Annotated in this window: 57 protein-coding genes and 2 pseudogenes (2 of these 59 only partly in view); 25 read left to right on the top strand and 34 right to left on the bottom strand. The window is 64.9% G+C overall.

From position 1 onward, the window contains the following. From rlmN to argG, 4 genes are all read left to right on the top strand, one after another. A protein-coding gene (gene rlmN / locus ACVWZ4_RS12425; protein ID WP_456740402.1) for a 23S rRNA (adenine(2503)-C(2))-methyltransferase RlmN crosses the window boundary here: on the top strand, positions 1-674 show its 3' portion. 529 nt of this gene lie to the left of the window's left edge; the window shows 674 of its 1203 coding nt (coding positions 530-1203); the start codon falls outside the window, past its left edge; its stop codon occupies positions 672-674. 133 nt (positions 675-807) lie between these two features. After that, positions 808-1302: a hypothetical protein gene (locus tag ACVWZ4_RS12430; protein WP_456705116.1), complete on the top strand. Its 495-nt coding sequence runs from the start codon at positions 808-810 to the stop codon at positions 1300-1302. A gap of 78 nt (positions 1303-1380) precedes the next feature. Continuing rightward, positions 1381-2157 carry a phosphatase PAP2 family protein gene (locus ACVWZ4_RS12435; protein ID WP_456740403.1) on the top strand — a complete coding sequence of 259 codons (777 nt, stop codon included), beginning with the start codon at positions 1381-1383 and terminating at the stop codon, positions 2155-2157. 92 nt (positions 2158-2249) lie between these two features. Beyond that, positions 2250-3587 (top strand): argininosuccinate synthase, encoded by a 1338-nt coding sequence (gene argG / locus ACVWZ4_RS12440; protein ID WP_456700350.1) that lies wholly within the window; start codon positions 2250-2252, stop codon positions 3585-3587. A 72-nt stretch (positions 3588-3659) separates the two neighbouring features. Here the strand turns inward: argG and ACVWZ4_RS12445 are convergent, their stop codons facing one another. The 10 genes from ACVWZ4_RS12445 to sdhC all read right to left on the bottom strand — a co-directional run bounded on the left by ACVWZ4_RS12445 (position 3660) and on the right by sdhC (position 15417). Continuing rightward, positions 3660-5756: an OmpA family protein gene (locus tag ACVWZ4_RS12445; protein ID WP_456740404.1), complete on the bottom strand. Its 2097-nt coding sequence runs from the start codon at positions 5754-5756 to the stop codon at positions 3660-3662. A gap of 171 nt (positions 5757-5927) precedes the next feature. Next, positions 5928-6170, bottom strand: coding sequence for a hypothetical protein (locus tag ACVWZ4_RS12450; protein ID WP_456790134.1), 243 nt, complete (start codon positions 6168-6170; stop codon positions 5928-5930). 74 nt (positions 6171-6244) lie between these two features. Further along, entirely contained in the window at positions 6245-6631 is a 387-nt protein-coding gene (locus ACVWZ4_RS12455; RefSeq protein ID WP_456700347.1) for a VOC family protein, read from the bottom strand. 16 nt (positions 6632-6647) lie between these two features. After that, positions 6648-7505 (bottom strand): FkbM family methyltransferase, encoded by an 858-nt coding sequence (locus ACVWZ4_RS12460; RefSeq protein WP_456700346.1) that lies wholly within the window; start codon positions 7503-7505, stop codon positions 6648-6650. A gap of 30 nt (positions 7506-7535) precedes the next feature. After that, complete coding sequence (locus tag ACVWZ4_RS12465) at positions 7536-9494, bottom strand: ABC transporter ATP-binding protein/permease (protein ID WP_456700345.1); 1959 nt, start codon at positions 9492-9494, stop codon at positions 7536-7538. Positions 9495-9534: 40 nt separating this feature from the next. Beyond that, a complete protein-coding gene (locus tag ACVWZ4_RS12470; protein WP_456740405.1) occupies positions 9535-11688 on the bottom strand; it encodes an ATP-binding protein in 2154 nt (717 codons plus the stop codon). Positions 11689-11876: 188 nt separating this feature from the next. Beyond that, positions 11877-12659 carry a succinate dehydrogenase iron-sulfur subunit gene (locus tag ACVWZ4_RS12475; protein ID WP_027533258.1) on the bottom strand — a complete coding sequence of 261 codons (783 nt, stop codon included), beginning with the start codon at positions 12657-12659 and terminating at the stop codon, positions 11877-11879. Positions 12660-12778: 119 nt separating this feature from the next. Then, positions 12779-14614: a succinate dehydrogenase flavoprotein subunit gene (sdhA, locus tag ACVWZ4_RS12480; RefSeq protein WP_456700343.1), complete on the bottom strand. Its 1836-nt coding sequence runs from the start codon at positions 14612-14614 to the stop codon at positions 12779-12781. A gap of 3 nt (positions 14615-14617) precedes the next feature. Then, complete coding sequence (sdhD, locus tag ACVWZ4_RS12485) at positions 14618-15022, bottom strand: succinate dehydrogenase, hydrophobic membrane anchor protein (protein WP_092233842.1); 405 nt, start codon at positions 15020-15022, stop codon at positions 14618-14620. After that, positions 15019-15417, bottom strand: coding sequence for a succinate dehydrogenase, cytochrome b556 subunit (sdhC, locus tag ACVWZ4_RS12490; RefSeq protein WP_456700341.1), 399 nt, complete (start codon positions 15415-15417; stop codon positions 15019-15021). The genes sdhD and sdhC overlap by 4 nt, the downstream gene beginning before the upstream one ends. Before the next feature lie 469 nt (positions 15418-15886). Between sdhC and ACVWZ4_RS12495 the strand changes: the two genes are divergently transcribed. Next, entirely contained in the window at positions 15887-16747 is an 861-nt protein-coding gene (locus tag ACVWZ4_RS12495; protein WP_456740406.1) for a sulfite exporter TauE/SafE family protein, read from the top strand. A gap of 117 nt (positions 16748-16864) precedes the next feature. On the opposite strand, the gene ACVWZ4_RS12500 is transcribed toward ACVWZ4_RS12495, so the two are convergent. Further along, positions 16865-18394, bottom strand: coding sequence for a malonate--CoA ligase (locus ACVWZ4_RS12500; RefSeq protein ID WP_456740407.1), 1530 nt, complete (start codon positions 18392-18394; stop codon positions 16865-16867). 94 nt (positions 18395-18488) lie between these two features. Between ACVWZ4_RS12500 and ACVWZ4_RS12505 the strand changes: the two genes are divergently transcribed. From ACVWZ4_RS12505 to ACVWZ4_RS12520, 4 genes are all read left to right on the top strand, one after another. Further along, positions 18489-19250, top strand: coding sequence for an SDR family oxidoreductase (locus ACVWZ4_RS12505; protein WP_456740408.1), 762 nt, complete (start codon positions 18489-18491; stop codon positions 19248-19250). 333 nt (positions 19251-19583) lie between these two features. After that, positions 19584-20138: a fasciclin domain-containing protein gene (locus tag ACVWZ4_RS12510; protein ID WP_456736870.1), complete on the top strand. Its 555-nt coding sequence runs from the start codon at positions 19584-19586 to the stop codon at positions 20136-20138. A gap of 174 nt (positions 20139-20312) precedes the next feature. Beyond that, positions 20313-20942, top strand: coding sequence for a cytochrome b/b6 domain-containing protein (locus ACVWZ4_RS12515; protein ID WP_456736871.1), 630 nt, complete (start codon positions 20313-20315; stop codon positions 20940-20942). Between the two features lie 10 nt (positions 20943-20952). Continuing rightward, a complete protein-coding gene (locus ACVWZ4_RS12520; protein WP_456740409.1) occupies positions 20953-21735 on the top strand; it encodes a molybdopterin-binding protein in 783 nt (260 codons plus the stop codon). A gap of 19 nt (positions 21736-21754) precedes the next feature. Here ACVWZ4_RS12520 and ACVWZ4_RS12525 read toward each other — a convergent pair whose 3' ends face one another. Continuing rightward, positions 21755-22957 (bottom strand): YbfB/YjiJ family MFS transporter, encoded by a 1203-nt coding sequence (locus tag ACVWZ4_RS12525; RefSeq protein WP_456740410.1) that lies wholly within the window; start codon positions 22955-22957, stop codon positions 21755-21757. Positions 22958-23089: 132 nt separating this feature from the next. On the opposite strand from ACVWZ4_RS12525, the gene leuB reads away from it, so the two are divergent. Both leuB and ACVWZ4_RS12535 read left to right on the top strand, forming a co-directional pair. Next, positions 23090-24202 carry a 3-isopropylmalate dehydrogenase gene (leuB, locus tag ACVWZ4_RS12530; protein WP_456700333.1) on the top strand — a complete coding sequence of 371 codons (1113 nt, stop codon included), beginning with the start codon at positions 23090-23092 and terminating at the stop codon, positions 24200-24202. 27 nt (positions 24203-24229) lie between these two features. Further along, positions 24230-24864 (top strand): annotated as a pseudogene (locus ACVWZ4_RS12535) (DapH/DapD/GlmU-related protein). A gap of 71 nt (positions 24865-24935) precedes the next feature. On the opposite strand, the gene ACVWZ4_RS12540 reads toward ACVWZ4_RS12535, so the two are convergent. Both ACVWZ4_RS12540 and ACVWZ4_RS12545 read right to left on the bottom strand, forming a co-directional pair. Continuing rightward, positions 24936-25322: a hypothetical protein gene (locus ACVWZ4_RS12540; protein ID WP_456700331.1), complete on the bottom strand. Its 387-nt coding sequence runs from the start codon at positions 25320-25322 to the stop codon at positions 24936-24938. Between the two features lie 147 nt (positions 25323-25469). Further along, entirely contained in the window at positions 25470-26258 is a 789-nt protein-coding gene (locus ACVWZ4_RS12545) for a hypothetical protein (RefSeq protein WP_456740411.1), read from the bottom strand. Positions 26259-26374: 116 nt separating this feature from the next. Here ACVWZ4_RS12545 and ACVWZ4_RS12550 point away from each other — a divergent pair, with 116 nt between their 5' ends. Next, positions 26375-27409, top strand: a complete 1035-nt coding sequence (locus tag ACVWZ4_RS12550) for an aspartate-semialdehyde dehydrogenase (RefSeq protein WP_092233880.1) — start codon at positions 26375-26377, stop codon at positions 27407-27409. 106 nt (positions 27410-27515) lie between these two features. Here the strand turns inward: ACVWZ4_RS12550 and ACVWZ4_RS12555 are convergent, their stop codons facing one another. Next, on the bottom strand, positions 27516-28160 hold the full coding sequence (locus ACVWZ4_RS12555) for a carbonic anhydrase (protein WP_456700329.1): 645 nt from the start codon (positions 28158-28160) through the stop codon (positions 27516-27518). Positions 28161-28271: 111 nt separating this feature from the next. Between ACVWZ4_RS12555 and ACVWZ4_RS12560 the strand changes: the two genes are divergently transcribed. Next, positions 28272-29153, top strand: a complete 882-nt coding sequence (locus ACVWZ4_RS12560) for an HpcH/HpaI aldolase/citrate lyase family protein (RefSeq protein WP_456740412.1) — start codon at positions 28272-28274, stop codon at positions 29151-29153. Positions 29154-29157: 4 nt separating this feature from the next. Here ACVWZ4_RS12560 and ACVWZ4_RS12565 read toward each other — a convergent pair whose 3' ends face one another. Next, positions 29158-30006: a Crp/Fnr family transcriptional regulator gene (locus tag ACVWZ4_RS12565; protein ID WP_456700327.1), complete on the bottom strand. Its 849-nt coding sequence runs from the start codon at positions 30004-30006 to the stop codon at positions 29158-29160. Between the two features lie 194 nt (positions 30007-30200). Between ACVWZ4_RS12565 and ACVWZ4_RS12570 the strand changes: the two are divergent. The 3 genes and pseudogenes from ACVWZ4_RS12570 to ACVWZ4_RS12580 all read left to right on the top strand — a co-directional run. After that, positions 30201-30377: pseudogene (locus ACVWZ4_RS12570) on the top strand (CoA ester lyase); the annotation flags it as partial. A 251-nt stretch (positions 30378-30628) separates the two neighbouring features. Continuing rightward, on the top strand, positions 30629-31381 hold the full coding sequence (locus ACVWZ4_RS12575) for a hypothetical protein (protein WP_092233896.1): 753 nt from the start codon (positions 30629-30631) through the stop codon (positions 31379-31381). Positions 31382-31442: 61 nt separating this feature from the next. Beyond that, positions 31443-33197: a caspase family protein gene (locus ACVWZ4_RS12580; RefSeq protein ID WP_456740413.1), complete on the top strand. Its 1755-nt coding sequence runs from the start codon at positions 31443-31445 to the stop codon at positions 33195-33197. A gap of 30 nt (positions 33198-33227) precedes the next feature. On the opposite strand, the gene ACVWZ4_RS12585 is transcribed toward ACVWZ4_RS12580, so the two are convergent. The 3 genes from ACVWZ4_RS12585 to ACVWZ4_RS12595 form a co-directional block, all read right to left on the bottom strand. Further along, a complete protein-coding gene (locus ACVWZ4_RS12585) occupies positions 33228-34013 on the bottom strand; it encodes a hypothetical protein (RefSeq protein WP_456740414.1) in 786 nt (261 codons plus the stop codon). A gap of 80 nt (positions 34014-34093) precedes the next feature. After that, the gene (gene leuD, locus ACVWZ4_RS12590; RefSeq protein WP_456700324.1) at positions 34094-34699 is read right to left on the bottom strand and encodes a 3-isopropylmalate dehydratase small subunit; all 606 of its coding nucleotides are present in this window, start codon (positions 34697-34699) and stop codon (positions 34094-34096) included. A gap of 171 nt (positions 34700-34870) precedes the next feature. Next, a complete protein-coding gene (locus ACVWZ4_RS12595; protein ID WP_456740415.1) occupies positions 34871-35269 on the bottom strand; it encodes a metallopeptidase family protein in 399 nt (132 codons plus the stop codon). A gap of 155 nt (positions 35270-35424) precedes the next feature. Between ACVWZ4_RS12595 and ACVWZ4_RS12600 the strand changes: the two genes are divergently transcribed. From ACVWZ4_RS12600 to ACVWZ4_RS12610, 3 genes are all read left to right on the top strand, one after another. Next, a complete protein-coding gene (locus ACVWZ4_RS12600; RefSeq protein WP_456705115.1) occupies positions 35425-35706 on the top strand; it encodes a hypothetical protein in 282 nt (93 codons plus the stop codon). A gap of 26 nt (positions 35707-35732) precedes the next feature. Further along, positions 35733-35996 (top strand): hypothetical protein, encoded by a 264-nt coding sequence (locus ACVWZ4_RS12605; RefSeq protein WP_456705114.1) that lies wholly within the window; start codon positions 35733-35735, stop codon positions 35994-35996. Between the two features lie 133 nt (positions 35997-36129). Then, positions 36130-36654 carry a hypothetical protein gene (locus tag ACVWZ4_RS12610; protein WP_456740416.1) on the top strand — a complete coding sequence of 175 codons (525 nt, stop codon included), beginning with the start codon at positions 36130-36132 and terminating at the stop codon, positions 36652-36654. Between the two features lie 85 nt (positions 36655-36739). Here ACVWZ4_RS12610 and leuC read toward each other — a convergent pair whose 3' ends face one another. The 6 genes from leuC to ffh all read right to left on the bottom strand — a co-directional run bounded on the left by leuC (position 36740) and on the right by ffh (position 42356). Continuing rightward, a complete protein-coding gene (gene leuC, locus ACVWZ4_RS12615; protein ID WP_456700321.1) occupies positions 36740-38146 on the bottom strand; it encodes a 3-isopropylmalate dehydratase large subunit in 1407 nt (468 codons plus the stop codon). A gap of 419 nt (positions 38147-38565) precedes the next feature. After that, the gene (gene rplS / locus ACVWZ4_RS12620) at positions 38566-38946 is read right to left on the bottom strand and encodes a 50S ribosomal protein L19 (protein WP_092233923.1); all 381 of its coding nucleotides are present in this window, start codon (positions 38944-38946) and stop codon (positions 38566-38568) included. A gap of 111 nt (positions 38947-39057) precedes the next feature. Continuing rightward, a complete protein-coding gene (gene trmD, locus ACVWZ4_RS12625) occupies positions 39058-39813 on the bottom strand; it encodes a tRNA (guanosine(37)-N1)-methyltransferase TrmD (protein ID WP_456740417.1) in 756 nt (251 codons plus the stop codon). Positions 39814-39846: 33 nt separating this feature from the next. Beyond that, on the bottom strand, positions 39847-40380 hold the full coding sequence (rimM, locus tag ACVWZ4_RS12630; RefSeq protein WP_456700320.1) for a ribosome maturation factor RimM: 534 nt from the start codon (positions 40378-40380) through the stop codon (positions 39847-39849). 9 nt (positions 40381-40389) lie between these two features. Then, complete coding sequence (gene rpsP / locus ACVWZ4_RS12635) at positions 40390-40722, bottom strand: 30S ribosomal protein S16 (protein ID WP_014438992.1); 333 nt, start codon at positions 40720-40722, stop codon at positions 40390-40392. 86 nt (positions 40723-40808) lie between these two features. Continuing rightward, positions 40809-42356: a signal recognition particle protein gene (gene ffh, locus ACVWZ4_RS12640; protein ID WP_456700319.1), complete on the bottom strand. Its 1548-nt coding sequence runs from the start codon at positions 42354-42356 to the stop codon at positions 40809-40811. A gap of 398 nt (positions 42357-42754) precedes the next feature. On the opposite strand from ffh, the gene ACVWZ4_RS12645 reads away from it, so the two are divergent. Then, positions 42755-43732 carry an MBL fold metallo-hydrolase gene (locus ACVWZ4_RS12645; RefSeq protein ID WP_456740418.1) on the top strand — a complete coding sequence of 326 codons (978 nt, stop codon included), beginning with the start codon at positions 42755-42757 and terminating at the stop codon, positions 43730-43732. A gap of 15 nt (positions 43733-43747) precedes the next feature. On the opposite strand, the gene ACVWZ4_RS12650 is transcribed toward ACVWZ4_RS12645, so the two are convergent. Both ACVWZ4_RS12650 and ACVWZ4_RS12655 read right to left on the bottom strand, forming a co-directional pair. After that, positions 43748-44452: an SIMPL domain-containing protein gene (locus ACVWZ4_RS12650; RefSeq protein ID WP_456740419.1), complete on the bottom strand. Its 705-nt coding sequence runs from the start codon at positions 44450-44452 to the stop codon at positions 43748-43750. A 5-nt stretch (positions 44453-44457) separates the two neighbouring features. Next, positions 44458-45195 carry a GyrI-like domain-containing protein gene (locus tag ACVWZ4_RS12655; protein ID WP_456740420.1) on the bottom strand — a complete coding sequence of 246 codons (738 nt, stop codon included), beginning with the start codon at positions 45193-45195 and terminating at the stop codon, positions 44458-44460. Positions 45196-45415: 220 nt separating this feature from the next. Between ACVWZ4_RS12655 and dapF the strand changes: the two genes are divergently transcribed. Together dapF and mtaB are read left to right on the top strand one after the other, a co-directional pair. Beyond that, positions 45416-46291: a diaminopimelate epimerase gene (gene dapF, locus ACVWZ4_RS12660; RefSeq protein WP_456700316.1), complete on the top strand. Its 876-nt coding sequence runs from the start codon at positions 45416-45418 to the stop codon at positions 46289-46291. After that, the gene (gene mtaB, locus ACVWZ4_RS12665) at positions 46291-47544 is read left to right on the top strand and encodes a tRNA (N(6)-L-threonylcarbamoyladenosine(37)-C(2))-methylthiotransferase MtaB (RefSeq protein WP_456740421.1); all 1254 of its coding nucleotides are present in this window, start codon (positions 46291-46293) and stop codon (positions 47542-47544) included. Before dapF ends, mtaB begins: the two co-directional genes overlap by 1 nt. Positions 47545-47547: 3 nt before the next feature. Here the strand turns inward: mtaB and ACVWZ4_RS12670 are convergent, their stop codons facing one another. Both ACVWZ4_RS12670 and ACVWZ4_RS12675 read right to left on the bottom strand, forming a co-directional pair. After that, a complete protein-coding gene (locus tag ACVWZ4_RS12670; protein ID WP_456736888.1) occupies positions 47548-48657 on the bottom strand; it encodes a DUF2336 domain-containing protein in 1110 nt (369 codons plus the stop codon). 100 nt (positions 48658-48757) lie between these two features. Then, positions 48758-49459 carry an RluA family pseudouridine synthase gene (locus ACVWZ4_RS12675; RefSeq protein WP_456736889.1) on the bottom strand — a complete coding sequence of 234 codons (702 nt, stop codon included), beginning with the start codon at positions 49457-49459 and terminating at the stop codon, positions 48758-48760. A gap of 61 nt (positions 49460-49520) precedes the next feature. Here ACVWZ4_RS12675 and ftsY point away from each other — a divergent pair, with 61 nt between their 5' ends. Both ftsY and ACVWZ4_RS12685 read left to right on the top strand, forming a co-directional pair. Next, a complete protein-coding gene (gene ftsY, locus ACVWZ4_RS12680; RefSeq protein ID WP_456700312.1) occupies positions 49521-50468 on the top strand; it encodes a signal recognition particle-docking protein FtsY in 948 nt (315 codons plus the stop codon). A 3-nt stretch (positions 50469-50471) separates the two neighbouring features. Beyond that, entirely contained in the window at positions 50472-51074 is a 603-nt protein-coding gene (locus tag ACVWZ4_RS12685; RefSeq protein WP_092233955.1) for a septation protein A, read from the top strand. A 135-nt stretch (positions 51075-51209) separates the two neighbouring features. Here ACVWZ4_RS12685 and ACVWZ4_RS12690 read toward each other — a convergent pair whose 3' ends face one another. From ACVWZ4_RS12690 to ccmA, 5 genes are all read right to left on the bottom strand, one after another. After that, entirely contained in the window at positions 51210-51803 is a 594-nt protein-coding gene (locus ACVWZ4_RS12690; RefSeq protein ID WP_456700311.1) for a DsbE family thiol:disulfide interchange protein, read from the bottom strand. Then, a complete protein-coding gene (gene ccmD, locus ACVWZ4_RS12695; protein WP_456740422.1) occupies positions 51800-51997 on the bottom strand; it encodes a heme exporter protein CcmD in 198 nt (65 codons plus the stop codon). Before ccmD ends, ACVWZ4_RS12690 begins: the two co-directional genes overlap by 4 nt. Beyond that, the gene (locus ACVWZ4_RS12700; RefSeq protein WP_456700309.1) at positions 51994-52725 is read right to left on the bottom strand and encodes a heme ABC transporter permease; all 732 of its coding nucleotides are present in this window, start codon (positions 52723-52725) and stop codon (positions 51994-51996) included. Before ACVWZ4_RS12700 ends, ccmD begins: the two co-directional genes overlap by 4 nt. A gap of 90 nt (positions 52726-52815) precedes the next feature. Then, positions 52816-53484 carry a heme exporter protein CcmB gene (gene ccmB, locus ACVWZ4_RS12705; RefSeq protein WP_456736891.1) on the bottom strand — a complete coding sequence of 223 codons (669 nt, stop codon included), beginning with the start codon at positions 53482-53484 and terminating at the stop codon, positions 52816-52818. A gap of 253 nt (positions 53485-53737) precedes the next feature. Next, the gene (gene ccmA, locus ACVWZ4_RS12710) at positions 53738-54340 is read right to left on the bottom strand and encodes a heme ABC exporter ATP-binding protein CcmA (RefSeq protein ID WP_456738267.1); all 603 of its coding nucleotides are present in this window, start codon (positions 54338-54340) and stop codon (positions 53738-53740) included. A gap of 238 nt (positions 54341-54578) precedes the next feature. Between ccmA and acnA the strand changes: the two genes are divergently transcribed. Then, positions 54579-54658 carry the 5' portion of an aconitate hydratase AcnA gene (acnA, locus tag ACVWZ4_RS12715; protein ID WP_456700308.1) on the top strand. 2641 nt of this gene lie beyond the right edge of the window, so 80 of the gene's 2721 nt are visible here — the first part of the coding sequence; it begins with the start codon at positions 54579-54581; its stop codon lies beyond the right edge, outside the window.

Genomic DNA, 54658 nt, shown 5'->3' on the forward strand with positions numbered 1-54658 from the left:
ATCGCCTGAACGATTGGGCCGATCGCGAGGACGGCACGCGCCGCGTCACCAACATCGTGATGATGGGGATGGGCGAGCCGCTCTACAATTTCGATGCGGTGCGCGATGCGCTGCTCATCGTCGGCGACAATGAAGGCATCGGCATCTCCCGCCGCCGCATCACACTGTCGACCTCGGGCGTGGTACCGAACATCGTGCGCGCCGGCGAGGAGATCGGCGTCATGCTCGCGATCTCGCTGCATGCGGTGCGCGACGAGCTGCGCAACGAGCTGGTGCCGCTCAACCGCAAATATCCGATCAAGGAGCTGCTGCAGGCCTGCCGCGACTATCCCGGCGCTTCGAATGCGCGCCGCATCACCTTCGAATATGTGATGCTCAAGGACGTCAACGATTCGCTCGACGATGCCAAGCTGCTGGTGAAGCTGCTCAAGGGCATTCACGCCAAGATCAATCTGATCCCGTTCAACCCCTGGCCCGGCACGGCCTATGAATGCTCGGACTGGGACCAGATCGAAAAATTCTCCGAATACATCTTCAACGCCGGCTATTCCTCGCCGGTGCGCACCCCGCGTGGCCGCGACATCCTCGCCGCCTGCGGTCAGCTCAAGTCGGAGACGGAAAAGCTCAGCGCGCGCGAGCGCCAGGCGCTCCGCGCCATGGCGATGACGGATTGACGATGCGCGCCCGCGCTCTCGCATCCTCGTCATTTCCAGCGAAGCGAAGCAATCCAGTCTGTCACTGCGGAAACGGTCTGGATTGCTTCGTCGCCGCGCGCCTCGCAATGCCGCCTGGGTCGGCTTTCGCACCATGTCCCTGATCGGCCGCCTCGTCGTCATCTTCATCGGCTTCCTCGCCGCCTGTTTCGTCGGCGGCACGATCGTCGTCGGCGCGCTGCTGTTTCCGGAATTCTCCGATCTCGGCGCCGGTCCCGTCGACCAGGGCGCGATCGACATCCTGCTCGGCTTCGGCTTCATCTTCGTGTCGGGCTTCGCACTGGTGCCGGCGGCGGTGATCGTCGCGATCACCGAGGCGCTCTACATCCGCAGCGCGCTGGCCTATGCGGTCGGCGGCGGCCTGGTCGGACTCGCTTGCTATCTCGGCCTCATCCCGTTTGACCCGGACACCTTGCAGTTCGAGGGCATCGTGCGTCGGCATCTGGAAATCATGACCGGCGCGGGCATCGTCGCCGGCGTCGTCTACTGGCTGATCGCCGGCCGCAACGCCGGCGCCTGGCGCATCCCGCGGCCCCCGCGCAACCCGCCTCCGCCGCTGCCGTCGAATTCGCGGCCGGAGGCGCGGTGACTTTCTTACCCTCCCGGGGGGAGTATGGCAGCTTCGTTGGGGTTTTCATCGCGGTCCCACTCCGCTAAACCGCGCGCCATGAACCGGACTGGACTCTTTATCGCTCTCGCTTTGTGGCTGGTGATCGGCGTCGTTTTTGGGCTCTATCCCGAGCTCGATCTCAAGCTCGCGGCGCTGTTCTTCGATCCCCAGACAAAGACCTTTCCGCTCAAGCTGAACGACTGGGCCGGCGTCGCGCGTTACGCTGCGACGTGGGCGTCCTGGGCGTGTGTGCTGCCGTCGCTGGTCGCGCTCGTGGTCAAGATGATCTGGCCCGATCGTCCTCTGATGGTGTCAGGACGCGCGATCGTATTCCTGCTGGCCACGATCATCCTGTCGGCCGTTATCCTCGCCAATCTCACCTTCAAGACCTATTGGGGCCGGCCGCGGCCGGTGGTGGTGACCGAATTTGCCGGCGAACAGCAGTTCGTGGCGTGGTGGGATCCGCGCGGCGATTGCGCGCGCAATTGCTCGTTCTTCTCCGGCGAAGGCGCGACCGCGTTCTGGACGCTGGCGCCCGCCGCGCTGGCGCCGCCGGCATGGCGGCCGCTGGCCTACGCCGGCGCGCTGGTGTTCGGCGCCGTGACCAGCGGCCTCCGCATGGCCTTCGGCGGCCACTTCTTCACCGACGTCGCAACCGCCGGGCTCGTCACCTTCGTCGTGATCTGGTTCGGCTACGCCCTGATCTACCGCTGGCCCCGGACCCGGTTTTCCGACGCGGCGGTCGATGCGGCGCTGACCCGGCTGAACATGCCCGCCTACCGGCTCCGCAAGCGCCTGTTCGGCCGTAAGACCGGCCCGGCGGCGTCGGTTTGAGCCATTAAAAGCGTGCCGATCCGGGCGAAATTTGATATTCGCGCGGTCAAACCAAGCCCCTCATCAGCCCCTAGGACCCGATTGGAAGCCCCATGACCACGATCCTGAAAAGCCTGCCCAAGGGTGAGAAAGTCGGCATCGCGTTTTCTGGCGGCCTCGACACCTCTGCGGCGCTGCTCTGGATGAAGCAGAAGGGCGCACGCTGCTACGCCTATACCGCCAATCTCGGCCAGCCCGACGAGGCCGACTACAACGAGATCCCGCGCAAGGCGGAAGCCTTCGGCGCGGAGAAGGCCGTGCTGGTCGATTGCCGCACGCAGCTCGTGCACGAGGGCATCGCCGCGATCCAGTCGGGCGCCTTCCACATCTCGACCGGCGGCATCACCTATTTCAACACCACCCCGCTCGGCCGCGCGGTCACCGGGACGATGCTGGTCGCGGCGATGAAGCAAGACGGCGTCAACATCTGGGGCGACGGCTCGACCTTCAAGGGCAACGACATCGAGCGCTTCTATCGCTACGGCCTGCTGACCAATCCATCCCTGCGCATCTACAAGCCCTGGCTCGACCAGCAGTTCATCGACGAGCTCGGCGGTCGCGCTGAAATGTCGGCGTTCATGACCGCGCAGGGTTTTGCCTACAAGATGAGCGCCGAGAAGGCGTATTCGACCGACAGCAATCTGCTCGGCGCCACGCATGAAGCGAAGGATCTCGAAAGCCTCGACAGCGGCATCAAGATCGTCAACCCGATCATGGGCGTGCCGTTCTGGCGCGAGGATTGCGTCGTGAAGGCCGAGACGGTCGTCGTGCGTTTCGAGGAAGGCCAGCCCACCGCGCTGAACGGCAAGACCTTCTCTGATCCGGTCGCGCTGTTCCTCGAAGCCAATGCCATCGGCGGCCGCCACGGCCTCGGCATGAGCGACCAGATCGAGAACCGCATCATCGAGGCCAAGAGTCGCGGCATCTACGAAGCGCCGGGCATGGCGCTGCTGCACATCGCCTATGAGCGGCTCGTCACCGGCATTCACAACGAGGACACCATCGAGCAGTACCGCATCAGCGGCATGCGACTCGGACGTCTGCTCTATCAGGGCCGCTGGTTCGACTCGCAGGCCTTGATGCTGCGCGAGACGGCGCAGCGCTGGGTTGCGCGGGCCGTCACCGGCGAGGTCACGCTGGAGTTGCGCCGCGGCAACGATTATTCGATCATGAACACCGAGAGCCCGAACCTGACCTACGCACCTGAAAGGCTCAGCATGGAGAAGGTGGAGGACGCGCCGTTCACGCCGGAGCATCGCATCGGCCAGCTCACCATGCGCAATCTCGACATCGCCGACACGCGCACCAAGCTCGGTCTCTATTCCAAGGCCGGCCTGCTGTCGGGGAGCGAGGGCTCGCAGATTTTCCGGCTCGAGAGCGACAAGGGTTAGTGCCCTCGCTGTCGAGGCAAAACACAAAAACGGCCGGGATCGCTCCCGGCCATTTTCTTTTCTGCGATGGTCTTATTGCCGCGGCGGAGGCGGTGCCGCGTTGGCTTGGCCGCCATTGAGCAGCGGGGTAATGCGGCGGACGGTGACGCGCCGGTTGATCACGCTCGGCCCGTCGGTCTGCTCCTTCAGGTACTGCTTGCCGTAGCCCTGCGATGTCAGGTTCTCCGCGGGCACGCCGAACTGCTGGGTCAGCAATTCGGCCGCGGCCTGCGCCCGGCGATCCGACAGCGACAGATTGTCGACGTCGTTGCCGACCGCATCGGTGTGGCCCTCGATCAGGAACACTTCCTGCGGATTGGCCTGGATCGCCTGGTTGATGCCGTCGGCGATCACCTGCAGCCGCGCCGCCTGGTCCGGCGGAATGGCCCATGATCCCGTCGCGAAGTTGATCGTGTTGACGTCGATGCTCGGCATCTGCATGCGAACATTCGGCGAGTAGCGGATCTCGTCGAGCGAGTAGCGCCGATCGATCCGCTGCACCGGCGGGGCCCGCATGGTCTCGTAGATCACGTCCGGCGAGGCTTCCTGCGCGTCGACGATGTAGCGATCGTAGGGGATGCTGACCACCGGCGGCGGCACGTCGACATAGAAGCCGCCGACCGCCCGCGGATCGCGGTAGGTGTTGTCGATGATCACGATCTCACGCCCGCGCTGATCCCTGCGGATGCGGCGCATCAAGCTTCCGTCCGGACCGACCACCGTGATGATTTCGGTACCGTCAGGACGGATCACGACCGTGCGGGTTTCGCCGCCGACCGTCTCGGTGCGGATATCGCGGGCGCCGTAACGGAAGCGATAGAGATCGTTGCCGCGGACATATTCCTGCCCACTCGGGTCGCGCACGATGATGCGATCGGGCTCGGTGTAGACGGTGCGGCCGTCTTCGACGACCTCCTGCCGCTGGTTGCGATAGTCGGCGATGGTGGCGCCGATCACGGCACCGGCCACCACGCCCGCACCGAACGCAAGCGGCGTCAGGTCTCGCTGCTGCGGACGCGGCGGCGGGGGCAGCGGCGCTGCGACGGCTGGCGCGGCGCGGAAGGCTGGAGCAACCGTCGGCGGCGCGTACTGCGCCTTGTCGGGCGGCGGTGCTGCGGCTGGCGTGGCAGGAACGACGGTCGGCGCCGCGGCGCCCTGCGGCGGCGCCGGAGGACGCTGCACGGCACCGGCCTGCGGCGCCACCGGCGGAGTGCCTGCGGCGGGCGCGCCAGGCGTTGCACCCTGACGTCCGGGAGCCTGCGTTGCCGACGGAGCCGGGGTTGCGCCTGGAGCCGGTGCTCCGGCAGCCGGCGGAGCGCCAGGACGTCCGGGGGGCGTGGCGCCAGGTGCCGGCGTTGCCGATGGCGTGGGCGCCGGAGATGGTGCCGGACGAGCTGCGGGCGTCGGAGAGGTCGTTGGCGTCGGGGCGGGCGCTGCGTTGGGCAGCGGCCGGGACCCGGCCGGCGGCGTAATGGGGGGCGGCGGAGGCGTTGGCGTCGCAGCCGGACGCACCGGTGTCGCAGTCGGCGCGGGGGCGGGTGCAACAGGAGCGTGCTGCTGCGGAGTCGCTGCCGGAGGCGGCGGCGGTGTCGGTGCATGCTGCTGCGGCGCTGCGGCCGGGGGCGGCGGCGGTGTCGGTGCATGCTGCTGCGGCGCTGCGGCCGGGGGCGGCGGTGGTGTCGGTGCATGCTGCTGCGGCGCTGCGGCCGGGGGCGGCGGCGGTGCCGGTGCATGCTGCTGCGGCGCCGCAGCCGGGGGCGTCGGCGGCTTGGGTGCTGCAGGCGGTGGCGGGGGCGGTGCCTGATGGGTCGCGGGCGGCGGGGGTGGCGGCGTCGGGCGTGACGGCGCGGCGGCCGGCGGAGGTGCGGCGGGCGGATGCGGCGGTGCAGCTGCCGGCGGAGCTGCGCTGGGTGCCTTGGGCGCGGCAGGCGGCGGCGCGGTCGGATGCGCGGGCGGTGCTCCCTTTGGCGCTTCCTTCGGAGGCTGCTTCGGCTTTCCGTCAGGGCCCGTCTCTTGAGGCTGAGCCTGCGCGACGACGAGCGGTGCGCTTTGCGCATGCGATGCGGAGCTTGCGAATTGCATCGCGGTCAGAGCCGTCGTGGCAAGCAGCACGAAGCGAAGATTGGTCATGTCGTGAAATTCCCCGGAAGGTTCTTTGGCGGAGTGAAGTGGGATGATGAACAGCTACGCGTTAGGCCGGATTGTGGCGGGCAAAGACATTGCGTCGCGATTTATTTCTGCATGCAGATCATGTCACGCAGGCAACGTTCATTGCGCATTCAGACCCAGCTTGCAATCGCGTCACATGTGACCCTGCGACGAATTGGCATCCGTCGCGGGATTCGGCGTGAGCGGCCCGTTCGGTCCGCGCGAAGGAATCTCGTCAGGCCTGCGCCCCGGCAATTCATCGGGCCGAGGTGATTCGCCGGGCTGGTGCACGGGTGGCGTGATTTCAGGCTGCGGATTGCCGGGCGGGATTCCAGGCGGCGGCTCGGTCGGCGTGCCGGGTGTCGATGGCGGTATCTCGGGCGGTTCAATCGGCATCGGCATCATCAAGGTCAGTTGTCAGAAGGACGACAACGAGGATGTCGGGCCGATGTTCCCGCATCCCGCCCGTTCTATTCCGGCGCGTGACAAACCGCCTCGATGTTGTGGCCGTCAGGATCGAGCACGAAGGCGCCGTAATAGTTCGCGTGATAGTGAGGGCGGATGCCGGGGGGGCCGTTGTCGCGCCCACCGGCGGCCATGGCAGCCTTGTAGAACGCATCGACGGTGCTGCGATCTTTTGCCGATATTGCGACATGCACCGGCTTGTTCAGCGCGCCTTCGCCGCCGATCCAGAAATCCGGCTTGCCGTCGGCGCCGAAGCCTGCGGCCCGATCGTGGCCGGTCTGCTCCTGCGTGACCTCCATGATCAGGCTGTAACCGAGCGGCGCCAGCGCTTCGGTGTAGAACGACTTGGCGCGCTCGTAGTCGGAGACGGGAAAGCCCAGATGGTCGATCATCGCCAGCCTCTGTTGTTCAGCGCGACAGGAACGTATTGCTTCTCGTCTTGCGCGCGATCGTAAAGCCGCGCGCAACCATGTCAGCAATGCAATCTTGCTGCCATTCGTTCTGTGACAGATGCTCGATCACCACCGCGCGCGGCCACAGCGCTTGTCGCGCATCGCGGAAGAATCCGATCAGCACCCGGTCTTCAAAGCCCTCGACGTCGATCTTGAGCGAATCGACCCGTGTGACGCCGGCCTCGTCGAGGATGCGCGTGAGCCGCAGCGATGGCACCTTGATGGCATCAGCGCCGGCCGCGCCAGTGACGACATGCGTGGCGCCGAGATTGCCGCCGCCGCTTTCGATCATCAGCTCGCCGTCGCTGTCGCCCGCGGCGGCCTGCACCAGGCGCACCTGTGTTGCCTTGGATGCGGCATGGTTGAACGAGAGCCGCCCAAAGGTCAGCGGATGCGGCTCGATCGCGACCACCTTGCCATCGGTGCCGACGTGCCGCGCCATCACCAGCGCGAAGGTGCCGACATTGGCGCCGACATCGACGAACGTGCCGCCGACCGCCGTATGCTGGCGCAGGAAGTCGAGCTCGTCGATGTTGTAGTCCGGGTTGAACAGCGCGCCGCGTTCGGTGGCGCTGCCCTGGTGATAGAAGCGGAACGAGGCGCCCTGATATTGCACATCCACAGGGCCGCCGCGCAGCAGATCGACCAGCCGCGACATCCAGGGCCGAAATGCACCGCGCTTCAGCCGCGATCGCTGCACAAGACCGATAATCGCAGCCTGCGCGGCGGTCGGCGCAAACGCGCCGAACGGCGCGGTCGAAAGGGCGGTGTCGGGCGTCAAGCAGGCGGTCCTCGTTGCAGGCGGCGCATGCATAGCCGGTTTTGCCGGGGACTCCAACGGCGCTCAGGCCGCCTTTTTGGCCGCCGGCTTGCGCTGGCGCAGGAAGCGGCCCAGCAGCTTGCGTTTGCCCTTGCGCGGGATCAGGTCAATGTCGCTGACGAGCTTCGCGCCGCCCTTGCGGCGCTCCAGCACGATCTTGCGGCTGTGGAACGCCTCGAGCTCGACGCGGTGGGCGACGCTGACGATGGTGGCCTCTCGCAGCTGTTCGGTCACCATCTTCATCATCTTGTCCTGGCTCTTCTCGTCGAGCGCGGAAGTCGCCTCATCCAGCACGACGATATCAGGGCTGTGCAGGAGCAGCCGCGCGAAGGCGAGACGCTGCTTCTCGCCGCCCGACAGCGTCTGGTCCCAGGGCCCCTCTTCCTCGATCTTTTCCTTGAGATGGTCGAGGCCGACCTTGTGCAGCGCCTCGCCGATTTCCGCCACGGTCCAGTCGTCCTCGGCGCCGGGATAGGCGACAGCGCGGCGCAGGCTGCCGGAGGGCACGTAAGGCCGCTGCGGCAGCATGAACAGCCGCCGATCAGGATGAAAATTGACGCTGCCGCCGCCCCATGGCCACAGGCCTGCGATGGCGCGCACCAGCGTGCTCTTGCCGGTGCCGGATTCGCCTGCCACCAGCAGCCGTTCGCCGGGTTCGATCACCACCTCGGTCTCGCCGACGACAGCGGTGCCGTCGTCGAGCGTGACCGAAAGGTCTTTCATCTCCAGCATGGCGTCGTTAGCGGTCTCGCCGCGCTTGATGCGGCCCAGGCCGTCACCCTGCTCGGCGCGCTCGAGGCCGTCGAGCGACATCATCAGCGACGCGATTCGGCGGGCGCAGGCGTTCCAGTCGGCAAGCCGCGGGTAATTGTCGACCAGCCAACCGAACGCGCTCTGCACGATGGTGAAGGCGGAGGCCGCCTGCATCACCTGTCCGAGGCTCATGCTGCCGTCGAGGAATTTCGGCGCGCAGAGCAGCAGCGGCACGACAGGTGCGACGAGGCTCGAGCCCTGCGACACCAGCGTGGTGCGCATGTGCTGGCCGGCGAGCCGCGCCCATTGCCGCAGGACGTCGGTGAAGTTGCGGTCGATGCCGCCGCGCTCCTCCTCCTCGCCGCCGAGCAGCGCGATGCTCTCGCCATTCTCGCGCACGCGCGTCAGCGTGTAGCGGAAATCGGCTTCGGCCTGGTTCTTGTCCTCGGAGACCTGCACGAATTGACGCCCGATCACCAGGATCGAGCCCGAAGCGATGCCCGCATAGAGTATCGCGGCGATCACGAGGAAGCCGGGAATGGTGATCGCGGAGCCGCCAACCGTTACGGTGAGCGCGCCGCCGATGGTCCAGAGCACGACGATGAAGGTCGCTGCCGACAGCAACGCCGACGTCACGCCGGCAAGAAAATCGACCGGCGAATCCGTCGCGATGCGCAGGTCTTCGGCGATCCGGTATTCCGGATTGTTGTGGTCGCCGCCGACGAGGTTGAGCTGGTAGTAGCGTCCGTTGGTCAGCCAGCGCGTCAGCACGCTGTTGGTGAGCCAGGCGCGCCAGCGCCGCTGGATGCCCATCCGGGCAAACACCTGGACCACACCGAGCATGATGCTGCCGATCGCGAGCGGGAAAAACAGCGCCGTGAGGTGGAAGACCGTCGGCGCGTCGCGCTTCTCGATGGCGTCGAAGATCGCCCTGTTCCAGACATTGACGCCGTATTGGAAGCCGACCGTCAGGATGATGAGCACCACGAGGCCGATCGAGAAGGGCCAGGCGAGGCGGTCGCCCTTGCGGCTCCAGAAGCCGCGCGCGCTGATCCAGAATCGGGTGAGCAGATAGTCCTTGCGTGCCTGCTCGGCCTCTTCGGGGCTCAGCTCGGAATCCGGCTCCAGCAATTCCGGCGGGGGCGGAGCGATGTCATCGCCGTTCTCGCCGGTGATCTCCACGATGGGCGGCGTCCTGTCTTGCGCATTGTTTCGGACCGGCTTCTGCATGGGGGGACAACGCCAGCCGGTTCCCTCGGGTTCCCGGGTCTCACTCCGCGGCGCCCCCGCGCACCCGCTTCAACCGTGCTGCACGGTGCAGAACGCGCGACAGTTCCTCGATCGAATAAGGCTTTTGCACGAGCTCGAAGCCGGCGACACCGTCCTGGGACAGAGCGTGGCTATAGCCCGTGGTCAGCACGATGGGTACGCCGATGCAGCGATCGCGGATCGCCTGCGCAAGATCGAGCCCGGTCATCCCGGGCATGACGACATCGGAGAACACGACGTCGAACCTTTCAGGGGCGCCGACGAGTTCAGTGAGCGCGTCGGTGGCGTTGTCGACCAGCGTGATGCTGTAGCCGAGCTCGGTCAACCCGTCGGCGGCGAAATTGCCGAGCTCGATGTTGTCCTCGACGACCAGCACCGACATGCCGCTGCCGGCGACGGCCGGCGCCGTCGTCGGTGCCTCGCTGCGGGGCAGCAGAGCTGCGGGCACGCGCGGCAGATAGAGCGAGAAGGTGCTGCCCTGGCCGACCTCGCTGGCGACGGTCACCTCGCCGCCGGATTGCCGAGCGAACCCGAACACCTGCGACAGGCCGAGGCCGGTGCCCTGGCCGACCTGTTTGGTGGTGAAAAAGGGCTCGAAAATGCGCCCCAATTGCGCGGCGGGGATGCCGATGCCGCTATCGTTGACGGCGACGCAGACGAAACCGGTATCGTTCGAGATCTGGCTGCTGGAGACGTGCGCCAGCGCATCAGGAAGGTTGGTCGCCGCGTGCACCGTGAAGACGATGCGGCCCTTGCCCTGCATTGCGTCGCGCGCGTTGGTCGCCATGTTGATGATCGCAGTCTCGAACTGCCCGGCATCGGCATTGACGAGGCAGGGCTCGGGCGGCAGCTGCGTGACGATCTCGATCGCAGGTCCCAGCAGCGTGGTGAGCATGTCGCGCAGCGATTGCACGCGCTCGCCGGCATCGAACACTTCGGGCTTCAAGGTCTGCCGGCGGGCAAAGGCCAACAGCTGCGAGGTCAGCTTGGCCGCGCGCGCGACCGCGTCGGCGATCGCGGTGATGTAGCGCTGCCGCCGCTCCTCGCTCAGTTGCGGCCGGTTCAGGAGGTCGACGGACGCGCGGATCACGGTCAGGAGGTTGTTGAAATCGTGCGCGACGCCGCCGGTGAGCTGGCCCAGCGCCTCCAGCCGCTGGCTGTGCTTGAGCGCCTCCTCGACCTCGCGCCGCTTGGCAGCCTCGAGCTGCAGATGCTGGGTGCGCCGGAAAGCGAAGGCGAGCAGGACGAACAGCAGCGCGGTGGCGGGCGCGCCGAACACCAGATGCTGGCTTATGGTGCCTAGCCAGCGGGCGCGGATCGCCGAGGTCTCGAGGCCGGCGCTGACATAGATCGGATATTCGGCGACGCGCCGGTAGCCGATGCGCCGCTCGATCCCGTCCGATGGCCAGGCGATGGTGATCAGCCCATGATCGGGATGGGCCGCGATGGCATGGCCGACCGGGCCGTTCGGATCGAGCCGGAAGTCGTGGTCGAGCCGCGGGAATTGCGCCAGCAGCGTGCCGTCCGTGCGTCCCATCGCGAAGAAGCTGCCGGGATCGGCGCCGATCCTGGCGTAAAAGCTCGCGAAATATTCCGGCAGCACCGAGGCCTGGATGACGCCGGTGAAGCTGCCGTCGTCGGTTGAGCGGCGCCGGCTCACGCCGAAGAAGCGCGCGCCCTGATAAGGCGCCCGTGGCGTCAGGGAGGCGCCGATGAAAGTGCCGATGCTCTGGTCGATGTGGGCGTAGAAGTAATCGCGGTCGGCAAAGCTCTGCGGCGGCGGGGGCGACACCAGGCTGTTGACCAGCACCTTTCCATCCGCATCGAAGATCCAGGCCGATTTGAGCTGCGGCAGCGAATCCGTGAGCTGCTTCAGGCGCCCGTGCAGCGCGGGCTCGCGCGCGCGGATGACATCGTCGGGAAGGTCGCGCACGACCTCGTTGAGCTCCGCGAGGCTCCGATCGATGGTCTCGAACACCTTGAGCGCGTGCTCATGAGCGACATCGAGGGAGCGCTCGATCTCACGGTCGGCGATGTCGAGCGTCGAATTGTAGGAGATCGTGGAGGCAATCGCGAACAGCGCAATCGGCAGCGCCAGGGATGCGGCCATCATCCACTGCAGAAGTCTCAGCGAGTTGCGTTGTGCGCCCTGCACGGTCGCTCCGGTCCCCTGACCGGAGAGCTTACTTGAATCTTGCGCCTGGACGGAAGCGGCTTGTGCGGAGCTGGAGGTTGTGGTTCACCGGTTCGCGCGTGCAGCGCGATGAGGAAAATTTTCCCTGAAATCGTTCCGCTCGGGGCACGCCCCGGCCTTCCGGCCGGGGCTATAGCGCAGAAAGTGCCCTAGATCTGGCGCTCGACCATCTTGAGCTTGAGCTCGGCGATGGCCTCGGCCGGGTTCAGCCCCTTCGGGCAGGCCTTGGCGCAGTTCATGATGGTGTGGCAGCGATAGAGCCGGAACGGGTCCTCGAGATTGTCGAGCCGCTCGCCGGTGGCCTCGTCGCGCGAATCAGACACCCAGCGGTTGGCCTGAAGCAGGGCGGCGGGGCCGAGATAGCGGTCGCTGTTCCACCAATAGCTCGGGCAAGAGGTCGAGCAGCAGGCGCACAGGATGCACTCGTAGAGGCCGTCGAGCTTCTCGCGGTCCTCGTGGCTCTGGCGCCATTCCTTCTGCGGCGTCGGCGAGGTCGTCTTCAGCCACGGCTCGACCGAGGCGTATTGCGCGTAGAAATTGGTCAGGTCGGGAACCAGGTCCTTCACGACCGGCTGGTGCGGCAGCGGGTTGATCTTCACCGCGCCGTCCTTCACGTCGTGCATCGAGCGGGTACAGGCCAGCGTGTTCTGGCCGTCGATGTTCATGGCGCAGGAGCCGCAGACGCCTTCGCGGCAGGAGCGGCGGAAGGTCAGCGACGGATCGATGTGGTTCTTGATCCAGATCAGGCCGTCCAGCACCATCGGACCGCAATCATTGGTGTCGACGTAATAGGTGTCGACGCTCGGATTCTTGCCGTCGTCGGGATTCCAGCGATAGACGCGGAATTCGCGAACGTCGGTCGCGCCCGCGGGCTTCGGCCAGGTCTTGCCGCCGGTGATTTTCGAGTTCTTCGGAAGTGCGAATTCAACCATAAGTCCTGCCTCTGGTTTCTTCCGTCATGCGCGGGCTTGACCCGCGCATCCATCTTCGGGGGATGGATTGCCGGGTCAAGCCCGGCAACGACAAGCAATGCTCAGTACACGCGCGCCGCTTAGTAGACGCGAGCTTTGGGCGGGATGTACTGCACGTCGTTGGTCATGGTGTAGTCGTGAACCGGGCGATACTCGATCTTGACCTTGCCGTTGTCGTCGAGCCAGGCCAGCGTGTGCTTCATCCAGTTCTTGTCGTCGCGCTCGGAGAAGTCCTCGCGCGCATGGGCGCCGCGGCTCTCGGTGCGGTTGGCGGCCGAGTTCATCGTCACCACCGCCTGCGAGATCAGATTGTCGAACTCCAGCGTTTCGACGAGATCCGAGTTCCATACCAGCGATCGGTCGGACACGGCGATGTCGGTAATTCCGCTGTGGACCTTCGCGATCAGGTTCTGACCCTCACTCAGCACCTCGCCGGTGCGGAACACGGCGCAATTGTTCTGCATGACGTGCTGCATGCCTTCACGCAACTTCGCGGTCGGCGTGCCGCCGGAGGCGTAGCGATAATGATCGAGGCGGCCGAGCGCGAGGTCGGCCGAGTTCGCCGGAAGCTCGGGCTGCTTGGCGTTCGGCGTCAGCTTCTCGGCGAGACGGAGCGCTGCGGCGCGGCCGAACACGACGAGGTCGATCAGCGAGTTCGAGCCGAGCCGGTTGGCGCCGTGCACGGAAACGCAAGCCGCTTCGCCGATCGCCATCAGGCCGGGGATGATGGCATTGTCGTCGCCATCCTTCTTGGTCAGCACTTCGCCGTGATAGTTCGTGGGAATGCCGCCCATGTTGTAATGCACGGTCGGCACGATCGGGATCGGCTCGCGCGTCACGTCGACATTGGCGAAGATCTTTGCGGATTCGGAGATGCCGGGCAGGCGCTCGGCGAGCACCGAGGGATCGAGATGGTCGAGATGCAGGAAGATGTGGTCCTTCTTCTTGCCGACGCCGCGGCCTTCGCGGATCTCGATGGTCATCGCGCGCGAGACCACGTCGCGCGAGGCGAGGTCCTTCGCCGACGGCGCGTAGCGCTCCATGAAGCGCTCGCCCTCGGAGTTGACGAGATAGCCGCCCTCGCCGCGCGCTCCCTCGGTGACGAGGCAGCCCGAGCCGTAGATGCCGGTCGGATGGAACTGCACGAACTCCATGTCCTGCATCGGCAGGCCGGCGCGCAGCACCATGCCGCCGCCGTCACCGGTGCAGGTGTGCGCCGAGGTGCAGGAGGCGTAGGCACGGCCGTAGCCGCCGGTGGCGAGAATGACGGTCTGGGCGCGGAAGCGGTGCAGCGTGCCGTCGTCGAGCTTGAGCGCGATGACGCCGCGGCAGGTGCCCTGGTCGTCCATGATCAAATCGATGGCGAAGAACTCGATGAAGAACTCGGCCGCGTGACGCAGCGATTGGCCGTACATCGTGTGCAGCATGGCGTGACCGGTGCGGTCGGCGGCGGCGCAGGTGCGCTGCGCCTGGCCCTTGCCGTAGTCCATGGTCATGCCGCCGAACGGACGCTGGTAGATCTTGCCGTCCTCGGTGCGCGAGAAGGGCACGCCCCAGTGCTCGAGCTCGTAGACCGCCTCGGGCGCGTTGCGCACCATGTATTCGATCGCGTCCTGGTCGCCGAGCCAGTCCGACCCCTTCACGGTGTCGTACATGTGCCAGCGCCAGTCGTCCTTGTGCATGTTGCCGAGCGAGGCCGAGATGCCGCCTTGCGCAGCGACCGTGTGCGAGCGGGTCGGAAACACCTTGGTGATGCAGGCGGTGCGAAGGCCGGCTTCGCTGCAGCCGACGACGGCGCGCAGGCCCGCGCCGCCGGCGCCGACCACGACGACGTCGTAGGTATGGTCTTCGATCGGATAGGCTTTGCCGTTGGTGGCGGGAGCGTCGTTGCCCTTGCCATTCGTCTCGGTGGCCATGGGTTACACTCCCGATGAAAGTTTCAGGATCGCATAGGTCGAGGCGAGCGCCACGGCGATCGAGAAGAAATTGTTGAGCATGATCGAGATGAGCTTCAGCTTCTCGTTATGGACATAGTCCTCGATCACGACCTGCATGCCGATCTTCATGTGCCAGGCGCTGGCGATGATGAAGAGCAACAGGATGAGGGCGACGGGAAGCGACGAGAGGATCTGCGCGGCGCCGGCCTGGTTGCGGCCGAGCAACATCATGATGATCACCAGCACCGGGATCATCAGCAGGGTCATGGCGACGGCAGTGATGCGCTGGCGCCAGAAATCGGATGTACCCGAATGCGCGGCGCCGAGACTACGGACGCGGCCGAGCGGGGTGCGCATGCTGCGCTTCGGGGTGTCGGCTGTGCTCATCGTCCACCTCCGATCGCGTAGGCGATGATCCAGACCAGTACCGTCAGGGCGATGCCGCCGATCAGCGCGCCCCAGGTCAGCGCTTCGCGTTCATTGGCCTTGAAGCCGTAGCCGAGGTCCCACACGAAGTGCCGGATGCCGCTCAACATATGGTGCATCAGCGCCCAAGTGTAGCCGAATACGATCAGCCGGCCGATGATGCTCCCGGTGAAGGCCTGCACGTTGGCGTAGGCCGCCGGGCCCGAAGCCGCCGCGACCAGCCACCAGACCAGCAGCACGGTTCCGACGTAGAGGGCGATACCGGTGGCGCGATGGACGATGGACAGCGCCATCGTCAGGGTCCAGCGGTAGACTTGCATGTGTGGTGAAAGCGGTCGTTCGATCCGTGCGGTCATGGGCTTTTGGTGTCTATGGCGGCCCGGCAGGGCGCGCGCGGGGATCGCGAAAGGTCGGCTCTATTTACGGAGTCGATTTGGCCTGCGCAATCACCAAATCGCCATAAATCGAACCGGCGTTCAGCTCTAGGCCGTTGATGAACCAAGACCAATCAGGGCCTTGGTATACCAGTTGGGTGGCGTACCGTTAAAGTAGCGAACAAAGATTCATGGTTTCCCTGGCGGTCGAGGCACATTGAAATCACTAGTGGAACGGCTCCGAGCGCCCGATCGGCTGCCGTCGTTCAAACCAGTCAGTTCCTGGCGCTCGTCATCGCTCGGCCCGCCGCCCGGAGCATAGGCGCATCCTGCACTCCACCCCAGACGGCCGGTCCGGCGTGTCGACCGCGCCAACTGGATCGCCTAAAGCTCGAAACAGCAGCTCATTCCGAACGCACGAATCGGAACGCTCGCGACGAGGGGCAGTCGGGTGATCGCAGGTCTGGATATCAAGGAGATCGCCGAGCTCGCGCTGCTGCTGATCGCAACAGGTGCGCTGTCCGGTTTTCTGGCCGGCGTCTTCGGCATCGGCGGCGGCGCGATTCTCGTGCCGGTGTTTTACGAATGCTTTCGTATCGCGGGCGTGCCGCTCGAAGTGCGCATGCCGCTGTGTGTCGGAACGTCGCTCGCGGTGATCATTCCGACCTCGATCCGTTCGTTCCAGGCGCATTACAAGCGCGGCGCGGTCGACATGACGATCCTGCGCGTGTGGTGGCTGCCGATCATCATCGGCGTCGTCGCAGGGAGCGTCGTCGCGCGCTACGCGCCGGAGCGGCTGTTCAAGATCGTGTTCGTCGCGGTCGCGTATTCCGCCGCAGCTCGCCTCATCCTCGCGCGCGAGGGGTGGAAATTCGGTGACGACCTGCCCGACGGCCCCTTGATGCGCGCTTACGGTTTTTGCGTCGGCATCCTCTCGACATTGATGGGCATCGGCGGCGGCCTGTTCTCGAACTTGCTCATGACCTTCTATGGCCGCCCGATCCATCAGGCGGTGGCGACCTCGTCGGCGCTGGCAGTGTTGATCTCCATCCCCGGCGCGCTTGGCTACATCTATGCCGGCTGGCCGGCTGCGACGACCTATCCATCCGTTGCAGCGCTGCAGATCCCGTTCGCCCTCGGCTATGTCTCCCTGATCGGCGCCGTGCTGGTGATGCCGACGAGCCTCGTCACCGCGCCACTCGGCGTGAAAGCCGCGCATGCGATGTCGAAGCGCACGCTGGAAGTCGCGTTCGGGTGCTACCTGTTTATCGTCGGCAGCCGGTTTGCGATGAGTTTGGTGGGCGGGCAGTAAACGCTGGCATCGTAGGGTGGGTTAGCGCAGCGTAACCCACCACTTCTGCCACCGCGGAGATCAAAGCGGTGGGTTACGCCTTCGGCTGACCCACCCTACGGATTGCGTGCTCCGCCCTCACTTGTTCGCGTAAATATCCTTGTACTTATCGCGCAGAATGTTCTTCTGCACCTTGCCCATGGTGTTGCGCGGCAGCTCGTCGACGACGAAGACGCGCTTGGGCATCTTGAATTTTGCGAGCCGGCCGTCGAGTGCCTGCAGCACGGCGGCCTCCGTCACGTCGGCGCCCTTGTTGCAGACCAGCACGGCCGTGACGCCTTCACCAAAGTCGGCATGGGGCACGCCGATCACGGCGGATTCGACCACGCCGGGCATGGCGTCGATCTCGCTCTCGATCTCCTTCGGATACACGTTGAATCCGCCTGATATCACCAGATCCTTGCCGCGACCCAAAATGTGGACATAGCCCTTGTCGTCGATCTTGCCGAGGTCGCCGGTGATGAAGAAGCCGTCGGGCCGGAATTCCGATTTGGTCTTCTCGGGCATGCGCCAATAGCCCTTGAACACGTTCGGGCCCTTCACCTCGATCATGCCGATCTCCTCCCGCGGCAATTCCTTGCCGGTCTCGGGCTCGGTGACGCGCAACGAGACGCCGGGCAGCGGGAAGCCGACCGCGCCGGGCACGCGCTCGCCGTCGTAGGGGTTCGACGTGTTCATGTTGGTCTCGGTCATGCCGTAGCGCTCGAGCACGGCGTGGCCGGTGCGCGCCGACCATTCGCGATGGGTCTCGGCCAGCAGCGGCGCCGAGCCGGAGATGAACAGGCGCATGTGCTTCGTGGTTTCGCGCGACAGCGCAGGGTTCTGAAGCAGTCGCGTGTAGAAGGTCGGCACGCCCATCAGCACAGTGGCGCGCGCCATCAATTTGATGATCAGGTCCGGATCGAGCTTCGGCAGGAAGATCATCGACGCGCGCGAAAACAGCGTCACGTTGGTCGCCACGAACAGGCCGTGGGTATGGTAGATCGGCAGCGCGTGGATCAGCACGTCCTCGTCGGTGAAGCGCCAGTAGCCGACCAGCGAGAGCGAGTTCGACGCGAGGTTATCATGCGTCAGCATCGCGCCCTTGGAGCGGCCGGTGGTGCCTGAGGTGTAGAGGATCGCGGCGAGATCGTCGTTGGCGCGCGAGACGGTCGCAAATTCGCTGCTCGCCTTGTCGGCTGCTTCCGTCAGCGAACCCTTGCCGTCGGCCCCGAGCGTCTCGACCTTGGCCTTCACCTTGGCGGCGATCGGAGCGAGGCCCTCGGCCTTGGCGGGATCGCAGACCACCAGCGACGGTTCGGCATCGCCGATGAAGTAATCGAGCTCGTTCAGCGTATAGGCCGTGTTCAGCGGCAGATAGACCGCGCCGGCCCTGACCGTGGCGAGATAGAGCACGATGTTCGCCACGGATTTTTCCACCTGCACCGCGACGCGATCGCCGGGCTTCACGCCGCGCGCGACCAGCACATTCGCCATCTGGCCGGCCCGCGCGATCAGATCGCCATAGCTGATATGGGCGCCGTCCTGCGTCTCGATGGCGAGGCGTTTGGGGTCGTCCAGGCCGTCGAACAGGCGGGAAAACAGGTTGGCGTTGGCTGCTTGGTTCATGCAAGATTTCCTCGACCGCAAGGCAACAAGGCCGGTCAAAACCGAGGGCTGGATTAGCAAAAACCGCCCCAATGAAGCAACGGAGACAGTTTGCATGACCAGATCAGGGAAACGCGTGGCCTGGGTTACGGGCGGCGGCAGCGGGATCGGGGAGGCCGGCGCCGCGGCGCTCGCGGCCGACGGCTGGACGGTGGTGGTGTCCGGCCGCCGGCAGTCAGCCCTGGATGCGGTGGTCGCGAAGATCGCCGGGGCGGGCGGAGTGGCCGAGGCGCTGGCGCTGGATGTGTCCGATGCGGCCGCGGCCCAGAAGGCGGCCGATCACATCGTCGCGAAGCATGGCCGGATCGATCTGCTTGTGAACAATGCCGGCATCAACGTGCCCAGGCGCAGCTGGGAGCACATGGAACTGGAGGGCTGGGACAAGCTCGTCCAGGTCAATCTCAACGGCGTGCTCTATTGCATGCGCGCGGTGCTGCCGACGATGCGCAAGCAGCAGGACGGCTCGATCATCAACGTCTCGTCCTGGGCCGGCCGCCACGTCTCGAAGATGCCGGGCCCGGCCTACACCACCACCAAGCACGCGGTGCTGGCGCTGACCCATTCCTTCAACATGGACGAATGCGTCAACGGTCTGCGCGCCTGCTGCCTGATGCCGGGCGAGGTCGCCACGCCGATCCTGAAGCTGCGGCCGGTGGTGCCGAGCGAGGAGGAGCAGGCGAAGATGCTGCAATCCGAGGACCTCGGTCGCACCATCGCATTCATCGCCAGCATGCCGCCGCGCGTCTGCATCAACGAGCTCCTGATCAGCCCGACGCATAATCGCGGGTTTATTCAGACGCCGAACAACAGGGATTGAGCCAGGGTCGCAGCCGAGTTCGTCGTTGCGAGCGAAGCGAAGCAATCCAGAACTGTGCGGAGACGGTCTGGATTGCTTCGTCGCATCTGCGCAAAATTGCTGCGCAATCTTGTCGCGAGCTCCTCGCAATGACGGTGGGTCCACCATACGGACACGCCGCCGCACGGTTTCACGCATCACAAAGAATTTTTGTTCGAAACCGCATCGCAAACCTCCCGTAGTTCGGCCAACGACGGCGCGGCTTCTTCCCGCTCACAGCAGGCCGCAGCCACCGTTGTTGCCCCAACTCAAGCGCCGGCCATTGCCGGTCACCATTCAATCGGGAGTGTCTCCATGTCGAAGCGCATTGCCTATCTCACCGCCGCTGCCTTCAGCGCGCTGGCCGTCACCGCTGCTGTCATCGCGCCCGCCCGGGCCGAGGAAAAGACCGTCATGGTCGGCGGCGCCGCGATGTTCCCCTCGAAGAACATCGTCCAGAACGCCGTCAATTCGAAGGACCACACCACGCTGGTGGCGGCCGTGAAAGCGGCCGGCCTGGTGCCGACGCTCGAAGGCAAGGGCCCGTTCACGGTGTTCGCGCCGACCAACGCCGCCTTCGGCAAGCTGCCGGCCGGCACCGTCGACACCCTGGTCAAGCCCGAGAACAAGGCGACCCTGACCAAGATCCTCACCTATCATGTCGTGCCCGGCAAGCTGGAGGCCTCCGACCTCACCGACGGCAAGAAGCTGAAGACGGCCGAGGGCGAGGAACTCACCGTCAAGAAGCAGGACGGCAAGGTCTGGATCGTCGACGCCAAGGGCGGCACCTCGATGGTGACGATCTCCAACGTCAACCAGTCGAACGGCGTGATCCATGTGGTCGATACCGTGCTGATGCCGGCGACGTAACACCGGATACCTCTGTTTCATCCCCCGGAGGATGCGGCGAAACAGCGAGCCGGGGAGACCCGGCTCGCTTTATTGTGACCGGAATGCCCGGCGATTCGGTTGGCCGGCCGGCGTAACGAAAGCGGAAGCATCGGCGTATATTCGGTAGCAGACGATGTTCAGGACGGAACCATCATGTCGAGCCTCACAGTGACCGACGAGCAGGTCAGCGCCGCCAAGGCCAAGGTGATCCAGCCGGTCTGGGTCCGGGTCATGCACTGGACCAATGCATTTGCCATGATCCTGATGATCCTCTCCGGCTGGCAGATCTACAATGCCTCGCCGCTGTTCGGTTTCAGCTTTCCGCGCGAGTACACGCTGGGTGGCTGGCTCGGCGGCGCCCTGCTTTGGCATTTTGCGGCGATGTGGCTGTTGATGATCAACGGCCTCGCGTATCTCGTCACGGGTTTCGCATCCGGCCGCTTCGCCAAGAAGCTGCTGCCGATCACGCCCTCGGGCGTGCTTGGCGACGTCAGGGCGGCCCTGACCTTCAAGCTCGGCCATGACGATCTCAGCGTCTACAATTACGTGCAGCGGACGCTCTATGCCGGCATCATCGTTGTCGGCGTGCTGATCGTGCTGTCGGGCCTGTCGATGTGGAAACCGGTGCAGTTGCATTGGCTGGTGACATTGTTCGGCGATTATCCGACCGCGCGTTACGTGCATTTCTTCTGCATGGCCGCGATCTGCGCCTTCCTCGTCGTTCATGTGTTGCTCGCGCTGTTGGTGCCGAAGAGCTTGCGCGCGATGATCATCGGTCGCTGAGGAGAGAGACATGGCCAAACCTTCATTCCTGATCCCCGGCGTCGACAAGCGGCTGCTGATCAAGGACTCCCTCAAGGTGATGCCTGATCTCACCCGCCGCCGCTTCATCGCGGGCGGCGCCAGCTTGGGGGCGCTGACGCTGCTCACCGGCTGTGACGTGGTCGATTCGTCCTCGGCCGATGCCCTGCTGACCAGGATCTCGAAATTCAACGACGCCGTGCAGGATTTCATCTTCAACCCCGATGCGCTGGCGCCGACATTTCCCGAGAGCGCGATCACGAAGCCGTTCCCGTTCAACGCCTATTACGATCTCGATGACGCGCCCGACGTCGATGGCGACGACTGGAAGCTCGAGGTGCGCGGCCTCGTCGACGTCAAGAAATCGTGGACGCTTCAGGAGCTCTACAAGCTGCCGCAGGTCACGCAAATCACCCGTCACATCTGTGTCGAAGGCTGGAGCGCGATCGGCAGCTGGACCGGCACGCCGTTGCGCGATTTCCTCAAGCTCGTCGGCGCCGACACCCGGGCGAAATATGTCTGGTTCCAGTGCGCCGACAAGGACGGCTACAATTCACCTTTGGACATGCGCACCGCGCTGCATCCGCAGACGCAGATGACGTTCAAATATGCGAACGAGATTCTGCCGCGCGCCTACGGCTTCCCGATGAAGATCCGCGTGCCCACGAAACTCGGCTTCAAGAACCCGAAATACGTGATCTCGATGGAAGTCACCAACGACTACAAGGGCGGGTATTGGGAAGACCAGGGGTATAATTCGTATAGCGGGAGTTGATACGGCGAGTAGGGAGACGCTATTTCCCATTCGCCGCCTTCGGCCCCACCTTCCGCTGGCACAACGCCAGCACCGCCCCCAGCGCCAGCAGCGCCGCCGACACATTGAGCGCGTAGCTCAGGTTTCCCAGCGCATCCGTGATCGCGCCGACCACGATCGGCCCCAGCGTCTGCCCGACACCGAACGCGATCGTCATGGCCGCGATCGCGGTCGGCCACATCTGCGGCGGATAGTTGAAGCGCACGAAGGCGGTGGTCGAGCCGACCACGGCGAAGAAGGCGACGCCGAACACCACCGCCGAGACCGCGAGCCAGCCCGTCGAATGGCCGAGCATCGGCAGGCCGGCGCCGATGGCGTTGGTGCCGAGGATGATCGCGGTGGCGAGGCCGCCGCGGTCGAGCGCGAGCACGCGGCGCCAGGCCCAGGGCGTCACGAAGGCGCTCATGCCGATCAGGCCCCAGAATGCGGCTTGTGCCTGCGCGCCGCCGCCGCCGTCGCGGACATAGGCGATCATGAAGGTCATGTAGGCGATGTAGCCGGCGCCGAACAGGAAATAGGCGGCCAGATAAATCAGCACGGGAAGCACGGCGAAGGCGGCCTGGCCGCCTTCCGAAAAGCGCGCGCCGCTCTCGATCCGGACCAGGAACAGCGGCACGGTCATCGCGGCCGACAGCAGCGTCATCGCCCACCACACGATCCACCACGAGCCCGGGCCGAAATGCTGCAGCGTGAACGGCGCGATGAGCCCGGAGGAAAGGATGCCGATGCCCGGTCCGGCATAAAACAGGCTCAGCAGGAAATTGGCGCGTTCGGGGCGCGACTGCGCGATTGCGGCGGCCAGCGCGCCGCCGGCGACGAAGCCGGCCGCCGCGCCGAGGCCCAGCACGAGACGGGCGAGGCTCAGCGCGACGAAATTCCCCGTCAGCGCACAGGTGGCGAGCGCGGCGACGCAGGCCAATGTTCCCAAGCGGATCGCCGCCGACCAGCCGACGCGCTCGATCAGCCGGGACGCCAGGAGCGCACCGACGAGGTAGCCGATGGCGTTGATGGTGTTCATGAAGCCGGCTGCGGAGTAGGACCAGCCGAGATCCTCCCGCATGTCAGGCAGCACCAGCGCATAGGCAAAACGGCCGATGCCGAGCCCGACGGTTGCGGCCAGCGACAGGGTCAGGATCAGCCGCGCGGGGTGCGCGACGGGCGGGGGTCGATCAGGGGCGAGCAAAGGATACTCCGGCGTCGCCCAGTGTGGCAGGCCCTGCCCTCCTTGCACAGCCGCGCGGCGGCAATGGTGTCTTGCCAAGCGCGCAACGCCGCTCTAGCACTCCGGCCGAATTCGATCTCAGAGGAAACTGATATGGCGACCCACAAACTGCTGCTGCTCCCCGGCGACGGTATCGGCCCCGAGGTGATGGGCGAGGTGAGGCGGCTGATCGATTGGCTCAATTCGGCCGGGATCGCCAAGTTCGAGACCGATACCGGCCTGGTCGGCGGTTCGGCCTATGACGCCCACAAGGTGTCGATCTCCGAAGGCGACATGGCCAAGGCGCTGGCCGCCGATGCCGTCATCTTCGGCGCGGTCGGTGGCCCCAAATGGGATGCCGTGCCCTACGAGGTGCGCCCGGAAGCCGGCCTGCTGCGGCTGCGCAAGGATCTCGCTTTGTTCGCCAACCTCCGCCCGGCCATGTGCTATCCGGCGCTGGCCGATGCCTCGAGCCTGAAGCGCGAGGCGATCGAGGGCCTCGACATCGTCATCGTGCGCGAGCTCACCGGCGGCGTCTATTTCGGCGAGCCCAAGACCATCACCGATCTCGGCAACGGCCAGAAGCGCGCCGTCGATACCCAGGTCTACGACACCTATGAGATCGAGCGCATCGGCCGCGTCGCCTTCGAGCTTGCCAGGAAGCGCAAGAACAAGGTGACGTCGATGGAGAAGCGCAACGTCATGAAGTCGGGCGTGCTCTGGAACGAGGTCATGACCGCGCTTCACAAGCGCGAATATGCCGATGTCACGCTCGAGCACCAGCTGGCCGACTCCGGCGGCATGATGCTGGTGAAGTGGCCGAAGCAGTTCGACGTCATCGTCACCGACAATCTCTTCGGTGACATGCTGTCCGACATCGCGGCCATGCTGACGGGCTCGCTCGGCATGCTGCCCTCGGCCTCGCTCGGCGAGGTCGACGTGAAGAGCAAGAAGCGCAAGGCGCTGTACGAGCCCGTGCACGGTTCGGCGCCCGACATTGCCGGCAAGGGCCTCGCCAATCCGATCGCGATGATCTCGTCCTTCGGCATGGCGCTGCGCTATTCCTTCGACATGGGCGATCTTGCCGACAAGGTGGATGCCGCGATCGCTGCGGTGCTCGCCAGTGGCCTGCGCACCGCCGACATCAAGTCGGAAGGCACCACGGCCGCCTCGACCACGCAGATGGGCGAAGCGATCCTGAAGGAATTGCAGAAGCTGCACGCGTAAGGCTACGGTCTTCCTGGAAACCGTCTCATGGACTCACCCCGCCCCAAGATCGCGGAAACCATCATCCATGAGACGGTGCGCCAGCGCGAGGCGCACATCGGGCGGCGCTGCGAGATTCTCAGCCATACGCGCATCGAATATGCCTCGCTCGGCGACTACTCCTATCTCGGCGAAAACTGCGATGTCGCCGACGCTGTCATCGGCAAGTTCACCGCCATCGCCAATTCGGTGCGGATCGGCGCGCCCAATCATCCGATGGGCCGTCCGTCGCAGCATCGCTTCACCTATGTCCCCGAATATTACGAGGCGAGCGCGAGCCGCGACCGCGACTTCTTCGCCGATCGCCGCGGCGACCGCGTCATCGTCGGCCATGATGTCTGGATCGGCCATGGGCGATCCTGCTGCCGGGCGTCACGGTCGGCGACGGCGCGGTCATCGGCGCGGGCGCGGTCGTCAGCCGTGACGTCGCGCCCTACGCCATTGTCGGCGGCGTCCCCGCGCGCCTCATCCGCAGGCGCTTCGATGATTCTGTCGCGGAAAGCCTGCGCCGCATCGCCTGGTGGGATTGGCGCGATGATCTCATCTTCGCGCGCCTTGCGGATTTCCGTTCCGAGGCGATCGAAGAGTTTTGCCGGCGCTACGACCCGGCGGCTAATTCGTAAAGCGGACGCAGCTGCCAAACACAAAAAGGCCGGGCATGAGCCCGGCCCTTTGATTCGGTCGTGACACCAGCTCAGTACAGCGGGAAATTCTGCGGATAGCCGCCGACATCGGCCGGGGTCGACAGCGGCTGGCGATCAATCGGGCGGTTGTTGTTCTCGCGGGCAAAGGACGGATAACCCACGGCCGGCGGGAAGGCGTAATCGCTGAACTTGCGGTCGCCCGGATTGACCTCGGTGCCGCCGTCGAGCCAGGAGCGCTTGCTCACATAGATACGGGTTCGGCCCTGCTGGTAAACCGCGTTGGGGCCCGCGGGACCGTAATAGTGCCGGCCACGCTCGTCATAGCGCGGCTTGGTCTTGGTGTCGGCCGACGCCGGCGCAGCAAAGCTCACGGCCATGACGGCGCCCGCCGCAAGCCAGGTCGCCAGTTTGTTCGCCGCAAAGATATTCGAGCTCATCACGTCCCCTTCAGGCGGCGCGCCGCCAGTCGATTTCACCCCATACTAGCCCGGTCGGGGCGGATGCAACTAGGTCAATTCAGTCACACCGCGCCGGAATAATCGGGCGTATCGGCAAAAGTTGCATGGATACCAGCGACTTGAGGGTCAAAGCGGACCGCGCAATTGCGCGTTCGCAGCGCCCAGCAGCCAGTCCGCCGAGCCTGTGCCGTCGCAGGAGCGGCGCTTCAGCTCCGCATGGGCGAACAATTCGGCGAGCTTCGGCTCGTTACCCGAGGTGAGCAGCGTCAGCCGGTTCAGGGTGCAGGCGACGGCTGCGCGGCGGGCCGGCATGGTATCGCCCTGGCAGGTGAAGCCGGAGATCTGCAGCGCCGGCTCCTCGTTGCGCTTGAGGTAGCCGAGGCAGGACGGCGTCCCGTCCGCGGTACCCGTCGGCTTGAACAGGGCGACGGGGCCGAACTTGGTGTCGATCAGGCCGGCCTGCTCGAGCGTGGTCGTCGCATCCAGGCCCATCTGGACGGCGAGGCCTGATGTCGCCGGCTGCGTCACGTCGAATTCGTTGCCTTCCCGGTAGATTTCGAGCTCGGCCAAGGGTCTGTCGGCATCGCCGGCCCAGCGCATCACGTCGCGCCGGCCCCCTTCGGGATGTCTGAGAATCGTGTAAGAGGCTGTTTTCTCTGATGAATCGAGGCGACTGAGGGCGAAGGCCGGATGCGACCGGGACGCCTCGGCCCAGCCGGGCTTCGCGGTGGGCTGATCGTCACGCAGGTCGGCCAACTGGCCGAGCCCGGCGAGCGCGAGGATGGCAAACAGCGCCAGCGTCCCCACATAGGCGAGCAGGCGCGCCAGCGTGCCGACAACCTCGTCGGCGAAATTGGCCAGCGCCAGATGGTACTGGGTGGGGCTTACGGCCGTGCTGGCCTCAGGCGATTGCATCCACGGCCTACAGGCATGGTCCAACGTTGTCTTGAGGCCGGTTCTCGCATAGAAGCGCTGCTCTTCCTGTTTAAGCGTCAGCTTCAGGAACGGGCTTTTTCATCGGAGAGTGAACGATGGGTTACAAAGTCGCAGTCGTCGGCGCGACCGGCAATGTCGGACGGGAAATGCTCAACATTCTGGATGAGCGCAAATTCCCCGCGGACGAGGTCGTGGCGCTGGCGTCACGCCGCAGCACGGGCGTCGAGGTCTCCTATGGCGACCGCACTTTGAAGGTCAAGGCGCTCGAGCATTTCGACTTCTCCGACGTCGACATCTGCCTGATGTCGGCGGGCGGCGAGGTGTCGAAGGAATGGTCGCCGAAGATCGGCGCCGCCGGCGCGGTCGTGATCGACAATTCCTCGGCCTGGCGCATGGATCCGGACGTGCCGCTGATCGTGCCGGAGGTGAATGCCGACGCGACCGAAGGCTTCAAGAAGAAGAACATCATCGCCAACCCGAACTGCTCGACCGCCCAGCTCGTGGTCGCGCTGAAGCCGCTGCACGAGAAAGCCAACATCAAGCGCGTCGTGGTCTCGACCTATCAATCGGTGTCGGGGGCCGGCAAGGACGGCATGGACGAATTGTTCTCGCAGACCAAGGCCGTCTACACCAATGACGAGCTGATCGCGAAGAAGTTCTCCAAGCGCATCGCCTTCAACGTCATCCCCCACATCGACGTCTTCATGGAGGACGGCTACACCAAGGAAGAGTGGAAGATGATGGCGGAGACCAAGAAGATTCTTGATCCCAAGATCAAGCTGTCTGCCACCTGCGTGCGCGTGCCCGTCTTCGTCGGTCATTCCGAGGCGGTCAATATCGAGTTCGAGAATCCGATCAGCGCCGACGAAGCCCGCGAGATCCTGCGCAAGGCGCCCGGCTGCCTCGTCATCGACAAGCAGGAGCCCGGCGGCTACGCCACGCCGTATGAAGCGGCCGGTGAGGACGCGACCTATATCAGCCGCATCCGCGAGGACGCGACGGTGGAGAACGGTCTCGTGCTGTGGTGCGTGTCCGACAATCTGCGCAAGGGTGCAGCCCTCAACGCGATCCAGATCGCGGAAGTCCTGATCAACCGCAAGCTGATCAGCGCGAAGAAGAAGGCGGCGTAAGAAAGCGTAGGGTGGGTTAGCGAAGCGCAACCCACCACTTCCGCCAACCGAGGACACTAAAGAGGTGGGTTACGCCTTCGGCTAACCCACCCTACTAGAGCCGAGCCTACACTACGCTGCGCGCGCTCTTGAATTCCTTGGTCGCCTTGTCCAGCACGAACAGCGTTCCCTTCGCGACGCCGAAATAGGCGCCGTGCAGCTGCATCTGGCCGCTTTCGACGGCCTTGCTCACGAACGGGAACGTCATGAGGTTTTCGAGGCTGCGGAACACCGCGGCCTTCTCGATGCGCTCGACGAATTGCGCCATGGTCTCGTGCTCGCGCTGCTCGACGACTTCGCCGGGCTTGATGAACATCTGCATCCATTTGCCGATGAAGTCGCCGGGCGTGAGCGGCTCGATCTTGTCGACGAAGGCGCGGATGCCCCCGCACTGTGCGTGTCCGAGCACCACGATGTGCTTCACCTTCAGCACGGTCACCGCATATTCCAGCGCGGCCGAGACGCCGTGCGCGTTCTCGTCAGGCTGGTAGGTCGGCACCAGATTGGCGATGTTGCGGACGACGAACAGCTCGCCCGGTCCGACGTCGAAGATCACCTCGGGCGAGACGCGGCTGTCGCAACAGCCGATCACCATCACCTCAGGCGACTGCCCCTTCACCGACAGCTCGCGGTAGCGGTTCTGCTCGGCCGGCAGCCGCTGGGTGGCGAAGGCGTTGTAGCCTTCCAGCAAGGACTTCGGGAATGTGATCATGGCCTATGCCTAACCATAGAGCCGGGCGACGAACAAGCCTTTCGAATAGGCAGGCCGGGTGCTATCGGCTGAGGGTGGAATAGAGACGAGGAAACCGGAAGGACCGCCAGCATGACCCGCCCGCGCCGCAGCCATCTGTTCATGCCCGGCTCCAACCCGCGGGCGCTGGAAAAGGCGCGGAATCTGGCTGCCGACGGCCTGATCCTGGACCTCGAGGATTCCGTTGCTCCCGATGCCAAGGCCGCCGCGCGCGACGGCATCGCCGCCGCGATCGCCGCAAAAGGGTTCGGCAAGCGCGAGATCCTGATCCGGACCAACGGGCTCGACACGCAATGGTGGGCCGACGACGTCGCGATGGCCGCCAAGGCCTCGCCCGACGGCATCCTGGTTCCAAAAGTTTCAAGCATCGAGGATCTCCAGACCATCGGCCGCGACCTCGCCGGGCTCGGCGCCGCGCCGACGGTGAAGGTCTGGGCCATGATCGAGACCGCGCGCGCCGTGTTGCATGCCGAGGAACTGGCGCAGGCCGGTCGCGATCCAGCGAGCCGCCTCGCCGGTTTCGTGTTCGGACCGAACGACATCTCGCGCGAGACGCGGATCAAGATGCTGCCCGGCCGCGCCGCGATGATCCCGATGATCACGCATTGCATCCTGGCGACGCGCGCCGCCGGCCTCGAAATCCTCGACGGCCCCTACAGCGACATCGCCAACCCCGACGGCTTTGCCACCGAATGCGCGCAGGGCCGCGACCTCGGCTTCGACGGCAAGACGCTGATCCATCCCTCCCAGATCGAGGCTTGCAACGTGATCTTCACGCCGCCCGAAGAGGAAGTCGCGCGCGCCCGAAAGATCATCGCGGCATTTGAGCTACCCGAAAACGTCTCGCGCGGCGCCATCCGCCTCGACGGTGCGATGGTGGAGCGCCTGCACGCGGATATGGCCAGGCGCACGATCGAGATCGCGGACGCGATCGCCGCGATGGGCAAGGGCTGAGGCGTCAACGAGGGAAAGCGACATCCGCTCTTCCGCGCCAAGCGGAAGCCGTCTGTTCGCAAAGAGCAGGCGGCGGTGCCGCCAATTCCTCGCAATACATCCGATCGATTTTGCGCTGCATGAGCGAATAACAATCGCATGCGACCTTCTCGAGCCGCGTCCGATCGATCTCTACAAACCCGCGGCCGTCGGACGGGACTGCGCCGGCCTCGCGCAGCTTGCTCATCGTCAGCGTCACTGTCGTCCGTCGCACCCCAACCATTTGCGCCAGCGCCTCCTGCGTCACTGGAAGCCGGTCATCGGGAACGCGGTCGTGAAGCTGCAGCAGCCACCGCGCCATGCGGCCATCCACCCGGTGCAGCGCGTTGCAAGCGGCGACGTGCTGGAGCTGTAACAGCACGGAGCGAGCGTGGACCTGCACGACATTCCTGATGGCGGCGCTTTGCGCAAAGGCGGCCCGAAACCTGGCGGCGGGAATCAGGGACGCTCTGCCGGCCACGCGAGCAATTGCAGTCACGGATGAAAACGACAGGCCGAGCACGGAGAACGAGGCCAAGGCGCCTTCCCGTCCCATCAAGGTGGTTGCGACCGTTTGCCCGTCCGGCATATCGAGCATGAAAGCGATTGCGCCGCTATGAGGAAAACAAACGGAGTCGAGCTCATCGTCCGACCGTACCAGGACGGCATCGGGTTCGAACGAGACCTTCTGGAAGTAGGGTGTGAGCAGGCCGAGATCCGCCGGCGGCAACGCCGCCAGTAGCCGATTCCCTGTGCCAGCGCGGTGGGCGGTCACGATGCTCTCTTGTGAACGGGCAGCCGATGAACGACGGAAGCCATCGATTTCATTCACCATGATGATCCGGAGATACGAATTGCCGAACGGCAATCATCCAAACAGAGCCATCGGTCGAGATCAAGTACGGACAATTGCGGTCGTCGCCCTGCAGGCAAGATATCGCATTTGTCATACTATTCACGATCGCGCCGCTCGGTGACGGTGCTCACGAATGATCGACCATCCCCGCCCATCCAAGCAGGGATTGATGAGTCCGTCCCTCGCAGAACGCGATCTTCACGCCACCTGAGGAAGAGGTCGCGCGAGCGCAAAATCGTCGCGGCGATCGCGTTGCCGGAAAGCGTCTCGCGCGGCGCGATCCGTATCGAGGCGCGATCGTGGAGCGCCTCCACGCCGACATGGCCCGCCGCACGATAAAGCGATGGTGATCGCTGTGCTGGGGAAGGCTAATGCCTGGCCTGCTCCGCCAGGCCGGATGTGAACGGAACGTGGTCGGTTGGGCGGCTGGAAGGCCGCTAATCCATTGATTTGCCAGATACTGCGGCGCTGCGATGCTTTTGGATCACGTCCGCGCGAATATCCGCCGCGTTTGCTGCCGTTGACTTGCGCAAGGCGTGGGTCGCAAGGTAATTCCAGAACAGTTGGACATAACAGGCCCAACCTTGTGTGAGGTGTTCTCATGACGGCGCTTGCGGAAATCGCTGCTCCTGCCAACCTGGTTGACGAGCTCACGGCGCATGCAGTGCGCAGCATCGAGAACGCCGACCATTCCGCGTCTCCATTCCCCCACATCGTGTTCCGCGATTTCTTTCCAGCGGATTTCTACCGGGACCTGATCCGGAGCGTACCCACCCAGGGCTACGATCCGATCACCGGGACGGGGACCCGTATGGCGTTGCGCCTTTACGGAGAAAACGTCGACAAGATCGAGCCGTCACTGCGCCCCGCCTGGGCTGCCGTGTCGGCGATGCTGACGTCGAAGAGCGTCGAGCAGGCGATACGGAACCGGCTGCATGACGGGCTCGAGATTCGCGCCCGCGGCGACAAGGTCGCCCGAGCCGAGGATCTGACGCTGGTCGCAAAGCCGGTCGTCTATGTCGACAGGGACGGCTACCAGATCAAGCCGCATCCGGACACGCGCAAGAAGGTCGTCACGATGCAGCTCTATTGCCCTGGTGACGACAGCCAGGAAGCGTTGGGAACGACGCTGTATCAGGCGTCTCTCAAGGGATTGCTTCACGTCGGCTCCTATTGCCTCGAGCCCGTGAAGACGATCCCGTTCCTGCCCAATGTCGGATACGCCTTCGTGGTGCTGAAGGCGTATCACACCCTGACCAGGATGAGCTGGCACGGCCGGCCGCCGATCCAGACCGATCGTGACAGGGTGACCATTCTCAACACGTTCTATGTGAACGAGAGCGTCGGCTTCTGATCCCAGCATTGAGGGCGCTGCTTCGGCGCAGCGCATCTCGGCAATGTGCGCGGACCATGGCGTGCCGCGGCCGCTGCTTTTCCCGTTGCGGTGGTTAAATTGGATGCTACCCTCGGCCGATATTGATCCGGGTCAGCATTTGATGCGTGTCTTTCAAGCGGCGTTCTTTCTTCTCACCTCATTCTGGTTCGTCCAGCCGGCGCTCGCCCAGCAGGTTCGGGTCGCGCTTGTTATCGGCAACAGCGCTTACGAGAAAGTGCCCGAATTGCCGAACCCGACCCGTGATGCGGCGGACATCGGTCGCGCGCTGGAGCGGCTTGATTTCAAGGTCACGCAGATCAAGAACGCGAACGCGCAAGACATGAGAAAGGCCGTCGTCGAGTTCGGCCGGTCTGCCGAGGGAGCCGACCTCGCTGTCGTGTTTTACGCCGGCCACGGCATGGAAGTTGCTGGCGAGAACTGGTTGATACCCGTCAGCGCGGAGTTGCGCAGCGATACCGACATCGAGGGCGAGGCCGTCAGCCTGCGTTCTGTGAGCCTTCAGGTTTCGAAGGCACGGAAGTTGGGCCTCGTGATACTCGACGCGTGCCGCAACAACCCCTTCGCCGCAAAAATGAAGCGCTCGATAAGCACCCGGGCCGTGGCTCGTGGACTCGCGCCGACCGAACCGACCGACAACGTTCTGATTGCGTATGCCGCCCGGGACGGGACCACGGCAAGCGATGGCGATGGCCGGAATAGCCCGTTTACGGCATCGCTTCTTCGTCACATCGAAACACCGGGCCTCGAGATATCGTTTCTGTTTCGGCGGGTTCGCGATGACGTCATGGCGGCGACCCAGCGCGAACAGCAGCCTTTCGTGTATGGTTCCCTGTCGAAGGAAGAGATCTATCTGAAAGCGCCCGCCGCGAGCACCCAGGCGCCGGCCGCGTCGACTCCCATGCCCGCGACCGCAACGCCAGCGGAAGACGAGCAGTTCTGGCTGGCGATCCAGACGTCGAATGTCGCTGGTCTCTATGAGGACTTTCTGGCGAGGTATCCCCGTAGCAATCATGTCGCGGAAGCACGACAGCGGATCAAGGATCTCAAGGCGATTGAAGTGGCGGCGATATCGGCTCCGACGATCTCTGCGACATCGGATACGGGCGGGCGTCAGCAGACCAAGGCCGCGGATCGAAATCTGTTTACGCCCGAGGATCGCCAAAAAATAGCGGCCGTTGCAGCAGCTCAGCGACTGGTTTTGCCGACCTTCACCTTCGCGTCCAGCCCGGACGTTCGGCTCGCATCCGCATCCGGGCTTGTCGGTGTGTGGTCCAACAAGCGCGGGTGGTCGAATGGCAAGGGACGCTATGCCATGCTGATCGTCACTGACGTCTCCGACACGGGACTGGCAAAGGGATATTATCTCTGGGGACCGCCGGTCAAGGGATCGTGGACGAAAGACCAGGCGGGCTACCGAGCGTTCGCGGAGTATGTCACGGACAACAAGTTTTCGATCAGCGGGACGCCGGTTACGGTCAGGCTGGAGAAGAACGTCCTTGCTCTCTCTTCCTTCAATGATGAGAAGCCGTCTGAAACAGCGAACATGGAGCTTCGTCCGATCTGGCAGCTCGTGTCGGCGCCCAAGGACGCGGAGCCGACAGCGAAACATGAGAGAGGCTCCCAGCCTCACGCGGTCAAGAAGGAAAGCAACGCCGGATCGAGTGCGCCGGCGAGTGCCGGCGGTGCGACGATGGAAGAGCGCTATCGCGCCTGCCGAAAGCTCGTGAAGGGATTCGCCCAGCGCGACGCCTGCGCGCGAAACGGTGCGCTCTAGCCGCGGCCGAGCACCGTCCGACGAGCAGAGCTACGCAAACCGCTCCGTCGCCCAGGCATACAGGCTGCCCGGCACGGGTGGCTGCAAGCTGCGGCCTTTGCCCGATATGTGCAGGCCGATCACGCTGGGATCGGTGACGATGCCGAGATAGCTTGATGGTTCGAAGAACAGCTTTGGTTCGGAATGCACCGCGTAGAACGATTGCTTCGGCAATGCGCGCGAGAGATCGCCGGAGCGGCGTGCAAGGATGGTCAAGGCCGGCGGCCCGAAGATGGCAATGCGCAGGTCGGACAGGCGCTGCGAGCCGCCGCTCAATCGCCGTATCGCAAAGCTCAGGCGATGGCTCAGTGACAGCCATTCCGGCGTCAACTCCTCCTGCTCCATCAACCCTTCGTAGGCGCGGACAATCTGATGTCCTTGCGGGAGATAGAGAACGGAGTTGCCGAGTCGGCGGGAACGCTCCCAGGCGAAGTAAGGCTTTGCCGGATCGATCTCGACGGGCTTGAGCAGCAGAACGTCGGCATCGAGCCAGAGCCCGAGGCCCTTCGCCATCAGCTTCATGCGGAAGAAATCGCTGAACTGCAGCGTGGTCCAGTCGCGCCAGCTTCCGTCCGGCTGCGGCGGCCGCAGCCGCTCGGAGAAGGCATGCGGCAGGATCGCTTCGGCATCCGCGTTCTCGATGCCCGCAGGCAGGCCCGGAATGGTGTCGAAGCTGTAGACGGTGACCCTGTGGCCGGCAGCCAGCTGCGAGCGGAGGCAGGTCTGGCGCAGCGCGTCCATCGGGCCGTGCCAGAAGGTGACGATTTCAGGCAGCATGTGGGCAGCTATACGATATCCAAGGCAAAGAAAAAGCCCCGGCGCGCGTCACGCACCGGGGCTTCGCATGAAACGCGAGTTCAGGCCCAGGCGCGTTCGCGCTTGAGCTTCGCTTCATAGGTGTCGATCGAGGACTTCTTCTCCATCGTCAGACCGATGTCGTCGAGACCGTTGATCAGGCAGTGCTTGCGGAACGGGTCGATCTCGAACTTGACCTTGCCGCCATCGGGGCCGCGGATCTCCTGGTTCGGCAGATCGATCGTCAGCGTCGCGTTGGCGCCACGCTCGGCGTCGTCGAACAGCTTGTCGAGGTCTTCCTGGGAGACGCGGATCGGCAGAATGCCGTTCTTGAAGCAGTTGTTGTAAAAGATGTCGCCGAACGAGGTCGAGATCACGCAGCGGATGCCGAAGTCGAGCAGCGCCCAGGGCGCGTGCTCGCGGCTCGAGCCGCAGCCGAAATTGTCGCCGGCCACCAGCACCTTCGCATTGCGATAGGCGGGCTGGTTGAGGACGAAATCCGGATTCTCGCTGCCGTCGTCCTTGTAGCGCTGCTCGGAGAAGAGCCCCTTGCCAAGCCCGGTGCGCTTGATGGTCTTGAGGTACTGCTTCGGAATGATCATGTCGGTGTCGACATTGATGATCTTCAGCGGCGCCGCGACGCCTTCCAGCGTGGTGAACTTGTCCATGGTTGGGCTTCCCGAGGGGTGGTTAGGGACCGCGTATTTATCGCGATCAGGGGCTGAATCCTAGGCCGAATTCGGCAGGGCTAGTCTGCTTTGCCGGATTTAAGCCATGGTGGAGCTTCCTCTCCCGCAAGCGGGGGAGGGAGCACACGTTCTGTCTGTGCGGCGCCGCCGTCAGTCTGCCTGCGCCTCGATCGCCGCCATATCGTCGTCCGAAAGCCCAAAATGGTGGCCGATCTCGTGAATCAGGACGTGACGGACGACGTGGCCGAGGCTTTCGTCGTGCTCGGCCCAGTAATCCAGGATCGGCCGGCGGTAGAGCCAGACCATGTTGGGCAGCCGCGCCACGTCGCCAAGGCTCTGCTGGGGCAGGCCGACGCCCTGGAACAGGCCGAGCAGGTCGAACTCGCTCTCGCAGTCCATCTCGTCCAGAACCTCCTCGGTGGGGAAGTCGTCGACGCGGATGATCAGGCCTTCGCACAGCCTGCGAAATTCCGCCGGCAGGCGCTCGAAAATCTCGTGCGCGGTCGTTTCCATTTCGGCCAGCGAGGGCGCTTTCAGGTCCGTCCACATGGGCTTGTCTTAGCGTGGGTTTCGCTGCGATGCATCCGGCTTTATAACGCTGCGAGGTTGACGGGCGCCGCCAAAACGGGGAGCGTGGGGCCCAGTCCGGGGTGGTCCAGGTGGGCGGTAAAATGCGAGCAAAAACAGCGCTGACGCTACTGTGCATGGGGTTGTTTTCGTTGCTTGGCGTTGCGGCCCAGGCGCAAACGGCCGGCAGCGGGGTTCGCATGGCCCAGGCTGCCTCACCCGACGATGTTCCGCCACCGCGCAAGCGGCCCCAGACGCGCCTGCGCGTGACACCCTATTACAGCCCTGATGGCGTCTATCCGCGCTACGATCCGGGCCCGGATGCGGTCCGCGAGTGCAGCGTCGCCTATGTGCAGGAGCACCGGCCAAGCGGCACCGTGATCACGCCGCATATGAGTTGCTACTGGCGCCGCGGCTGATCTGAATGTCGAGGGCCGAGGTCGTCATGGCGAAATGGATTGCTCTCGCCCTCGTCCTCGCGTTCGCCGCAGGTCTGTCTCAGGCGTCCGCGACGCAGAGAGTGACGAAGCTGCCGGATGCTTCCGCCGGGCGCGCAATATTCGATGCGCGACGACATCGGCGATACGACGAGGTGACGCGGTACACACCGCGTCCTGATCCGCACTATTATGCGCGTCCCGTCTATTACCGTCCCTATCCTTACGGCGTGCCCGCGCCATTCGTGTTCGGCTACGGGCCGTTCTGGTGAGGCGCCCGATTTGTTCGTTCATGGCGCATTCACGTCGCCGTTCCTAGTTTGATCCCGGAAGCGACTGCAATGAACGGCAACGGCGCGAGACGTGACGCCGCGACGCTGCTGTCCACATTGAGGGAGACATTCCATGCCGAGGATGTTGCGTCCCGGGGCACGCCCGTTGCGCTTGCTTGGGTTTGCGGCCGTCGCTGCCCTGACGCTGTCGGCCGGGACTGCCCGCCGCGCTGAAGCGATGACGCCGATCAATCCGACCGCGCTACCAGCAGCGAAGACCTCAAGCCACGACGTGATCACGCAGGTCCGCTTTGGCGGTGGACATGGCGGCGGCTTCCACGGTGGTGGAGGTCACTTCGGTGGCTTCCACGGTGGCGGCTTCTACGGTGGCGGGTTCCGCGCTGCGCCGGCTTTCCATGGCGGCGGCATGCGCTACGGCGGCATCCATTACGGCGGCTACCACCGCCATTGGGGCGGCGGCTATTATCGTCCATATTACGGCTATCGCCACTTCCACCGGCGCTTTTATTACGGCGGCTATTATCCCTACTATTACCATCCGCGCCGTTGCCGGATCATCTGGACCTATTACGGTCCGCGCCGCATCTGCCACTGGCATCATTGGCATCGCTGGCACTATCCGTACCGCTATTGGTAAGTGCGATCGACATGGAAAGGGCGCCTCAACGGCGCCCTTTGTTCGTCTGGCCCAATGCGTTTTCGAGCGAAGCGGAGCTACTGGCTCAGCGCCAATCCCTGACGTCGACGAAATGACCCGCGATCGCCGCTGCCGCCGCCATTGCCGGCGACACCAGATGCGTGCGGCCCTTGAAGCCCTGGCGGCCCTCGAAGTTGCGGTTCGACGTCGAGGCGCAACGCTCTTCCGGAGCCAGCTTGTCCGGGTTCATCGCGAGGCACATCGAGCAACCGGGCTCGCGCCATTCGAAGCCGGCCTTGATGAAGATCTTGTCCAGGCCTTCAGCTTCGGCCTGCTCCTTCACGATGCCGGAACCCGGCACGACCATGGCGTTGACATGGGCCGAGACCGTCTTGCCTTCAGCGATCTTCGCCGCCGCGCGCAGATCCTCGATGCGGCCATTGGTGCAGGAGCCGATGAAGATGCGGTCGACCTTGATGTCGGTGATCTTCGTGCCCGCCGTCAGGCCCATATATTTCAGCGCGCGATGCTTGGAGAGACGCTTGGCCTCATCCGCGATCTCATCGGGATCGGGCACGAAGCCGGTCACGGAGATGACGTCCTCAGGCGAAGTGCCCCAGGTCACGATCGGCGGCAGCTTGGCTGCGTCGAGGCGCAGCTCGTTGTCGAAATGCGCGCCGTCGTCGGAGCGCAGTTTCTCCCAGTAGCGCATCGCCGCATCCCAGTCCGCGCCCTTCGGCGCCTTCGGCCGGCCGCGCAGGAAGTCGTAGGCCTTCTGGTCGGGCGCAACGAGACCGGCGCGCGCGCCGCCTTCGATCGACATGTTGCACACCGTCATGCGGCCTTCCATGCTGAGCGCGCTGATCGCGTCGCCGGCGTATTCCAGCACGTAGCCGGTGCCGCCGGCAGTGCCGATCTCGCCAATGATAGCCAGGATGATGTCCTTGCCCGTCACGCCGTCAGGCAATTTGCCGTCGACGGTGACACGCATGTTCTTCGCCTTCTTCTGGATCAGGGTCTGCGTCGCCAGAACGTGCTCGACCTCCGACGTGCCGATGCCGTGCGCGAGCGCGCCGAAGGCGCCATGCGTCGAGGTATGGCTGTCACCGCAGACGATGGTGGTGCCGGGCAGGGTGAAGCCCTGCTCCGGGCCGATGACGTGGACGACGCCCTGGCGCTTGTCGAACTCGTTGTAATATTCGATGCCGAATTCCCTGGCGTTCTCGGCCAGCGCCTTGATCTGCTCGATGCTTTCAGGATCGGGGTTCGGCTTGGTGCGATCGGTGGTCGGCACGTTGTGGTCGACGACCGCCAGCGTCTTCTCAGGCGCGCGGACCTTGCGGCCGGTGGCGCGCAGGCCTTCGAACGCCTGCGGCGAGGTCACCTCATGTACCAGGTGACGGTCGATATAGAGCAGGCAGGTGCCATCCTCGGCTTCGTGCACCAGATGGTCGTTCCAGATCTTGTCGTACAGGGTGGTCGGCTTGGACATGAGCTTAAGCTCCGAAGGAATGTGTGTAAGGCGATGAGCGCGGCAGGCCGCGCGGGGCAACAAAATCGTCAGCGCAGCTTTTAGGCTGCGCGCGTAAGCTCTGACGTTGCCGAGGTCGCGAAGCGTCCGAAGAACCGGCCAGGCAGCCGCGAGCGATCGTCGATGACGATGCGCCGGGGGCTCACGAAGCTGGTCAGATCTGGAAACATTCTAGAGGCTATATAGCACGCGGGAGTTAAAGCGCGAGAGCCTCTAATTCGTCATTGCGAGCGCAGCGAAGCAATCCAGAAATGCGTCTGCGGAGACGGTCTGGATTGCTTCGCAGCGCTCGCAAATGACGAGGTCGGGGAGGGCTTCGGGCCAAACAAAAAGCGCGGGACCGAGCCCGCGCTTTTCGAAACCTTGCCTCGTGGCGAAGCTTACTCGTTGACGGCCTTGGCGTGCTCGGTCTTCTCGACGATACGAGCCGACTTGCCGCGGAGATTGCGCAGGTAATAAAGCTTGGCGCGACGCACCTTGCCGCGACGCACCACCTTGATCGAGTCGATCATCGGCGACATCACCGGGAACACGCGCTCGACGCCTTCGCCGTAGGAGATCTTGCGGACGGTGAAGCTCTCGTTGAGGCCACCGCCGGAACGGCCGATGCAAACGCCTTCATAGGCCTGCACCCGGGTGCGGTCGCCTTCGACGACCTTCACGTTGACGATCACGGTGTCGCCGGGACCAAATTCCGGAATGTCCTTGCCGGCGGATAGCTTGTCGAATTGCTCTTGCTCGAGCTGCTTGATCAGGTTCATGGGTAAATCTCCATCGGCGCGCCCAGCCTTCGAAAAACGGGGGCTGCGCGAAATTCGTTTATCCAGCCATTGCGGATGTGGCCGCTCCTATAAGGCAAGCCGGAGCGTTTGTCACCCGTCTGTCTTGTTTTTTGGCGTTTTTTGGCGGCGCGGCCGATTCGGGGCCTTGGGCGGGATTTGGGCCCATAAATCGGGCCGCCGCGCCGCTGTCAGCGCCTCGGATTGCGCCCGCCGCCAGGCCGCGATCTTGGCATGATCGCCGGAGGTCAGGATCTCCGGGATCGGAACCCCCTCGAACAGCTGCGGCCGGGTGTATTGGGGGTATTCGAGCAATCCGTCCGAAAAACTCTCCTCGGTTCCCGAGGCTTCCTTGCCCATGACCCCCGGCAGCAGCCGGACGCAGGCGTCGATCAGGGCGAGGGCGGCGATTTCGCCCCCTGACAGCACGTAATCGCCGATCGAGACCTCCTCCAGGCCGCGTCCGTCGATCACGCGCTGGTCGATCCCCTCGAACCGCCCGCAGACGATCAGCGGACCGGGGCCGTCGGCGAGTTCCGCAACGCGGGCCTGGGTCAATGGCCGACCGCGCGGGCTCATGAGAAGGCGGGCCCGGTCGGGGCCGATCTCGGCGGCATCGATCGCCGCCGCCAGAACGTCCGCCCGCAGCACCATGCCCGGGCCGCCGCCGGACGGGGTGTCATCGACGCTGCGGTGGCGATCGGTGGCGGAAGCCCTGATGTCCCGCGCCTCGATCTGCCAGAGGCCGGAGGCCAGCGCCCGGCCCGCGAGACTCACGCCGAGCGGCCCCGGAAACATCTCCGGAAACAGCGTCAGCACCGTCGCGCGCCAGGGGCAGGGATTGGTCATCTCAGTCAGCTTAGCCAAAACCATGGCCTGTGGTTATGGGCTCCGGCCTTCACCGGAGGGTCCGTCCCCCTCGATCTCCTGCGGCAACGCGATCACGACGCGGCCGCCTTTGATATCGACCTCCGGCACCACGGCGTTGGAGAACGGCAGCAGCATCGTCGCGCCCTTCAGCGGTGCGATCTCGATGATATCGCCGGCGCCGAAATTATGGATGGCGAGCACGCGGCCGAGCGCATCGCCGTCAATGGTGACGGCGGCGAGCCCGATCAGATCGGCGTGGTAATATTCATCCTCATCGGTCGCGGGCAGTTTTTCGCGCGCGACGTAGAGCTCGATGCCGTTGAGGCGTTCGGCCTCATCGCGGGTCGTGACGCCCTTGAACGTCGCGACCAGATGGTCCTTGGCTTCACGGGCCTGCGCCAGCTCGAACTGGCGCTTGCCGTCCTTGGAGAGAAGCGGACCGTAGCGCTTCACGGCAAAGGGATCTTCGGTGAAGGTCCACAGTTTGACCGCACCGCGCACCCCATGCGCGGCGCCGATCCGCGCGACGCAGATCAGCGCCGACATGGCTGAGCCTTAGCCCTTCGCGGCGGCTTCGGCCTGCGCCTTGCGCTCCTTGCGCGGCACGGCCTTCTCGGGGTTGTTGCGGGCTTCGCGCTTCTTCACGCCGGCGGCGTCGAGGAAGCGGGAGACGCGGTCCGACGGCTGCGCGCCCTTGGCGAGCCAGGCCTTCACCTTGTCCATGTCGAGCTTCAGACGGGTCTCGTTGTCCTTCGGCAGCAGCGGATTGAAATAGCCGAGGCGCTCGATGAAGCGGCCATCGCGGGGGAAGCGCGAGTCGGCGACGACGACGTGATAGACGGGACGCTTCTTGGTGCCTGCGCGGGCGAGCCGGATAACGACGGACATTTAGTTCTCCTTCAAAGTACGTTTTGTTCGGTTGATTGGTATTTTCGCGCTGCGCGAGACCGGTGCGATCCCGTGCGACGAATGCCTCATTTCTTCTTGCCCGGAAAGCCGCCGAGACCCGGCAGCGTCGGCTTGCCGCTCAGTCCGGTCAGACCAGGGACGTTCGGCAGACCGGTGCGAAGACCAGCCGGCAAATCCTTCGGCAGGCTCGGCAGACCCTGTCCGCCGCCGCTCTGCATCTTTTCCTGAAGCGCTTTCATCTCTTCGGGAGACGGCATCTTCATGCCGCCGCCAAAGCCCATCGCCTGCGCGATCCCGGCGAGCGGGCCGCGCTTGCCCGAGCCCATGGCCTTCATCACGTCGGCCATGTTCCGGTGCATCTTCAGGAGCTTGTTGACCTGTTCGACGCTCTGGCCGCTTCCCGCCGCGATACGCTTCTTGCGGCTGGCCTTGAGCAGATCAGGATGACGGCGCTCGTCGCGCGTCATGGAATCGATCACCGCGACCTGGCGCTTCAGGATCTTGTCGTCGATCCCGGCGGCCGCGATCTGGTTCTTCATCTTGGCGATGCCGGGCATCATGCCCATCAGGCCGCTGATGCCGCCCATATTCGCCATCTGCAGCAGCTGCTCGCGCATGTCGTTGAGGTCGAACTGACCCTTGCGCATGCGCTCGGCGGTGCGCGCGGCCTTTTCGGCGTCGATATTGGCGGCGGCGCGTTCGACCAGCGACACCACGTCGCCCATGCCGAGGATGCGACCGGCGATACGATCGGGGTGGAAATCTTCCAGCGCGTCGGTCTTTTCACCGGTGCCGATCAGCTTGATCGGCTTGCCGGTGACGGCGCGCATCGACAGCGCGGCGCCGCCGCGGCCATCGCCGTCCACGCGCGTCAGCACGATGCCGGTGAGGCCGACGCGCTGATCGAACGCGCGCGCCAGGTTCACGGCATCCTGACCGGTGAGGCTGTCGGCGACCAGCAGCACTTCGTGCGGATTGGCCGCAGCTTTGATCGCGGCTGCTTCCGCCATCATCTCTTCGTCCAGCGTGGTGCGGCCGGCGGTGTCGAGCAGCACGATGTCGTAGCCGCCGAGCTTGCCCGCTTCCAGCGCGCGCTTCGCGATCTGCGGCGGCTGCTGGCCTGCAACGATCGGCAGCGTCGGAATCTCGAGATCGCGGCCGAGCACGGCCAGCTGCTCCATCGCCGCCGGACGGTAGACGTCGAGCGAAGCCATCAGCACCTTGCGCTTGTCGCGCTGGACCAGGCGGCGGGCGAGCTTTGCGGTGGTGGTGGTCTTGCCCGAGCCCTGCAGGCCGACCATCATGATCGGCACCGGCGGCACGGAATTGACGTCGATGGTCTGGCTTTCGGCGCCGAGCGTGTTGATCAGCTCGTCATGGACGATCTTGACCACCATCTGGCCTGGGGTGACCGACTTGACGACGGTGGCGCCGATCGCCTGCTCGCGGACGCGATCGGTGAAGCTGCGCACGACCTCGAGCGCAACGTCGGCCTCGAGCAGTGCGCGGCGCACCTCGCGCATCGCGGCATCGACGTCCTTTTCGGTCAGCGCACCGCGCCCCGTCAGACGATCGAGAATGCCGCCAAGCCGTTCCGACAGATTGTCGAACAATGCAATTGTCCCTTGTCCTGCTCGCCAGAATGGCGATCTTCCAAACACCTTTGCGCCCGAGGGCGCACAGCGCTGTCGGGCGTTGACCTCTGACCTCCGGGGCCAGGCGGCGGGTCGAAAAGAAAGCCTTTCCGAGAAAGTGGCGGGGTTAAACGCCGCTCACGCCCAAAAGTCAAGGAAAGTTAGGGTGACGAGGCGCCTTTCCCAGGCCAAGGTCTTGAAATCCGGGCATTTCCGGCGACGGGTTCTTTTTTGGCCGGTCCCGCCCATATAGCCCGGGATGCCTTTTCGTCCAAACCATCCCTGAAAGCCGCCCGTGTCGGTCGCCCGCCGCCGCCTGTTCGGGCTGCTTGCCGGGGCCGGCGCGTTGTCGGCGTGCCCCCCTCTGGATGTCTCGCATGAAAACCTATGACGGCCCCGCCTCCGACCATTTCAACGGCCTGCATTTCTTCGATCCGGACGGAGCGCCGCCAAAATCGCTGCGCGAGGTGCTGCGCTGGCAGTTCAGCGCGCGGGAGCGGGCGAAATGGCCGGTGTGGGTGCCCAGTCCCCATACCGATACCCCGCCGCCGCGGGTCGACGGCGACAAGGCGCGGCTCTCCTTCGTCGGCCACGCCAGCTGGCTGATCCAGACCGGCGGCCTCAACATCCTCGTCGATCCGGTCTGGTCGATGCGCGTGTCGCCGGTCAGTTTTGCCGGGCCGAAGCGGCACAACGATCCCGGCATCGCCTTCGAGAAGCTGCCTGCCATCGACGTCGTGCTGGTCTCGCACGGCCATTACGATCATTTGGACCTCGCGACGCTGTCGCGGCTTGCCAAGAACTTCGCGCCGCGCGTCGTCACCCCGCTCGGCAATGACGTCACGATGCGGAGCGCGGATTCCACGATCAAGGCCGAGGCATTCGATTGGCACGAGCGGGTCGATCTCGGGGGCGGCACTGCGGTGACGCTGGTGCCGACCCGTCACTGGACCGCGCGCGGCATGTTCGACCGCAACAAGGCACTGTGGGCGAGTTTTGTATTGGAGACCCCGGCCGGCAAAATCTACGTCGTCTGCGATTCGGGTTATGGTGATGGCACGCACTTTCGCCGCGTCGCCGAGAAGCACGGGAAGCTACGTCTCGCGATACTCCCGATCGGCGCCTACGAACCGCGCTGGTTCATGCGCGACCAGCACATGAACCCGGAAGATGCGGTGAAGGCGCTCGCCGATTGCGGGGCAGAGCAAGCACTGGGCCACCACCACGGCACGTTCCAGCTGACCGACGAGGCGATCGATGCGCCGGCGAAGGCGTTGGTTGAAGCGCTCGCTGCGGCGAAGATTCCGCAGGAGCGGTTTGTCGCGATGAAGCCGGGGCAGGTGGTGGAGATTTAGCTCAGCTGCACGGGACTATTGATCCTTGGCCTTGATCGACCAGCTCACATTGACCGTCACCGACAGCGTCTCCTCACCCGGTGCGACGGCGGCAGGCGCCGCCATCGGGGCAACGGCCACGCGGCTCTTGAATAATGGCATAGGAGCGCTGCCTTCGGCGACGCTGAGCGGCGCACCCAGCGTAACACCTGTCGCCTTGGCGTAGATCTCGGCCTTGCGCCGCGCATCTGCCACCGCCTGCTCGCGGGCGTCGTCGAGCAGTTTTGACGCCTGCGTCACCTCGAACGAGAGGTTGCCGATGTCGTTGGCGCCGGCGCTGACCAGTATGTCGATGATGCCTGCGGCCTTGGTCACGTCGCGAATTTTCACCGTGACGCGGTTGGAGGCGCGGAAGCCGACCACGGGCGACGCGCCGTTCGAGCGGTTCGGTGCATATTGCGGCTGCAGCGAAAGGCGCGAGGTCTGGTAGTCCTTCTCGGGGATGCCGGCCCCCTTCAGCGCCAGCAGCACCTTGCCCATCGCGGCGTTGTTGGCATCGGAAGCCTCCTTCGCCGACTTGGCATCATTGGCGACGCCGGCATCGATCTGCGCGAGATCGGGCGCGGCGGAGACGGTTGCCTCGCCGCTCACGGAGATGGCGGACGGGAAATCATCGGCAAGCGCGGGCATTGTCAGCATCGTGGCAGCGAAAATGGCAGCGAGAGCGGCAGGCTTTTTCATTGGGCTCACTTCAGCGGTACGAACACGTTGATCACGAGCTTGTCCTCGGCCGTCTTCAGGGGATCGGTGAGGTACTCCTCGATGAACGTGTCCTTGGCTTCCAGCTTCTTGTCGTCGAGGTGATTGGTGATCGCCTCGTAGGTGTTGTCCATGTTGTCGTAGGAGCCGCGATGGACGAATTTCAGCGCCTTGCCCTCAGGCGATTTGCCGATGCTCATGTCCTTGGGCAGGTTCTTCGGATCCTGGTCAACAGGGACTTCGGCGAAGAAGGTGAAACCGGTGTCGTCGGTCGAGGTGTAGACGATCATCGAATTGCCGGCGTGCTTGATGCCCTGCTTGTCGAGCACCGCGTTCAGCGATTTGAAGGCGTCGACCAGGGTGTCGAAGGCCGTGTCCCAATTGGCGGTGCCCTTGACCATCAGGACTTTCCTGGCCTCGAGCATGGTCTCCTGGCCAAAGGGATCGGCTGTTTGCACCGGCGCGGGCGTGGCAGCCGCGGCGGGCGGCGGTGTCGCCGGGCTCGGTGACGCGCTGGCCGCAGGCGAGGGGGCGGGCGCGGGAGTTGCTGCGGGCGCCGGCGAGGCGCTTGCGGCTGGTGAGGGCGTGGCGGATGGGGCCGGCGAGGGGCTTACCGATACGGCGGGCGCCGGGCTCGGGGTCTGCGCCAGAGCACCGGAGAGGCCAAGGGACAAGGCCGCTGCCGGGATCAGCGCGGCCAAAGCGAGACGACGAAACCCGAACATTCTATTCTCCCCAACAGCTTCCGTATCAAGACCTTGCCCACCAAGGCCCAAATCCCGGCCGCGCCTCCCTGGTCGCGCGAACTGCGCCGTTCTAACACGCGGGCGTCAAGTTCGTCCCATGACAGATGCGTCATGGCAGAGGTCCAGGCCTTTGGATCGCAAACCACTGGCCAGACGGCCAAGGATCGCCATATAAGGCAGGCGAAATTCGGGAATTTTCATGAGCGCCCTGGCCAACCACGCATTTGCCAAGATGAACGGCATTGGCAATGAGATCGTCGTTGTCGACATGCGCGATTCCGCGGGCAAGGTCACGCCCGACGACGCCCGCGCGGTGGCATCCGCACAAGGCGGCGTGCCCTATGACCAGCTCATGGTGCTGCAGAAGCCGCGGCTCGACGGCACCGAAGCTTTCATCAGCATCTACAACAGTGACGGCTCGGAGGCCGGCGCCTGCGGCAACGGCATGCGCTGCGTGGTGCGCCGCATCTTCGAGAAGAGCGGCCAGGCCACCGCAACGTTCGAGACCGCGGCCGGCCTGCTCAATGCCTGGCAGGGTCCGGCGCCCGACCTCTACACCGTCGACATGGGCGCGCCGAAGTTCGGCTGGCAGGACATTCCGCTGGCGGAAGAGTTTCGCGATACCCGGTACATCGAATTGCAGATCGGGCCGATCGATAACCCGATCCTGCATTCGCCGTCCGTGGTCAGCATGGGCAATCCGCACGCGATCTTCTGGGTCGACGACGTCAACGCCTATGATCTCGAGCGTTTTGGCCCGCTGCTGGAAAATCATCCGATCTTCCCCGACCGCGCCAACATCACGCTCGCTCATATCGTCGATCGCGAGCACATCACCATGCGCACCTGGGAGCGCGGCGCCGGGCTCACCAGGGCCTGCGGTTCGGCGGCTTGCGCGACCGCGGTCGCGGCGGCGCGGCTGAAGCGTACCGGGAGAAAGGTCGCGATGACGCTGCCCGGCGGCAAACTCGGCATCGAATGGCGCGAGCGCGACGATCATGTGCTCATGACGGGCACCGCGACCTTCGAATACGAGGGCAATTTCGATCCGGCGCTGTTCGCGCCAGCAGGCTGATGGCCGTCGACATCGTCACCTTTGGCTGCCGCCTCAACGCCTTCGAGGCCGAGGTGATCCGCAGCAGGGCCGAGGGCGCGGGTCTGACCGATACCATCGTCATCAACAGCTGCGCCGTCACCAACGAGGCGGTGGCGCAGGCGCGGCAGACGATCCGCAAATTGAAGCGTGAGCGCCCCTCGGCGCGCATTGTGGTCACCGGCTGTGCGGCGCAGACGCAAAGCGCGATGTTCGCCGGGATGACCGAGGTCGATCGCGTCGTCGGCAATGACGACAAGATGCGGGGCGAAGCCTGGTGCGCGGCGCGCGATGCTTTCGACCTCGGCGCCAGCGAGAAGATCGCCGTCAGCGACATCATGGCGATCGGGGAAATGGCGCCGCATCTGATCGACGGCTACGCGAGCGGCATGCCGCGCGTGTTCGTGCAGGTGCAGAACGGCTGCGACCATCGTTGTACTTTCTGCATCATCCCCTATGGCCGCGGCAATTCGCGCTCGGTTCCGATGGGCGCGGTGGTCGATCAGGTGCGCGCTTTGGTTGGGCGCGGTCATGCGGAGATCGTGCTGACCGGCGTCGATCTCACCAGCTACGGCACCGACCTGCCGGGCGCGCCGAAGCTCGGCCTGTTGACCAAGCAGATATTGCGGCATGTGCCGGAGCTGAAGCGCCTGCGCATCTCCTCGATCGATTCGATCGAGGCGGATAACGATCTGCTCGATGCCATCGCTGACGATATCAGGCTGATGCCGCATCTGCATCTGTCGCTACAATCAGGCGATGACATGATCCTGAAGCGCATGAAGCGGCGGCATTCGCGGCAGGATGCGATTGCGTTCTGCGATCAGGTGCGCCGCCTGCGTCCGGACATCGTTTTCGGCGCCGATATCATCGCGGGCTTCCCGACCGAGACCGAGGCCATGTTCTCGCGCTCGCTCGATCTGGTCGAGGAATGCGGCCTGACCTTCCTGCACGTCTTCCCGTATTCGCCGCGCCCCGGCACCCCCGCCGCGAAGATGCCGCAGGTTGCGGGTGGTGCGATCAAGGAACGCGCGAAGCGGCTGCGCGCAGCGGGCGAGGCAGGGTTGCGGCAGCGGCTGAGCGCGGAGACCGGCGCGACGCGCAATGTGCTGATTGAGAGCAGCGGGCAGGGGCGCACCGAGCATTACCTGCCGGTGGCGATTGCGGGCGAGCGCGTCGGCAGCGTCGTGCCGCTGACGATCACGGGCAACGACGGCGAGCGGCTGACGGCATAGCGCCTACGACGCCCGCACCTGCCAAAAGCGCAGCGTGCGCCGGGCGTTCTCCGGGGACATGCGGGCAAAATTGCTTTTCGCCCTTGCAAGATCCGCCGGCTTCATCGCCCCGCCGGCAAAGCGGCTTTCGAGCACGGCGATGGTGGTTTCCCAGCTTAGTTGTGCGGCCTTGCACGGCACCAGCAGGCCGTCTTCGCGCAGGCTCTGCATCAGCGGACGAATCACCTCGACCGTTGATCCGGACAATGCCGCCAGTGCGGCCACGGCTTCTTCGTAGCGCCGCTGTCGCGCGAAGTTCAGCAGCGTCGCCTCGTTGAGCTGGCCGGTCGCCTTGAGATGGGCAATCGCGCGCTTGGCGCCTTCGAAATCGCGCACGCCCGACATCTCGCGCTCGACGCCGACGGTGACGGCGGCAATCGCGCTCTGGATTTCCTCAAACAGATCGGGCGGTGCGCGCGACAGCAGGCGGGTGCGAACGGCATCAGTTGCGGAACGCAGCAAGCGCCGGCGCAGATCCGACGGCAGGTCGACGCGGACGCCGATGCTGACCGCGAGTTCGGGATCGCTCTCGGCCTGCCCGACGATGACCGTGAATCCCTTTCCGGACATGCGCGCGCCGGGATTGGCGGCGAGGCGCCGGCTGACGCTGGGGTAGCGCCGCGCCAGCAGCGCGTCCGTGACGATCTCCTTCAGCCACCACCGGCCGGCGACCGCGAGCAGGTGCGGTTCACCCTTGCTGGAGGCGATCCTCACCAGCTCGTCATCGTCGAGGCGCGCGGATTCCTGCAGCACGGGGCCCGCGATACGGATCTCGTCATTGCTGGCGAGGCGACGGATCACGGAGGGCGGCGCTTGCGCGATCGGCGCAAGCTGGGCGCTGATTTCGGCGAGCGCAACGCGCGCTGCCACATCGGCGATGGCGCGCAACTCGATGGTGCCGATCAGGCGCTCGAGCACATCGTCGAACAGCGCGATCTGCTCGTCGTTGAAGCTGCCGGCGGAGGAGAGGAACAGGTCGGTGACGCGCCGGGCCGTCTCCATGCCCTTTTCCGCCGAGCCGGTCCGGATCGCGGATTCGACCTCGTCGACGATCGATGGCTGGGCGGTGGACATGACGCGTTGCTCGTCCTGAGCGGATGGGAGGCTTGTTCTAAGCAATCGCCATCATTACCAACGAGCACTGAACGTTTCGTAAACCATGCCCCGGAAGCCGCTATTCCCCGTTCCAGCCGCAGGCGCGGAGCTTCTCGTGCATGTGGGGCGGGGCCGGCGCGACCACGCGGACCGGCTCCTTGTTCCGGGAGATCGGCACCACGATCTCGCGGGAATGCAGGTGCAGCTTCGGCTCGCCGAAGCGCGGGCCGTTGCCGTAGATGTTGTCGCCGAAGATCGGCCAGCCGGTCGCCGACGAATGCACCCGCAATTGATGGGTCCGGCCGGTCATCGGTTCCATGGCGAGCCAGGCGAACCCCTCGCCCCGGCCCATCACCTTCCAGTTGGTGATCGCCTTCTGCCCCTCCGGGTCGGGCTTCTGCCACCAGCCGCGTTCGGCATTGAGGCGGCCGAGGGGCATGTCGATGGTGCCTTCGTCTTCGGCAGGCCCGCCCTCGACCACGGTCCAGTAGGTCTTGCCGATCTTGCCATGCTTGAACAGGAGGCCGAGCGAGGCGGTGGCTTTCCGATGGCGGCCGAGCACGAGGCAGCCGGAGGTGTCCTTGTCCAGCCGGTGGGCCAGCACCGGAGGCCTCGGCAGGCCGAACCGTAGCGCGTCGAAAGAGTCTTCCAGATTGGGCCCGCCCTTGGGGCCGCGGTGCACCGGCAGGCCGGCCGGCTTGTTGATGACCAGCATCAGGCCGTCGCGATGGAGCACGCGGCCTAAAATCTCGTCTGCGGTCAATTGGGGAACATCGAGCAATTGCAGGACCTTCGGCTCAACACTTTCGTTTAACAGCGGGAACGGCTAACACACCGCCACCATGAACGATACCACGTCAGATCCCCCCAAGCTGAGCTGGTGGCGCCGCCTGTCCAACGGACTGAAGCGCACCTCGTCCTCGCTTGGGACCGCGGTTGCCGACCTCGTCACCAAGCGCAAGCTCGACCGCGCCATGCTCGACGACATCGAGGACGTGCTGCTGCGCGCCGATCTCGGCACCTCGGTCGCGGTGCGGATCGCGGATGCGGTGGGCACAGGGCGCTATGACAAGGCGATCTCGGCTGACGAGGTCAAGGACGTGGTCGCCGCCGAGGTCGAGAAGGTGCTGGCCCCGGTGGCGCTGCCGCTCGTGATCGATACGGCGAAAAAGCCATTCGTCATCCTGGTCGTGGGCGTCAACGGCTCCGGCAAGACCACGACAATCGGAAAACTCTCACAAAAATTTGCTTCCGAAGGCCGCAAGGTGATGCTGGCCGCCGGAGACACGTTTCGCGCAGCAGCCATCGAGCAGCTCAAGGTCTGGGGCGAACGCACCAAGACGCCCGTCATCGCGGGCGCGCAGGGCTCCGACTCCGCGAGCCTCGCCTTCAATGCGCTGACCGCGGCGAAAGAGCAGGCGATCGACGTGCTCCTGATCGACACCGCGGGCCGCTTGCAGAACAAGGCCGAGCTGATGAACGAGCTCGAGAAGGTCGTGCGCGTCATCCGGAAGGTCGACGCTTCGGCGCCGCATGCGGTGCTGCTCGTGCTGGATGCCACCGTCGGCCAGAACGCGCTGTCGCAGGTCGAGGCCTTCCATCGCACCGCCGGCGTCACCGGGCTGGTGATGACCAAGCTCGACGGCACTGCCCGCGGCGGCATTCTGGTGGCGCTCGCGGAGAAATTCAAACTGCCGGTGCATTTCATCGGCGTCGGCGAAGGCGTCGATGATCTCGCAGCCTTCACCGCGCGCGATTTCGCCCGCGCCATTGCCGGAATCGAAAGTTAGAGAATGGACAAGACCCAGCCGCATCCGCTGTTCAAGCTTGCGACCGAGCTCGGGCCGCTGCTCGTGTTCTTCTTCGTCAATGCGAAGTTCAACCTGTTCGCCGCCACCGGTGCCTTCATGGTCGCGATCGTGGCGGCGATGATCGCTTCCTATGTGGTGACGCGCCACATCCCGATCATGGCGATCGTGACGGGCGTGATCGTGCTGGTGTTCGGCACGCTGACCCTGGTGCTGCACGACGAAACCTTCATCAAGGTCAAGCCGACCATCATCTACGGCCTGTTCGCCGCGATCCTCGGCGGCGGCCTGTTGTTCGGCCGCTCCTTCATCGCCGTGATGTTCGACCAGATGTTCAATCTGACGCCGCAGGGCTGGCGCATTCTCACCCTGCGCTGGGCGCTGTTCTTCGCGGGACTGGCGGTGCTGAACGAGGTGGTCTGGCGCACCCAGAGCACGGACTTCTGGGTCAACTTCAAGGTGTTCGGCGTCACGCCGCTGACCATGATCTTCGCCATCGCCCAGATGCCGCTGACCAAGCGCTATGGCGTCGAGCCGGTGTCGCTGGAGACCAGCGAGGCCGAGGCGGGCGACGTGCGGAAGGGGTGAGCTGTCTCAGCTCGTCATTGCGAGGAGCCCGCGACAAAATTGCGAACGCAATTTTGCCCTGGCGACGAAGCAATCCAGAGTCCTTCCGCAGATGCAGTCTGGATTGCTTCGCTGCGCTCGCAATGACGGTCTTGGCTAAGACCCCGCCTTCAACGCCTTCTCCATCTGCGGCAGCAGCACGGTGCGGAAATTCTCCGGCGTGATCGGGCCGACCAGCTTGTAGACGATGGTGCCTTCGGGGTCGACGACGAACGTCTCCGGCACGCCGTAGACGCCCCATTCGATCGAGGCACGGCCGTTGGCGTCCGTGCCGACCCGGCTGAACGGGTTGCCGTAGCGGCCGAGGAAGCGGCGCGCATTGTCGGGCGCGTCCTTGTAGTTGATGCCGACGATCTGGAAGCGCTTGTCCCTGGCGAGTTCTGTCAGCAGCGGCGCCTCCTCGTGGCACGGCACGCACCAGGAGGCCCAGACATTGACGAGGCTGACCTTGCCCTTGAACGCGGCAGGATCGAGGCCCGGCACTCGCGTGCTGTCGGCCTGCAATCCCTCCAGCGGCGGCAGCGTGGTCTGCGGCGCGGGATGGCCGATCAGCGCGGAGGGGATCCGCGACGGATCGCCGCCGCCGAGCCGAAACCAGAACAGCACGGCAAGGGCGGTGAAGGCGAGCAGCGGCAGCACCATCAGGAAGGTGCGGCGCGACGCAGGTGCGGGGGTCGATTGATCGCTCATGTCGTCGTTCTTGGTGTGTCGATCGCGCTGCGGCCGGAGCGGCGGGTGACGCCGCTGCGCTCGAGCTCGCGCAAGCGCTGCGTCTGGTTGCGATAGTCGATCACGACCCAGCCGATCAGGAGCGCGACCACGATGGCGGCGGCGGCATAGGAGGTCACGATGAAGGGCGCGTAGGGGCCAAGCGACATCATCATGCTGCCTTCCGACCTGCCTGCATGATCTGCAGGGAGCGGACGCGCCGGCGCAAAATCTCGTTGCGCATCGCAGCCAGGTGCAGCGTGACGAACAGCAGCGTGAACGCGCCCGCCATCACCAGCAACGGAATCAGGAACGCCTTGTCGAGCGTCGAGCCGCCCATGCGCATCACCGAGGCCGGCTGGTGCAGCGTGTTCCACCAGTCGACCGAGAACTTGATGATCGGAAGATTGAGTGCGCCGACCAGCGTCAGCACGGCGGCAGCACGCGCTGCGCGCGAGGGATCTTCCACCGCGCGCCACAGCGCCATCAGGCCGAGATACATCAGAAACAGGATCAGCACCGATGTCAGCCGAGCATCCCATTCCCAATAGGTGCCCCACATCGGTCTGCCCCACAGCGAGCCCGTGAGCAGCGCGAGGAAGGTGAACGCGGCGCCGATCGGTGCGGCGGCTTTCGCGGCGACGTCGGCGAGCGGATGCCGCCACACCAGCGTGCCGAGCGAAGCCACACTCATCACGCCCCAGACGAACATCGACAGCCACGCATTGGGCACGTGGATGAACATGATCTTGACGGTCGCGCCCTGCTGATAGTCATCAGGCGCGGTGGCCGATTGATAGAGTCCGATCGCGAGCAGGATGATTGTCGCGGCCACGAGCCATGGCAGCACCCGCGCCGAGAGCGCGAGGAACCTGGTGGGGTTGGCGAGGTCGATCAGCGACATGGTGTTCTGATAATCACAGGTCGGCGCTCACGCAATCAGCATGAAAGCGCGCAGCGAAAGTTGATCGGGGTCAAGACAATCGAACCCATTTCAGTCCAGGCCATGTTTCAGGCTCGCCGCCGCCGCGAACGGGCCGATCACGAGGCTGACCAGCGACAGCGCGCAGAGGATCGAGAATGGCGCCCCGAATGACAACGGCCCCGTGATCGCGGCTTGCGAGGCTGCGACCCCGAAGATGAGCACCGGGATCGACAGCGGCAGCACCAGCACGGCCATCAGGAGCCCGCCCCGGTGCAGCGTCACCGCCAGCGCCGCACCGATCATGCCGGTAAAGGTCAGCGCCGGGGTGCCGGCGAGCAGCGTCAGCGCCACCGCGCCGGTGGCGGCCATGTCGAGATTGAGCAGCAGGCCGAGCACGGGGGTTGCGACAACGAGCGGCAGGCCTGCGGCCAGCCAATGCGCCAGCGCCTTGGCTGCGCAGGCCAGTTCCAGCGGGGTCCGGCTCATCGTGATCAAATCGAGCGAGCCGTCCTCATGGTCGGCCATGAACAGCCGGTCCAGCGTGAGCAGGCTGGCCAGCAGCGCGCCGAGCCAGAGGATGGCAGGCCCCAGCCGCGACAGCAGCGCCAGATCCGGTCCCAGCGCGAATGGCATCAGCACGACGACGGTCAGGAAGAACAGCACGCCAATGAGCGCCCCGCCGCCAACGCGGAGCGCGATCTTGATGTCCCGGCGGATCAGGGCGGACAGCGCGGTCATGGGTTGGCTTCGGCGCTGAGGTGGTCATGAGAGCCGAGCTCGTGCCCTGGACACACTGCGCTCCCTCCCCCCTTGTGGGGGAGGGCGGGGGAGAGGGGTAGCCCAGGAAATGGTGCGCTCGGGAGCAGAGAAGAGCTTCGTTCGACCGTGAGAGTCCCCGTGCGGCGCCCCCCTCCCTGACCCTCCCCCACAAGGCGGGAGGGAACGGAGAAAGCGGCGCTTAGCCGTTCGAAAAGCTGAGGGTCGTGCCGTCTCACGCCATTCCCCCGATCCGCAGCTCCCGCGCCTCGATCCCCAGCGGCCCATGCGTCGCCGCGATGATCAGGCCGCCGCCCGCCAGATGCTCCCGCATCAGGCCGCCGAACATCTCCTGGCCGGCGGCATCCAGCGCCGTGGTCGGCTCGTCCAGCAGCCAGACCGGGCGGCGGACCGCCAGCAGCCGGGCCAGCGACAACCGGCGGCGCTGGCCGGCGGACAGGAAGGAGGCGGGCAGATCGGCGGCATGGTCGAGACCGACCGCCGCGAGACTCGCGGCCGCGTCAAAACGCTTGCCGCCGAGAAAATCAGCCCAGAATGACAAATTTTCAGCCACACTCAGGGCCGGCTTCAGCGCATCGCGGTGGCCGAGATAGTGGCACTGCTCGGGCAGCGTCACGTCGGCGTCGCCCCCGTCCAGTACGATCGTGCCGCCGGCCGGAATGAGCAGGCCCGCGATCAGCCGCAGCAGCGAGGTCTTGCCCGAACCGTTGCGGCCGACGACGGCCACGGCTGTGCCGGAGGCCGCCTCGAAATCGAGCCCGGAAAACACCTCGCGGCCGCCCCGCACGCAAGTGACCCCGCGTCCGGACAGCTGCATCTGGCCTGGTACCAACCTGTTCAAGCCGGGCCTCAGGAATTCTTGGGGTAGCGCATCAGAATTTTTGGCTCGCGACTTGCTCGGTTCGATTGTGGCTGTGGCGGCGCGGTTAGAAAGCTTCTATAAGCCCGGAACTACTTGATGCAGCAACTCAACCTGCCTCTGCAAGCGACCCAGCCTGATGCGCTGACGGTGTTAAAATACCCTGCCGGGTATGTCTAACAATTGGGATTCCTACATGACCTCGCTCGACAGCTTCAAATGCAAAAAGACCCTCAAGGTCGGCGCCAAGACCTATGTGTATTACAGCCTGCCCAC

Source organism: Bradyrhizobium sp. USDA 4472, assembly GCF_054058595.1.

Bases quoted from the DNA above. Each gene is read 5' to 3' on its own strand.
- ACVWZ4_RS12430 (WP_456705116.1), top strand. From the start codon at position 808: ATGTCCCTGATCGGCCGCCTCGTCGTCATCTTCATCGGCTTCCTCGCC.
- ACVWZ4_RS12435 (WP_456740403.1), top strand. From the start codon at position 1,381: ATGAACCGGACTGGACTCTTTATCGCTCTCGCTTTGTGGCTGGTGATC.
- argG (WP_456700350.1), top strand. From the start codon at position 2,250: ATGACCACGATCCTGAAAAGCCTGCCCAAGGGTGAGAAAGTCGGCATC.
- ACVWZ4_RS12445 (WP_456740404.1), bottom strand. From the start codon at position 5,756: ATGACCAATCTTCGCTTCGTGCTGCTTGCCACGACGGCTCTGACCGCG.
- ACVWZ4_RS12450 (WP_456790134.1), bottom strand. From the start codon at position 6,170: ATGCCGATTGAACCGCCCGAGATACCGCCATCGACACCCGGCACGCCG.
- ACVWZ4_RS12455 (WP_456700347.1), bottom strand. From the start codon at position 6,631: ATGATCGACCATCTGGGCTTTCCCGTCTCCGACTACGAGCGCGCCAAG.
- ACVWZ4_RS12460 (WP_456700346.1), bottom strand. From the start codon at position 7,505: ATGCATGCGCCGCCTGCAACGAGGACCGCCTGCTTGACGCCCGACACC.
- ACVWZ4_RS12465 (WP_456700345.1), bottom strand. From the start codon at position 9,494: ATGCAGAAGCCGGTCCGAAACAATGCGCAAGACAGGACGCCGCCCATC.
- ACVWZ4_RS12475 (WP_027533258.1), bottom strand. From the start codon at position 12,659: ATGGTTGAATTCGCACTTCCGAAGAACTCGAAAATCACCGGCGGCAAG.
- sdhA (WP_456700343.1), bottom strand. From the start codon at position 14,614: ATGGCCACCGAGACGAATGGCAAGGGCAACGACGCTCCCGCCACCAAC.
- sdhD (WP_092233842.1), bottom strand. From the start codon at position 15,022: ATGAGCACAGCCGACACCCCGAAGCGCAGCATGCGCACCCCGCTCGGC.
- sdhC (WP_456700341.1), bottom strand. From the start codon at position 15,417: ATGACCGCACGGATCGAACGACCGCTTTCACCACACATGCAAGTCTAC.
- ACVWZ4_RS12500 (WP_456740407.1), bottom strand. From the start codon at position 18,394: ATGAACCAAGCAGCCAACGCCAACCTGTTTTCCCGCCTGTTCGACGGC.
- ACVWZ4_RS12505 (WP_456740408.1), top strand. From the start codon at position 18,489: ATGACCAGATCAGGGAAACGCGTGGCCTGGGTTACGGGCGGCGGCAGC.
- ACVWZ4_RS12510 (WP_456736870.1), top strand. From the start codon at position 19,584: ATGTCGAAGCGCATTGCCTATCTCACCGCCGCTGCCTTCAGCGCGCTG.
- ACVWZ4_RS12515 (WP_456736871.1), top strand. From the start codon at position 20,313: ATGTCGAGCCTCACAGTGACCGACGAGCAGGTCAGCGCCGCCAAGGCC.
- ACVWZ4_RS12520 (WP_456740409.1), top strand. From the start codon at position 20,953: ATGGCCAAACCTTCATTCCTGATCCCCGGCGTCGACAAGCGGCTGCTG.
- leuB (WP_456700333.1), top strand. From the start codon at position 23,090: ATGGCGACCCACAAACTGCTGCTGCTCCCCGGCGACGGTATCGGCCCC.
- ACVWZ4_RS12540 (WP_456700331.1), bottom strand. From the start codon at position 25,322: ATGAGCTCGAATATCTTTGCGGCGAACAAACTGGCGACCTGGCTTGCG.
- ACVWZ4_RS12545 (WP_456740411.1), bottom strand. From the start codon at position 26,258: ATGCAATCGCCTGAGGCCAGCACGGCCGTAAGCCCCACCCAGTACCAT.
- ACVWZ4_RS12550 (WP_092233880.1), top strand. From the start codon at position 26,375: ATGGGTTACAAAGTCGCAGTCGTCGGCGCGACCGGCAATGTCGGACGG.
- ACVWZ4_RS12555 (WP_456700329.1), bottom strand. From the start codon at position 28,160: ATGATCACATTCCCGAAGTCCTTGCTGGAAGGCTACAACGCCTTCGCC.
- ACVWZ4_RS12560 (WP_456740412.1), top strand. From the start codon at position 28,272: ATGACCCGCCCGCGCCGCAGCCATCTGTTCATGCCCGGCTCCAACCCG.
- ACVWZ4_RS12565 (WP_456700327.1), bottom strand. From the start codon at position 30,006: ATGGTGAATGAAATCGATGGCTTCCGTCGTTCATCGGCTGCCCGTTCA.
- ACVWZ4_RS12575 (WP_092233896.1), top strand. From the start codon at position 30,629: ATGACGGCGCTTGCGGAAATCGCTGCTCCTGCCAACCTGGTTGACGAG.
- ACVWZ4_RS12585 (WP_456740414.1), bottom strand. From the start codon at position 34,013: ATGCTGCCTGAAATCGTCACCTTCTGGCACGGCCCGATGGACGCGCTG.
- leuD (WP_456700324.1), bottom strand. From the start codon at position 34,699: ATGGACAAGTTCACCACGCTGGAAGGCGTCGCGGCGCCGCTGAAGATC.
- ACVWZ4_RS12595 (WP_456740415.1), bottom strand. From the start codon at position 35,269: ATGTGGACGGACCTGAAAGCGCCCTCGCTGGCCGAAATGGAAACGACC.
- ACVWZ4_RS12600 (WP_456705115.1), top strand. From the start codon at position 35,425: ATGGGGTTGTTTTCGTTGCTTGGCGTTGCGGCCCAGGCGCAAACGGCC.
- ACVWZ4_RS12605 (WP_456705114.1), top strand. From the start codon at position 35,733: ATGGCGAAATGGATTGCTCTCGCCCTCGTCCTCGCGTTCGCCGCAGGT.
- ACVWZ4_RS12610 (WP_456740416.1), top strand. From the start codon at position 36,130: ATGCCGAGGATGTTGCGTCCCGGGGCACGCCCGTTGCGCTTGCTTGGG.
- leuC (WP_456700321.1), bottom strand. From the start codon at position 38,146: ATGTCCAAGCCGACCACCCTGTACGACAAGATCTGGAACGACCATCTG.
- rplS (WP_092233923.1), bottom strand. From the start codon at position 38,946: ATGAACCTGATCAAGCAGCTCGAGCAAGAGCAATTCGACAAGCTATCC.
- trmD (WP_456740417.1), bottom strand. From the start codon at position 39,813: ATGACCAATCCCTGCCCCTGGCGCGCGACGGTGCTGACGCTGTTTCCG.
- rimM (WP_456700320.1), bottom strand. From the start codon at position 40,380: ATGTCGGCGCTGATCTGCGTCGCGCGGATCGGCGCCGCGCATGGGGTG.
- rpsP (WP_014438992.1), bottom strand. From the start codon at position 40,722: ATGTCCGTCGTTATCCGGCTCGCCCGCGCAGGCACCAAGAAGCGTCCC.
- ACVWZ4_RS12645 (WP_456740418.1), top strand. From the start codon at position 42,755: ATGAAAACCTATGACGGCCCCGCCTCCGACCATTTCAACGGCCTGCAT.
- ACVWZ4_RS12650 (WP_456740419.1), bottom strand. From the start codon at position 44,452: ATGAAAAAGCCTGCCGCTCTCGCTGCCATTTTCGCTGCCACGATGCTG.
- ACVWZ4_RS12655 (WP_456740420.1), bottom strand. From the start codon at position 45,195: ATGTTCGGGTTTCGTCGTCTCGCTTTGGCCGCGCTGATCCCGGCAGCG.
- dapF (WP_456700316.1), top strand. From the start codon at position 45,416: ATGAGCGCCCTGGCCAACCACGCATTTGCCAAGATGAACGGCATTGGC.
- mtaB (WP_456740421.1), top strand. From the start codon at position 46,291: ATGGCCGTCGACATCGTCACCTTTGGCTGCCGCCTCAACGCCTTCGAG.
- ACVWZ4_RS12670 (WP_456736888.1), bottom strand. From the start codon at position 48,657: ATGTCCACCGCCCAGCCATCGATCGTCGACGAGGTCGAATCCGCGATC.
- ftsY (WP_456700312.1), top strand. From the start codon at position 49,521: ATGAACGATACCACGTCAGATCCCCCCAAGCTGAGCTGGTGGCGCCGC.
- ACVWZ4_RS12685 (WP_092233955.1), top strand. From the start codon at position 50,472: ATGGACAAGACCCAGCCGCATCCGCTGTTCAAGCTTGCGACCGAGCTC.
- ACVWZ4_RS12690 (WP_456700311.1), bottom strand. From the start codon at position 51,803: ATGAGCGATCAATCGACCCCCGCACCTGCGTCGCGCCGCACCTTCCTG.
- ccmD (WP_456740422.1), bottom strand. From the start codon at position 51,997: ATGATGATGTCGCTTGGCCCCTACGCGCCCTTCATCGTGACCTCCTAT.
- ACVWZ4_RS12700 (WP_456700309.1), bottom strand. From the start codon at position 52,725: ATGTCGCTGATCGACCTCGCCAACCCCACCAGGTTCCTCGCGCTCTCG.
- ccmB (WP_456736891.1), bottom strand. From the start codon at position 53,484: ATGACCGCGCTGTCCGCCCTGATCCGCCGGGACATCAAGATCGCGCTC.
- ccmA (WP_456738267.1), bottom strand. From the start codon at position 54,340: ATGCAGCTGTCCGGACGCGGGGTCACTTGCGTGCGGGGCGGCCGCGAG.